A 57,671-nucleotide genomic window follows, 5' to 3' on the forward strand; every position below is an offset into this window, starting at 1 on the left:
AGCCAAGGGTCCTTCCTCCCGTCCTCCTCACAGGTCGTCCACTCGAAATAGCCGTCGGCCGGGATGAGGCAGCGCTTCGACTTGAAGGGCTCTCGGAAGGCCCCTGACGTATCGACGGTCTCGATTCTCGCGTTAAACATCGCCGCCTTCGGCAGTTCTTTCGCGAAGAACGGCACGAGCCACCATCGCCCATAGTCAATTTTTAGCGTACCAGCTTGGTCCTTATGCGCGAAGTAGACGCTCTGCGTCGGCGCGATATTGTAGCGCGGCGGCATGTTTGACGGAGGGGGCGTGTTGTCGTGGATGCTGTAGAGGGCATGAATCTCGGCCCAAGTCATGGTGTTCGTGAAGCGTCCGCACATGCGAATGGTCCTTGCTACTCACTTTGAAACCGCGGGCTCAGATGGACTGGCAGTCAAAATACCCATTTTTCTAACATTGCGGTCAAGGTACGGATCTCAATTCTGGAGTACTCGAGGCGCAATTCTGCAAGCTTTACCGGATTTAGTGGCTAGCATACCTGATCGAGCGTGCGGGGCAGGGGACGTGGCTGGACCCACGACCCAAAACGCAATCGCTTTTCTCATTTTATGTTAAAAGGATCAATGGTTTAGCGAACATCAGATAAGCTAAATTATGGAACTTTTAAGCTCCCGACATCAAAGCTTGCCAAGCTAGTGATGCGTGAAGCCAATTCTGTGGCTAAAGGACCGTGACAACCGCTAGCCAGGTCTTCCACCATCATATCTGATTACTGCGCTATAGGGTCGTTTGAAAACGGATCGGAACACATCGCAGCTGCGGAAGGCATCGTGGCAAATTCTTTGTCGGCCTGCTCATCGTCTGAAGATAACAGCCTCACGATGGACAAGTGCGCGAGCGGCAGCCCGCGAAGTGTAACCTCGATGTCGTCGATTTGCTTAGGAGCGCTGGATGCTTTGATTATCGGTACTGCTCCATTGGCGACTAACACTGGGTTTGCCGAATACTCGTAAATGAGATGGTAGCGACCGGCGGGCTCAACCATCTTTAACTCTCGATAGAGATTGGTCGCCGCGTCAACTGCAAGCCGAACTGCTTCTATTGCAGGAGCTATCTGCTTGCCGGCAAGAAGTTGAACAAACTTCATACCCAATAGCTCGCCGTCCCAGCCGTACTGTTGTGAAGCCCGGCGTCGTGAAATTGCGTCCCCTGCCCTAATGATGGATGTCGTCGTGATTTGAGGAGTTACACCCCGTTCCACTTTATGCACAACTAGCTGCGCAATTTCCTTGCTGGTCATTTCGGCGAATTGCGCTTCGCGGATTAGCGCGGTTTGAATTAGGTCAGTGACTTTCGCAGCGGTTTGGATATCAAGGCCAGCCTCAATCAGCGAAACCGCCCTCTGAAGCTGCCTCGTTTTAAAGCGACGACGAAACGTGTTGGTCGACCCCTTAACGCGCACAGGATTCATGCGTTTTTACTTTCACAAGATAAACGCCAACCGGAAGATGCGATGTCACTCAAGCCCTCAAATGTTGGGTGGGCGACGAAGTAGCCTTGGATTAGGTCTACGCCGAGCTCGGTGAGCGTTGCAAACTCCTCGACAGTTTCAATACCCTCGCATACGACCGTAATCCCAAGGTCTTTCAGCATGTCAAGCGTCCGGCGGACTACTACCTGCTTGACCGGGTCCAAATCGATGCCGCGGATCAGATCCATGTCTAGCTTGGCGATATCAGGCTGAAAACGGGTCAGAAGGTTCAGCCCGGAATAGCCTGCACCGAAATCGTCGATCGCCGTCTTGAAACCGATCTCGCGGTAGCTTCGGAGAATGTTGAGCAGGTGCACTGTGTCGAGTTTCTCAACTTCCGTGAACTCGAAGATGATCCGATCGAGCGGAAAATCGGTGCGCTTGGCGGTGTCCAGGGTCTGGCGAATGCAGGCCCGAGCTTCATAGACGGCGTTGGGCATGAAGTTGATTGACAAATGCGGCGTGTCCTTGCGGGGAAACAGGCCGGCCGCAAGTTCGATTGCACGCACCCGACACTGTTGGTCGAAGGCATAACGGTTGTCCGGATCGACGAGCGACAACACACTTGCCGCACCGCTTCCATCCATGCCACGCACAAGGGCCTCATGTGCGAATACTATTCCGTTTCGGACATCCAGTATCGGCTGGAACGCCATTGAAAATGAGGTCTTGAACGGTGTCCCGTTCTTGCAACCTTGGCAAGTCATTTAATTAGCCCCCAGAGGCAAAAACCAAACCGATGTAGCACTCACAAAAGATTGCGCGGTCTGTTACGAGCTGGTCCATCTGCGTTGTGTCCCCCGCAGACACGAGACGACTTTACGTGAGCACTCTCTCATCGGTCGTTCAAACCTCAGACGAACAGGTTGTGGGGACTTCCGCTGGACGCAAATGAAGCAAAACAGGGGCGTTGCACCGGCGATCATGCGGCAGTATCAACTCTATCTCCGCCACGACCACGCTCAGCAGAGGGTATGGATAGGTCCCGAATCTTACCACGCCTGTTCAGGGTGAAACGGCCTGCGAGTTGCGTTAAATGCGACGATCCAGCCGAAAGCGCGTGGCTCACGGCTGTCGTCTCCTCTACCATTGCCGCGTTTTGCTGGGTCATGCGATCGATTTCACTGACCGCACTGCTGATCTGCCTCAACCCTTCGGCCTGTTCTACTGACGCAGTCGATATTGCCTCTACATTGAGATTGATCACAGACACAAAGTCTTCGATACGCATCAGCGCAGAACCCGTCTGAGACACCAATTTCACACCTGTTTCCACCTGCATTCCCGAGGTCACAATGAGTGTCTTGATTTCCTTGGCCGCCGTAGCAGAGCGTTGTGCGAGCTCGCGAACCTCTTGGGCGACCACCGCAAAACCCTTTCCGGCCTCTCCTGCACGGGCGGCTTCGACCCCCGCGTTGAGTGCGAGCAGATTGGTCTGAAAGGCAATCTCGTCAATTACACCAATGATCTTGCCAATCTCCTGGGAGGAGTGCTCGATCATCCTCATGGCCTCGATCGCATCCTTGACAACCTTGCTTGATTCTTCACTACAGGCTTTCGCCTCGCCCACCAGCCCTCGCGTCGCAATCGTTCGATCTGAGGCCTGCTTGACTGTTGCAGTCACCTGGGAAAGTGCGGCAGATGTCTCCTCAAGCGCTGCCGCCTGTTGTTCGGTCCGCTTCGCCAGATTGTCCGACGCCTCTCGCATCTCTTCGCCATGTGTATGAATGGTTCGTGTGGCCTCAAGAACCTCGACAAGGGTCGTCTGAAATGCGGCAAGCGCGTTGTTGAAATCATGACGCAGCGGCTCGAAGTCTGCACCAAAGGGTTCATCGATGGTGTAGCGAATGTTGCATTCCGCGAGACGTGCAAGGCCGGCGCCGAGGGTCTTGACCACTATCGCCAATGCATCGGCCTGTGCACTCGTCAATCGCTCGCGTTCGATGCCTTGGGCTTCAGTTGCCAGCCTCGATTCTTCGGCCTCGAGACGTAAGCGCTTCCGTTCAAGTGCCGCCTGTCGGAACACTTCCACCGAGTGCGCCATAATGCCGATCTCGTCGCTGCGCGTCACGAACGGTACTTCCTGCGTCAGATCTCCTGCCGCAAGATGCGACATATACTTGGTGATTAAATCGAGTGGAACGATCGCCCTTAAACGAAAGAAAATGATGCCCAGGACAAAGAGGATGACGGATCCTGCGCTTCCAATTGCTGCTGCCAGAGCGAGACTGCCAGACAGATCACGCGCGTGCGCCTCCTGCGCGACCAGATGAGCACTGGCCATTTCTACCAGTTGGCGTACGGCTTCGTCATGGGCCCAGAACCTCTCCAGAAGTCTCTCCGTTGCTGCCTGTTTAGCCTCAACATCAGCAGCCAAAGCGGCGGGGATGAATTCTGCGCGAAAGACCTCCCAAAACAAGTCTCCCTTCACCAAGACATCCTTGAGAAGCTTGTCCTGCAATGGCTGCGGGAGCTTAGACTGCTGCCAGTACTTGCGTCGCGCTTCATATTCAGCAACAAGCTTTTCTATTTTGGCGAAATTTAAGGTGGCTCGATCCGGGTGTAGCACCGTTTCATTGGACAGCATGTAAGCTTCCACAAGATAAAGGGGCGGGGGTAAGATATCGGCGATCAGATCCTTCCCGTCGACAATCGTCGCGTAAATTGGTCCATTCACCTTCAGCTTCTCTAGGGTGTAGGTCTGAAGACCGATTGACGCACCAAGTCCAGCTACAATGACTATGGCAAAGACCGTCAAAAGCCGAGCGATTGTTATACGCACCACAAGCTCCCCCAAGAAACACAATTCACCAGCACGTTTACGAGTGACCGTTTGTAGCCTGCCAATCCATGCTTAAGAATATATGAAAGTACGCAAAAACAGATTCTGAGAACCGTCTTGTACGCCTGGGTCACTGTGTGCTGACTGTGGGATGGCCCACCCACCAGCCTGTGTGCAATGTCGAATTCAGACAAGTCAGCCGCGGCGCCGTTCAATATCGGCAGGATGACTGGACACCATCGATGCCTCATTTTCATGCGCGACTCTATAAGTTCCCTTTCCCTGGGCCTTCGCTAAGTAGAGCGCCTTGTCAGCGTTAGAAATACACCGCTTCAATCCTTGGCCATCGTAGACAGTAGTCTCGGCGATCCCAATGCTCACCCCAATTGTATGGCGGCCAAAGCCGTCAATGTCGTAGGGGTTCGATAGGTTGCCCACGATCTGCATTGCAAAATGGTGCAGCTCGTCGGCATCTTGGAAACCCTTGAGCACGATGAACTCGTCTCCACCAAGTCTGCAAATTGCAGCATCCGATCCTGCGCTAAGCAACAATCGCTCCGCTACCTTCTGTAGCAATAGATCACCCGCCAGATGCCCGGAGCGATCATTCACCCCTTTGAACCCATCCAGATCAAGATAGAAAACGAAGTGGTGGCACTTGTGGAATGCGTTTTCTTCGATGACGCGCTCCAAGCCGCGGCGGTTCAGCAGCCCCGTGAGGGGATCTGTAATCGCTTGATTGCGACTGACAATCTCGGCTCTGATGGCGCGTTGCGCCATTATTCTTTGCTGACGGACGATCGCGAAGCTCGCAACGATAAACATAATCGATTGCGCGAGGAGAACGGCCCAAAAATCAGAATACTCTAATGCGATTGAAAGCTTTACACTTGCCTCAATGATAATCACCTGGATCATTGCATATCGAGGCACTGCAAAATTGCGTCCGACAATGCCGCCGACGATACCAAGACTCGAAGCAACAATTATGACCGTCATCGGCAGATCGCCTGTCCGTACGATGATAAAGATCGTCACGCATTGCAATATTGTCCAAAGCAGTCCCGTGACGAACATGGCATCAAGCGGCCGCGCCTTTTGCCTGATAAAATAGATCCGCAATCCAAGGAGGAGTGCGTCCAAAGCAGCCAGAACGACTAAGGCTCGTAGTTCCAGATGGAAGTACCCTACCAGAGCTATGAGGATAGAATTTGTAGCTCCAATTATCAGTGGAAGGACGGCCCCTTGCAGAAGCTGGAGTAGTCGTTCACGGAGTTCCCGGTCTTGATGGTCACCTGTCCAAGCCAACCACTGGGCAACACGGGTTGTAGGCTGGATCGACAAGCTACTACTTGACATTCTTGGTTGCCCTATCGGTCGCGGAAATTTCATTAATGTGAAGAGGAAATACTTCACCGCTCTGCGCTCAGCTTTCAAACGATAACCCAACATCTCTTACAACATCTCTAATATATCGAGACGAAGATTGATCACCGTCATCCTTGAGAAATCGCTACCGCCGCTACCCAATTCCAGACTGGCGAATGCGCCACGTACCTCCTAATCCTCGGACGGGATTTGCAGTCCCCACTAAGCCGTTATAGTATAACATTGACAAATTGGACGCCCGCTCGAACTTGGCAGTCATCTTAGAAGCCATTTGTTGCTGCTTTGGTGTCTGGATGGCGGATCGGGTCCCAGCTAACCTTAGGAGAGCCTCTTGAACGATCAAAGCACTGGCGAAAAGCCGGCGTCACCGGGTGTCGCATCTTCAGCACTTTTCTCTATTGCCGAACTCGCGCGGGAGCGCGGGAGCCTGTCGCTAGGCGAAGTAATCGCGACGATGGGCCCCGCTGGTATGGCTTTTGCAATTCTGATTCTGGCCCTTCCCGCTTTAACACCTGTTCCCGGGCCAATCGGTCTAATCTTCGGGTCTGCACTCGCAGTAGTCGCTGCGCAAATTGCAATTGGCCGCACATCAGTGTGGCTTCCTAATTTTTTGAAGCATCGACGTCTGTCCTCAGCAGTGCTCGAACTCATCGTAAAGCACACAGCGCCCCATGTTTCTCGAGTAGAGCGTTTGGTCCGCGTTGATCGCATGAAGTTTCTGACTGGGCCGTCTGCGCAGATCCTCGTCGGATTTCCTGTGCTTATAATGGCCGTCGCCATTGCGCTGCCGATCCCACTCGGCAACTTTCTGCCAGTCATTTCGCTGGTCGTGTTGGCAATCGGGCTTATGGAGAAGGATGGTTTGATTACACTTGTCGGCCTGCTACTCAGCATCGTTGCTGCCAGTGTGACAACCTTTCTGGTTTACGGGGCTGCATCTGTCGCAGGGAGTGTTGCGCGGTGATCATCTGCGTGCCTTGGCAGAGCGCAACCCTACCCCTCCTTGGACACGATCCGCACACCCGTGGTTGCTGCCCCGAAGCTCCAACCCAGCGAATTCTGTTGGCACCATCGTTCGTCTATGCCACTCCGTTAAGCTAACTGCTTCGTAAACTGGATAAGGAATGCTGCGTGCTTGAGGAAATCTGGTCTGCCATCGTCAGAGAATTCTCCGACATTCCCGACGCTTCTACGCTGACCCTCATCACAGTGCGTCTCGTGGTTGCGGCAATGTTGGGCGGCATCCTTGGCTATGAACGCGAACGCAAAGGGAGAAGCGCTGGCGTACGTACCCACATGCTTGTGGCCGTTGGTGCAGCACTTTTCGTACTCGGCCCCTTGCAAAGCGGCATTGAAGTGGGAGACCTGTCACGCGTGCTACAGGGTGTCGTACAGGGAGTTGGTTTTTTGGGGGCCGGCGCGATTATGGTTCGATCCGCACAGCATCAGATTGAAGGGCTGACCACAGCGGCAAGCATCTGGGCGACAGCCGGGATCGGCATCATCGCTGGGCTTGGCCTGGAAGCAACTGCGGTGTTGTCGACAGCGATCGTTTTACTCATTCTTGCCGTCGTACCCCTCATTTTGCCAAAGCAATCGGATTCGGAATGAGTGTCTCCTAATCAAAATGACGGCTCAGAGACAGATAGATGTCGCAGTCGCATCGGCTTGATATCCACAGCCTATAAAAATGAGGGGCCTGCAAGGCGGCACACTCATCTCGGCCCGTTGTGCCAACTAGCAGATTCCGAGGCCGTTGACAGCATTCCGAGGATTGACGTTCCAGATACCAGCTCAGCATTGTGTTTTCGGAAAACACCGCCCACTAAGAAGCGATCAAGACTTCGACACCACGTCGCTCGAACTCCTTTGCGACCCGATCCGAAATTCCATCGTCGGTGATCAGAGACTGGACGACATCAAGTGATCCAAGGCGGGTGAACGACGAGCGCCCGATCTTGGTGGAGTCGGCCACCAGATAGACATGGGCTGCCGCCTTGATCATAGCTTCCTTGAGCTGAAGATCAGCAAAGCTTGGATAGGTGAGCCCAGCTTCCAGATCGACACCGGCCGTGGCCAGAAAAAGTTTCGCAGCAAAGATATTGCTAAAATACTCGACCGACTTGTCACCGGACAGGGACAGCGTCGGTGACTTGAACTGGCCGCCCGGCATATGGACGGCGAAGGTCGGCACAGCCCCCAGGATGATCGCGATATTGAGTGCGTTGGTGATCAGGGTCAGGTTGCGACGGTTCGTCAACCGCATTGCGATTTCGGTCGTCGTCGTCCCGGCATCAAGGATCAATGTCTCGCCGTCCTTGACCAGTCCTGCTGCCAGGGTGCCAATCTTGCGCTTCTTGTCCATGTTCTCCTGGTGATGGAGCGTCATGGTGCCAATCTGGGGCGCCACCGAGTTCAGATAGGCGCCGCCATGCTCACGGGTGATGAAGCCCTCGTTCTCCAGACGCTCGAGATCCTGGCGGATTGTCGCCTCCGAGACATGGAACGCGGCTGCGAGTTCACGCACACGGGCGGATCCCTCTTCCTGCAGCCACTCAAGGATACGGCGGCGGCGCGGCTCGGAGAGCAAGCCGACCATGGATTCGGAAGCATCGTTTTCTGTCTTCGCGTCCATGTCCCGACAAACCTCGAATTTCGCAAGCAATCAGCAGTGTTCCGATCTTAACCCACAGCTCCCTTACAACAAGTGCCCGCCGGTTGAAATCCTCATCACGCCTGGTTCTGCAGGACCACCCGGGCCTGCAGCTTCTGCTGTACCTGATCGACCACGACGGCAGCGATGATCACGAGACCCTTGATTACAGTCTGCCAGAAGGACGAAACGCCCATCATGATCAGACCATCGGCTAGGATACCGATGACGAAAGCGCCGACGATAGTCCCGCCGATACGGCCCCGTCCACCGGACATAGAAGTCCCGCCGAGAACCGCAGCAGCGATCGCATTGAGTTCGAAGGTCTCACCCGTCGCCGGATGGCTGGCCTGCAGCTGCGAGGCGATGATGAGGCCGACCAGCGCGGCACAGAAACCGGAGAACATGTAGACGAAGAGCTTGATGCGGTCGACATTGACGCCGGATAGCGCAGCGCCCCGCTCGTTGCCGCCGACCGCATAGATGTGGCGGCCAAGCGGTGTCCGCGTCGCGAGATATGCAGCGGCCAGTGCAACAACGACCATGATCCAGACCGACAGGGGAAAGCCGAACAAGGTTCCGGAACCGATCAACCTGAAGGTTTCGGAGCCATAGTCCGGATTGCCGGCAAGGTTCGGGAATGTCCGACCGTCAGAGAACAAAAGCGCTGCGCCGCGGGCAACATAGAGTATGCCAAGCGTTGCGATGAAGGGCGCGACATTGAGCTTGGTGATCAGCAACCCGTTGATCAGCCCGATCAGGACACCAACAACGGCGACGATCAGGCAGATCTCCACCGTGTTGAACTGAAGGCTCCAGCCGATCTGCAGATCGATACCATAAAGGACCAGCCAGCCTGCAACCATGGCACAGAGGCCTACGATCGAACCGACCGACAGGTCGATGCCACCCGAAACAATGACGAAGGTCATCCCTATGGCAAGCAACGCGTTGAGTGCTACATGCTTCGAGATGATCAGCATGTTGGCCCCGGTCAGGAAGTTCGGTGCCGCGAACGCGAAGAAGGCAAACACCAGGATCAGGGCCACGAAGGTGCGCATCTTCAGGAGAAGAAGAAGCATCGAGGCTTGCGACGAGGGGCCGGCGACCTTGCTGCCTTGGGCGGTGACGGTACTGCTCATGAGGATTTGACCTTGTTCAGATTGGGCGTAGCGGCGGAAATAACCTCCGCAGCGGCGGCACCGGCTGGAAAGTCACCGGTCAGCCGTCCATTCGCCATGACGAGAATGCGATCGGAGAGGGCGAGCACCTCTTCCAGATCCGAGGTAACGAAAAGGATGCCGAGCCCATCGGCGGCCAGCTTGCGCATGGTGCGGAAGATTTCCGCCTTGGCACCGATATCGATGCCGCGCGACGGCTCGTCCATCAACAGAATGCGGGGCCTGGTCATCAGCGCCTTGCCGATGACGACCTTCTGCTGGTTGCCGCCCGACAGGCTGGAGACCGGATGTTCAAGACTTGCGATCTTGATCGCCATACGCTTGACGAATTCCGCAGCCTTAGCGGCTTCCGCCTTCAGGCTCAGATGAAAGAGCCGCGTGAAATCGCCAAGCGACGAGAGCGTCAGGTTTTCGCGAATGCTCATGATCTGGACCAGACCATCGCGCTTCCGGTCTTCCGGGATCAGCGCAAGACCACGCCGGATCCGTCCGGACACGCTGCGCTCTTTAACGCGCTCTCCACCGATATAGAGCCTGCCCGTGGAGGCGGGATGCTGCGCCATGATGCATTCCAGAAGCTCCGACCGCCCGGCGCCCATCAGCCCATAGAGACCGACGATTTCCCCCGACCGCACCGAAAGCGACATGTGATCGACCACATAGCCGCCGGCAGGGCTGGGCAAGGAGATGTCTTCGACGCGGAAGATCTCGGCCCCGAGCGAGTTATGCTCGGTCTTCGGAAACTCCTTGGATGCGCTGCCGATCATGTTGGACACGATCCAGGGGATATTGACCCCCTCCATGGACCGCGCACCGGTGATCACACCATCGCGGAGCACGGTGATGTAGTCCCCGATCCTAATCAGTTCCTCGAGCCGGTGGGAGATGTAGACGATGCCGACACCCTGGCGTTTCAGGTCGCCGATGACACGGAAAAGCACCTCGACCTCAGCAGCGGAAAGCGCGGATGTCGGCTCATCGAGGATCAGGATCCGCGCATCTTCAGCGAGCGCCTTGGCGATCTCGATGATCTGCTGCTGGCCAATTCTCAAATTCCCGAGCGGCATGTCGGGATCGATATCCTGTTCCAGACGCTTCATCAGCGAAGCAGCGACGGCCCGCTGGGCGGTCCGGTCGATATGGATACCGCCGACCGTCTTCTCATGACCGACAAAGATGTTTTCCGCCACGGTCAGGTTGGGGAAGAGATTGAGCTCCTGGAAGACGATGCCCACGCCATGGCGCGCCGCATCCGTGCGGTCGGCGAAGACGACCGTCTTGCCGTCGAGCGTGATGGTTCCGCCATTCAATTGCTCGACCCCGGCGATCACCTTCATCAGCGTCGACTTGCCGGCGCCATTCTCACCAACCAGAACGTTGACCGCACCCATGCGCAGGTCGAAATCGACAGTCTTGAGGGCCTGCGTCCCCGGATAGATCTTCGAGCCGGAGCGGATCGTGAGCCCGATCGGATGCACCTCGCTCATGGCACGACCTCGACACTGACAGGCGTCACCAGCGGTTTCTCGCCGGCAGAGCGCAGAACGGTCGCACCGAGAAACTCGACCGTCTTGCCCTTCAACGCGCCGTCGGCGGGTATGGTCGACACGGCACGATCGTTCAGCGCCCGGCCAAGGCGCGCATATTCGATCTGGTCACGAAACGCAGAGAAGTCGTAGAGCGGCGTCGCATCGCGCAGTGCCGAACCCTTGACGACAGGGCCGAGCTGCAGGATAGCATCAGCCATCCCGTCGCCATCGACATCGATTTCGGCAACCGCAGCCTTCGAGGCGCGGTTTTCGCCAACGATCTTGCCCTTGCCTTTGACGGCGAAGTTCCAGCCACCACCGGCACCGCCAACACGCAGGCCGTATTGGCCGCCAGCTCCATCCAGCCCCGCCGTGACGGCCTCGCGCAATACGGAAAAATCGACCGCCTTTTCAGACAGCGCGGGCACGAGTTTTGCGTCGAAGGTTTCCGACACGAGGGTGGCAATCGGATCGGCGGCCGCTTCGTCGGCGCTCTTGGTTTTCACGAGCTTGCAGCCCGAAAGGCTCAACGCGACCACGAGGCCTGTTGTGAACAGGATGGGTTTCATCATCAAACGACCATTTCTTCAACAGATACGGCCACTCGGAGCGCGAACGCACCGGGTGGCCTTCAGGCAAGGCGTCACTGCGTGAGAGCAAAGGTCTCGAGCTTGGAGGCATTGTCCTTGTTGACAAGAATGCAGTCCATCAGCTGCTTTTCGTCGACACCCGTCGAGCCAGTCTTGATGAACTTGTCCGCCTGCTCGACGGCCAGCTGGGCCTGCTGGTAGGCAGGCTGGAGGACGGTTGCCCTGATGCCATCCTTCAGAATGGAATCGCGGACATCGTTGGACCCGTCGAAGCCGACGACGATAACGTCCTTGCGGCCTGCTGCCTCAAGTGCCGCATAGGCGCCCATGGCCATGGTGTCGTTGCCCGAGATGACACCCTTGATATCGGGATGCGCCTGCAGGATCGATTCCATCACCGTATAGGCTTCGGTCTGCGACCAGTTTGCCGTCTGGCGGACAACCATCTTCATGTTCGAATACTGGTCGATCACGTCGTGGTAACCCTGCGAACGGATGCCCGCATTCGTGTCGGACTCCTTGCCGACGAGTTCGGCATAATTGCCAGCCTCGCCCATCAGCTTGACGAACTCTTCCGCCCCGAGCTGTGCACCCTGGTAGTTGTTCGACACGATCTGCGACACAGCCACACCCGTCGCCGTGATTTCGCGGTCGATCAGGAAAGACGGAATGCCCTTGTCCTTGGCCTTCTGAACGGCTGCGACCGAAGCATCGGCACCGGCATTGTCGAGGATGATGGCCTTGACGCCCGCCGCGATGGCGGAATCGAACAGTTCGCTCTGTTTGTTGGCGTCGTCGTCATGGACCATGATCATCGTCTCATAGCCCAGCTCCTTGGCCTTGGCCGCGGCACCGTCGGCTTCCGCCTTGAAGAACGGATTGTCGTGGCTCGGCGTGATGATCGCAATGGTATCGGCCGCCATGGCAAAGCCCGGCACAAAGCCGGACAGGGTCAATGCGCAAACGGATACGAGCAAACGGCGTGAAATTTTCATGAGAACCTCCCTTTCTCCAAGCCACCTCCTTGTGACCTGATGCATTTTCTATCGAATGATTTCGAATTATGTCAATCTGTTTTTGTTTGACTCCTTATTTCTGTGATTTTCAACACATCCGATTGAGCATCAGAATGAACAAGACCTCAAAAACGCTGCAATGCAGCAAATTTCACCTCTGGGATTGAAAGGCTCTTGTCGAGAACTTCAAATTATGGAAGATATCGAAATCAAACAAAAGCAAACGAAAGAAGCTCACATAAATCGCAGACCCCGCGAAGCCACCGCGCTCCGGGACAAGCAGACCTGCGAGCAGGTGGGCGGATTTCCCAAACGGGAGGACGCATCGCATGACGACCCAACGCTTCGGCGCCGGAATCTGGCATTTCGCAACCTATGTGGATCGCTACGCGACCGACGGCTACGGGACGCCACGCAGCGTCATCGACGCGATTGATCTTGCCGGCCAGGTCCGCGACCTCTCGGTCGTCGACATCAACTATCCCTTCTTCGGCGGGGACTTCACCAACGCCGAGATCAAGGCCGCTCTCGACCGCAACAATCTCGGTGTCATCGGCATCACCCCGGAAATCTACACCCGGGAATTCTCCAAGGGCTCCTTCACCAATCCGGATGCCGGTATTCGCAGGCGCACGCACGAACTGGTGACGGAAGCCTGCGATCAGGTCCGCTACTTCGGCGCCGACTATGTGAAGCTGTGGCCGGGTCAGGACGGCTGGGACTATCCCTTCCAGGTCGACTACGGCACCCTGTGGAAGCATTCGCTGGATGGCGTCGGTCAGCTGGCGAGCGAAAACCCAGACCTCAAATTCGTCATCGAATACAAGCCGCGCGAACCACGAGTCCGCATGAGCTTCGGCTCGGTCGCCCGCACGCTTCTCGGCATCGAGAAGATCGGTCTGCCGAACATCGGCATTCTCCTGGATTTCGGCCATGCGATCATGGGCGGGGAATCCGCCGCTGACAGCGCGCAGCTCGCCATCGACTACGGCCGGCTCTTCGGCATGGACGTGAACGACAACTATCGCAGCTGGGATGACGATCTCGTCGCCGGCAGCCTGCATCCGATCGAACTGTTCGAATTCTTCTACGTGCTCAGGAAGAACAAGTGGGAAGGTGTCTGGCAGCTCGACCAGTTCCCCTTCCGCGAGGACAGTGTCGCGACCGCCAACCACGCCATCGACTTCCTGAAAGCCGCAGACAAGGGTCTTGAAGCCCTCGATCTCGACGCCCTCAAGGAAGCGCAGAGCCGGCACGACGCCATCTCTGCCTTGCGGATCGCCCAGAAGGCTCTCTTCGGCGCCATGTGAGCGCAGATTGCGGTGGGGCTTGCCCCAGACGGAAAGGCTTTTTGAATGCTTAACAACGATACCGTTCAGACCATCCGCGAGAAGGCGCTATGGATGCGCCGTCGCGCCTTCAAGATGGTCCATGACGCCCAGCTCGGGCATCCGGGCGGGGATTTCTCTGCCATTGATATCATCGCGACACTCTATTTCGGCGTGATGCGATATGATGCAGCAAAACCGGCGCTTGAGACCCGCGACCGCTTCATCATGTCGAAGGGCCATGCGACCGGCGCGCTCTATACCGCACTCTGTGCGGCCGGCTATTACCCTGAGGATTGGCTGGACACCTACATGCAGCCGAATTCGAAGCTGAATGGCCACCCCAACCGGAACTATCTGCCCGGTGTGGAGACGAACACGGGGCCGCTCGGCCACGGCATGCCGGTCGCGCTGGGCATCGCGATCGCTGCCCAGATCTCGGGTCAAGACCATCGCACCTTTGTGCTGACGGGCGACGGCGAATTGCAGGAGGGTTCCAACTGGGAAGCCGCGATGACCGCCGGCCACCGCAAGCTTGAGAACCTGACCCTGATCGTCGACCGCAACCGCCTTCAGCAGGGCATGGGCACCGAGGAGACCAACGGGCTCGATCCGCTCGACGAAAAGTTCCGCGCCTTCGGCTGGGATGCCGTCATGGTCGATGGCCATGATATCGGAGCGCTCTTCGACCTTTTGGCCCCATCGCGCAGTGGCATGGGTCGTCCGCTCTGCATCATCGCCAACACGGTGAAGGGCAAAGGCGTCTCCTTCATGGAGAACAAGGCCTCATGGCACCACGGCGTGCCCAATGCCGAACAGTACAGAATTGCTTTGGAGGAACTGGTCTGATGGCTGCTCCCGCAACGAAACAGGACGGCTTTCACGATTGTCGTGACGCTTGGGCCCGCACGCTCGAGGAACTCGCGGCCCACGATCAGCGGATCGTCGCAGTCGTCAATGATTCCGTCGGCTCATCGAAACTCGGCGGCTTCCAGAAGGCCTTCCCCGACCGGCTCGTCAACGTCGGCATCGCCGAGCAGAACATGGTCGGCGTCGGTGCAGGCCTTGCCAATGGCGGCAAGGTGCCCTTCGTTTCGGCCGCCTCGTGCTTCCTCACGGCCCGCGCCCTGGAGCAGATCAAGGCCGACATCGCCTATGCCCGCTTCAATGTGAAACTCGTCGGCCAGTCGTCCGGCGTGGCCTATGGCGAACTCGGGCCGACGCACCACTCGATCGAGGACTTTGCCTGGCTGCGTCCGCTGGACGCCATCACCGTGATCGTGCCTTCTGATGCCTGGGAAACGGCGGAAGCGGTCAAGTGGGCAGCCGCCCATGAGGGGCCTGTCTACATCCGACTGAGCCGCATGCCGGTGCCAGACCTTGACGTCAAGGATCGCGTCTTCCGTACTGGAAAGGCAGAACGCGTGCAGGACGGCAGCGACGTGACACTGATCGGCTGCGGCACCACCGTGCATCTCGCGGTACAGGCTGCGGATAAGCTGCGGAGTGAAGGCGTCTCGGCACGTGTGCTCAACATGGCGACCCTCAATCCGCTTGACGAGGAGGCACTTGCCGCTGCCGCCGGCGAAACCGGTGCGATCGTGACGGTGGAGGAAGCCAATATCCGTGGCGGACTGGGCGGCGCCATTGCCGAGTATACGGCAGGACACCAGCCGGTCCCGGTGGAGCGGGTCGGCTTTCCCGGTTTCGTCGTCACCGGCTCCGTTGATTTCCTCTTCGATCATTACGGCATCACCCCCGATGGGATCGCCGCGGCGGCCCGCCGGGCGATCGCGCGCAAGCGGTGAGTTCGATGGCGCAGGACATGCCGCTTATCCTTGCCATCGATCAGGGCACGACCAACACCAAGGCCGTGCTCGTTGATGCCTCCGGCAAGGTCGTCTCCAAGGCCTCGGCACCCCTTGCATCGCAGTATCCGCGCCCGGGCTGGGCCGAGCAATCGGCCGACGCCATCTGGAAAAGCGTCCAGTCCGTCATTTCTGACATCGTGGCGGGCAGCCACGGCCCCATCGCCGGGATCGCCATCAGCAACCAACGCGAGACCCTCGTGATCTGGGATGCTGAAACCGGCGAACCAATCGCACCCGCCATTCTGTGGCAATGCCGACGGACGGCGGCAGCATGCCAGGCCCTGATCGATGCGGGACACAATGCAGCCGTCGTCGATGTGACCGGGCTGGCGATCAATGCCCTGTTTCCGGCATCGAAACTCGGCTGGGTCATGGAGAATGTCGCTTCGGCGCGGGATCTCGTCGAAAGCGGGCGACTGCGGGCTGGCACAGTGGACAGTTGGCTGTTGTTCAAGATGACGGGCGGCGCTGTCTTTGCAACCGACCATTCCAACGCCTCACGCACCATGCTCTTTGACACGGGAAAACTGTCGTGGAGCCCCGAACTCTGTAGCCTGTTCAACGTCACGGCCTCGGCGCTGCCGCTGCCCCTGTCCTCGAACAGCCGTTTCGGGGAAACCGCATCAGGGACAACCGCATTGCCTGCAGGCACGCCGATCCTTGCCATGATGGGTGACAGCCATGCGGCGCTCTACGGCCACGGCGTGCGCGCGCCGGGCCTGGTCAAGGCGACTTATGGCACAGGCTCGTCACTGATGACCCTGACCGACAGGCGCGTGCTGTCCGCGCATGGTCTTTCGAGCACGATCGCCTGGTCGGATGACAGCGGCGTCGCCTACGCCCTTGAGGGCAATATCACCGTCTCGGCGCAGGCCATCGCCTTTGCCGCGACCATGCTGGGGCTTTCAGGCCCAGCAGCACTGTCCGATCTGGCGCAGACAGTTCCGGATAGCGGCAGCGTGGTCTTCGTCCCGGCCCTTGCCGGTCTCGGTGCACCACACTGGACGGATAATGCCACGGGCACGATTTGCGGCATGACCCATGCAACGACGCCAGCCCATGTCGCCCGCGCATCAATGGAGGCTGTCGCACTTCAGATCGCCGATGTCTTTGAAGCCATGCAGCAGGATGTCGGGCTCACACTGTCCGGACTGATGGCGGATGGCGGCGCTTCGACGAACGACTTCCTTATGCAGTTGCAGGCTGATGTGCTGCACCGGACGGTGCTGCGCGGCGATCAGCCGGAAGTCGGCGCCCTGGGGGCTGCGGTGATGGCATTTCGCTCGTTGGGGGTCAGTACACCCGAGCCCTCCCATGCACGTCGGTTCGATCCCGGGACCATGGAGGCGGACGCGCGCGCCGATCTGCTGATGCGCTGGCATGAAGCAATCGCACGGGTGAAGTCACCGGTTTCAATTACCGTTTGAGAGTGGCCGAAAGAGTTGATCTCTCGGCCACACCAAGGCTTTAGGCGGCAACCGCCTTGCCGCTTTTCTGACCTGCGATGTGGAGCGCCAGATCCGCGATCGTGATCAGCGGCAGTTGATGCTTCAGGCAGAACTCGCGCAGTTCCGGCAGGCGCGACATGGTTCCATCGTCATTCGCCACCTCGCAGATGACGCCTGAGGCCTTGAGGCCCGCGAGCTTTGCGAGGTCGACTGCCGCTTCCGTGTGGCCGGGACGGCCCAGCACGCCCTCGGGATGCGCGCGAAGCGGGAAGATATGGCCCGGACGGGCGAAGTCATCAGGCTTCGAGCTTTCGTCCAAGAGCGCGCGTACGGTCGCGGCCCGGTCGGCCGCCGAGATCCCGGTGGTCGTGCCCTGGATGTAGTCGACCGAGACCGTGAAAGCGGTCTTCAGGTATTCGGTGTTGCGTGGCACCATCAGCGGTATGTCGAGCGCATCCAGCCGTTCACCTTCCATTGCGACGCAGATCAAGCCGCGGGCATGTTTCATCATGAAGGCGACGGCCTCCGGCGTAACCTTCTCCGAAGCGATGATGATATCGCCTTCGTTCTCGCGATCCTCGTCGTCAACGACAACGATCATGCCGCCCTTTGCGAGCGCCGCGATTGCATCTTCAATTTTCGAGACTGTCATTTCCATGCCTTTCAAGGGTAACCCGCTTTCGCGGTAAAACACGACCTTGCGGTCGCAATTTTCCCTTGGGCGAACAAAAGCGCGCTCCCGCCCTGACGCGCGGGTCTACATGCCTTGCTCTCTTCCATCCGGACTATACCGTCGGCTCCGGCATCGCACCGGATCTGCTGCCTTCTGCCGAAACAGAAGCGCTCGCGGGCTCCCGGCAAAACCGGATACCGCCGGTGGGGAGTTTCACCCCGCCCTGAGAACATCATCAATGTAGATAAGCGGCGCCCCCGCGCCAAGCAAAATTCGACATGTTTCATCCCTGTTCGATGAGATTCCCTGACTAACACCGACCGCATTCGTGAGATTGCCATAACGTCACCGAGGGTCAGTCCGCACATTCTCTGATCGTGGCCACCAATGGACCGTGAAACGCGGATGACCCGTGGGCACCCGCAGACTAGGACCATCGTGAGGATTGGGTGGCATAAGCCTGTGGCGAATAGACACCTGGAGTACCGATTGACATTTTTATTAAACGCGTTTATTTAACGCGCGCAATTTACATCCCGCAAGGAGAATACATGCCCAGGCCCGCCTTGACCGAAGAAGAGATCCGCAGCTTTCGCAGAACGATCCTGAGCGCCGCCGCCAAGATTGTCGGGCGTGAGGGCCTTGGCCAATTGTCGATGCGCGGGCTGGCGGATGCTCTCGGCGTGACCGCCGGAGCGCTTTATCGGTACTATCCAAGCAAACAAGACCTAATCATCGACTTCTGTCGCGACGCGATTACCGACCTCAGAAATCGCTTCGATGAGATCCACCGGAGCGTCGATGATCCCCTGGCGGCCATCCGGTCGATGATGATGGCCTATGCTCGTTTTGGCCTCGAAGACAGCGATCGGTTTCGGATGCTCTTCCTCGATAATGATCAGGGCCTGACGTCGCCGCTTATGGATGACGAGGCGACGATGCAGCCCTATCGGCAGCTCGCCGAGCAGGTTGCCAGGGCTGCAGAAGCGGGCCTGATCGTTACCGCCGACAGCGAGCGGTCCACGCAGATCATCTGGGCCGGCGTGCACGGTCTCGTCACCCTCTCTTCTACCTTCAACGATTTCGACTTCGGAAATGTCGATCAGCTCGTCGATGAGATGATCGAACTGTTCATCAGCGGGCTTCGCCCGCAGGGAGCCTCACAATGAAGACAAGCATCCTGAAATACGTTGCTCTCGCGGGTGTCCTTGGCCTGCTGGCAGGCTGCAGCGAAGCCGAGCCGGAAGCCAAGGCGCCGCGGCCGATCAAGTCGGTGGTCGCGGAGGTCCGTTCGATCGGCGAGACTGTCAGCCAGACCGGCGAGATCCGCCCGCGCTATGAGACCCCGTTGAGCTTCCGCCTCGACGGCCAGCTCACCTTCCGCGTGGAGAATGGCATCGAGGTCAAGGCCGGCGAGCTCCTCGCCAGCATCGACAAGGTGCCCTCGCAGAACAACGTTCTGACCGCACGCGCCGAACTGGCAACCACCCAGTCGGCCCTGGAATTCGCCCGGCTGACCGCCGAGCGCAACCGTGAGCTCTTCGCCAAGAATGCCATATCGCGAGCGCAACTGCAGGAGGCCGAAGCCAATCTTCAAACAGCCGAAGCGCGCTTTGCAGCCGCCACGACCGCTTTGTCCACGGCCGAGGAGACGCTGACCTATACCGAGATCAAGGCGCCGCGCGACGGCATCATCTCAGCGGTCGGCGCCAATGTCGGCCAGGTCGTGCAGGCCGGCCAGCAGGTGCTGACGATCATCTCTAACCAGGATCGCGACGCCGTCTTCGATGTGCCGGAGCACATGCTCAACGTCGGCGCTGAGACGACTGAGGTCACCGTCAGCCTGATCTCCAACCCGGCCGCGACCGCGATCGGAACCGTACGTGAGGTCACGCCCTCTGCCGATCCGATCACCCGGACCTTTCGGGTCAAGGTATCGCTCGACGACATGGGCCAGCGTATGCCGTTCGGTGCCGCCGTGCTCGGCACCATCGTGCTCTCGCCGAAGGATTTGGTCGAGCTGCCTGCCTCGGTCCTCACAAACAACAACGGTGCGACAGCGGTCTTCGTTTTCGACAAGACATCGAGCAAGCTCGCCTATCGCACCGTCCAGGTCGATCGCTACGACGACCAGAACATCTACGTGTCTTCGGGCCTTGAGACGGGCGACATCGTTGCTACTGCCGGGGTGAGCAAGCTGCGTGACGGCGAAACCGTCAAGCTTGAGGCAGGGGAGGGTCAGTGATGGGCAACGCATCGCAACCGCAGGACAAGAAGTTCAACCTTTCCACTTGGGCGCTCCAGCATCAGTCGCTGATCATCTTCCTGATGATCATGACCATGGTTGCCGGCATCTGGAGCTATCAGCGTCTGTCGCGCAACGAGGATCCGCCGTTCACCATCAAGACCATGGTGGTCTCGGCGCTCTGGCCGGGCGCCAGCACCACGGATACGGTTAACCTGCTGACCGAGAAGCTGGAGAAGAAGCTCTCCGAGACACCTTATCTGGACCATACCCAGAGCTATTCGCGCCCCGGCCAGTCGGTCATCTTCGTCAACCTGCGTGACGATGCCCCGCCCGCCGAGGTCTCAGACGTCTGGTACCAGGTGCGCAAGAAGATCACCGATCTCGCACCGACACTGCCCCAGGGCGTGCAGGGGCCCTTCTTCGACGACGAATTCGGCGACACCTTCGGCAGCATCTACGCCTTCCAGGCGGAGGGCTTCTCCAAGCGCGAACTGCGTGACCGCGTCGAGACCGTGCGGGCGGAGCTCCTGTCGATTAAGGACATCGGCAAGGTCAATGTCCTCGGCGTCCAGGAAGAAGAGATCGTCATCGAATTCTCCTCCGCCAAGCTCGCCAGCCTCGGCGTCGATCCGGTCGCCGCCATGGAAGCGATCCGCGCACAGAACTCGGTCACCCCGACCGGGACCGTGCGCACGGAGAGCGAGAAGGTCTCGCTGCGCGTCAGCGGCGCCTTCACCTCCGAAAAAAGCCTGCACGACCTGACCTTCCGCGTCGGTGACCGGTTCATCCGGCTCGAAGACGTCGCCACCATCGAGCGACGCCTCGTCGACCCGCCGGCGCCCGCTTTCCGCGTCAATGGCGAGCCGGCCATCGGCCTTGCCATCTCCATGTCCGAGGGCGGCAACCTGCTCGAATTCGGCGATGCCCTGAAGGGGCGCATGGCCGAGATCGCCGCCGAACTGCCGCACGGCATCGAGATGATCCAGGTGGCCGACCAGACCACCGTCGTCAAGGATGCCGTCGGCGGCTTCGTCAAGGTGCTGATCGAAGCGATCGTCATCGTCATCGCGGTCTCCTTCGTCTCGCTCGGGACCCGGGCAGGCCTCGTCATCACCGCCTCGATCCCGCTTGTGCTTGCCATGACCTTCTTCGGCATGGATCTCGCCGGGATCGGTCTACAGCGCATCTCGCTCGGCGCCCTGATCATCGCGCTCGGCCTGCTGGTCGACGACGCTATGATCACGGTGGAAACCATGGTCTCCAGCCTGGAAAACGGCGAGGACCGGGCGGTCGCGGCAAGCCATGCCTACGAGACCACCGCCTTCCCGATGCTGACAGGCACGCTCGTCATGATCGCCGGCTTCATCCCGGTCGGTTTTGCCGCGTCGAGTGCGGGGGAGTACACCTTCTCGCTGTTCATGGTGGTGCTGATCTCGCTTCTGGCGTCATGGATCGTGGCGGTACTGTTCTCGCCACTGCTCGGGACCTGGATCCTGCCCAAGACCATGCCGCATCACTCAGGTCGGGACGGCCGCGTAATGGCCGCCTACAAGCGGGTGCTCAACTGGTCGCTGAACCATCGCTGGGTGACGCTCGGCGCAGCAATCGGGATGCTCGTCCTGTCCGGCTTCGGCGCGACCAAGCTCGAGGAACAGTTCTTCCCGGCCTCCGACCGTCCCGAACTGCTCGTCAGCCTGACCCTGCCGCAGAACGCCTCGCGCGAGGCGACCGAAGAGCGGGCACGCCAGCTCGAGGCCCTGCTGAAGGGGGACGAGGACATCGCCCACTTCACCACCTATGTCGGCTCCGGTTCGGTCCGCTTCTACCTGCCGATGGACCTGCTGCTGGAAAACGACAATGTCAGCGAGACCGTTGTTGTCACCAAGGGCATCGACGAGCGTGACGCCGTGCGTGCACGCCTCGAAGAGACCATGGGCCGCGACTTCGCCGACGTCACCACCCGCGTCTCGCCGCTCGAACTCGGTCCCCCGGTCGGCTGGCCGCTGAAGTACCGTGTCACCGGCGAAGACTACAAGACGGTGCGCGAACTGGCACTCAAGGTGGCGAATTTCGTCGGGGAGAATGCCAATACCCGCGACGTCAACCTGACGGCCGGCGAACCGCAGCGGCGCGTGACCGTCGTGGTCAACCAGGTCGAGGCGCGGGCGCTGGGAATGAGCTCGGAATCGGTGGCGAGCGAGATCTCCGCGATCTTCGCCGGCTCCACGGTCACCACCGTCCGGGACGGCGACCGGCTGGTGAATATCGTGGTCAAGGGTATCGAGGCTGATCGCACGTCGATCGCAACGATCGGCAACATCAACCTGCGTGGCAGCGCCGGCCGTTCGGTACCCCTGCGCCAGGTCGCGACGATCGAATACGGCATGGAAGAACCGGTCATCTGGCACCGTCAGGGCCGTCCGATGATCATCGTCCAGGCCGACGTCGCCAAGGGCCTGCAGCCGGCGACCGTGGCTGGCGAAGTCAACGCCTCGCTCGACGCGCTCAGGGAAACTCTGCCGATCGGCTATGCGATCCAGTCGGGTGGCATCACCGAAGAAGCCGCCAAGGGCAATGCCTCGGTCTTCGCGGTGATCCCGATCATGCTGATCGTCATCGTCGCGCTGCTGATGGTCCAGTTGCAGAGCTTCTCGCGCATGGGGCTTGCCATGGCCATGGCGCCCTTCGGTCTGATCGGCGTAGTGGCCGCCATGCTGCCGACCGGCACGCCGATGGGCTTCGTCGCACAGCTCGGCGTGATCGCACTCTCCGGCATGATCATCCGCAACGCTGTCATCCTGATCCAGGAAGTGGACCAGAATGTCGCCAAGGGCGAGCCAATCCGCGAGGCGATCGTGCATGCGGCCGTCCACCGGTCGCGGCCGATCCTGCTGACGGCGCTCGCCGCCATTCTCGGCATGATCCCGATCGCGGTCCAGATCTTCTGGGGCCCGATGGCCTTCGCCATCATCGGCGGCCTCGCGGCGGCGACCGTGCTGACACTGACGCTGCTGCCCTGCCTGCTGCTCTGGCTGCTGTCTGCTGAGCAAAACGAGGCGATTGAAAAACGCGATGCACCAGTGGATGGGACCGCCCTACATGATCACTGAACGCACCTCTCTAAGGAACTTCACCAGGGAGACCGCGCCATCGGCGCGGTTCGCCGTCGCCGGTCCGGTGCGGGGTGCCGCCGTCCTCATCCTCCTTCTCATGCTGTCTGCCTGTGGCCATCGGCCAGACGTATTTGTGCCGGTAAAGGTTGACGACCCTGCCAACAGCAAAGTCGACATGCTGGTGGCGACCACGCGTGCGCCATCCGCCAACCGCGCGCTGCGCTATTCTGGCGAACGCGGCGAGCATATCCGGCTCGACAATATCACAGTGTCCATCCCCGCAGACAACCACCGCCGTCCGGGCGAGATCCAGTGGCCGCGAGGTCGCCGGCCGGATCCGCAGAAGGCTTTCGTCGTGACTAGCGCCAAGGAGATGAGTGAGAAGCAGGCGATGGACTGGTTCAAACGCACCAGCGTTGGCAAACGGCGGGTGCTCATCTTCGTGCACGGCTTCAATACGACCTATGCTGATGCCGTGTTCCGCTTCGCTCAGATCACGCACGACATCCGGATGGATGCCGCACCGGTCCTATTTACCTGGCCGTCGCGGGGAAGCGCGCTCGACTATGTCTACGACAAGGAAAGTACGATCTATTCGCGCTTCGGCCTTGTCACCCTGCTCGAAGAGGCGATCCATAGCCCTGATGTCGCTGATATCACGGTGCTTGCCCATTCCATGGGGACGTTGCCAACCATGGAGGCGCTGCGCGATGTGGCGTTGAAGACAGGTCGGGTGTCGCCCAAGTTGCGTAATGTCGTTCTCGCCTCGCCTGACATCGATGTCGACGTGTTCCGCCGACAGGTGGTCGAGATGGGGTCGACGCGACCGCGTTTCACGGTCTATGCGTCCCGAAACGATCTGGCGCTAGCGGCATCGACCTTCATTGCCGGCGACATCGGTCGTCTCGGGTCGGCTGATCTCAGGCCCTTCAAGGCTGATCTGGAGCGCGAAGGTATTAGCGTTATCGATGCCACCGACGCGCAGCAAAAGGACGTGCTTGGCCATACCGCCTTCGCCGAGAATTCTGACATGCTGCAAGCGCTCGCAGCCCGTCTCGCCAACCAGAGGATCGATACCGACGATGCCGGGCTGGGCCTACGGCTCGCCCGCACAGGTGCGGGCGTTGTGCGCACAACCATCGTTTCGCCGCTTCGGCTGATGGCTCCAGCGAACGGATGACGAAACCTGAAGGATTATCTGAGTTCAGCATCCACCGGCGTTAACACCGGCGATGCGCTCGTCTGAGAGATGGCGTCCGCGCTGCCACGTTAGCTTCGAGTCATCTGCCTTCCGACGAATGCCGAGAAGTACTGGGGCGAAGTGACCGCGGCGCCGTTCTATCGCATGACCACTAAGTCACTTTGATTGAGGCAAAAAACGACCGCTCTGGTCTTGAGCAAAGCCCCCCTGCTGAGCCGGTTGCTCACTTCATGGCATCGATATCTACGCACTGCGCCACCGCTCGGGCTTAAGCCTCCGCGGCTGTCCCATCAACACGCCTGACGCCCCGATTATTCCACCGACGCGCGAAACGAATTTACGTCATGATCGCTGTACATCCAAGAAATACCGTATTGGCAGCTATAGGTTAATCCAAAATCGGGTGATTGAAGGCGCAGGCCCAAGTCTTCTTCAGGGCCTATCCTCCACCGCATTGCCGTTGCTGCAGGTTAAGATGAGACAATTTGGCTTCACTATACGGCTTGTCGCAGCATTTGCAGCTCTCTCGGGTCTTATCATCGCTCAGGGGCTCCTCAATCGGCAAATCGCGACAGAAGCTCAGCAACAGGTTATCCGCGGACGCTTTGCAGGCGATCTATTGTCTGGGCTGCTTGAACTCTCCGCTTCAAAGCAAAGGCTACGAGCATGGTCCCTGCGGGCACTCATTGGAGCTGATCACGAGCCGGGAGATGGCGAAATCCTGCGCACTCAAATGCAATCCACAATCGATGCGCTGAAGACCATCAGCTTACAATCGCGCCAATTTGATCAGCTCGCTGGCGCACCTACATCGGATAAGGATACGCTCGACGAAGCGCTCTATCTCCTGTCAGGCAGCGTTACTGCGCTTCAGCCAGCCATAGAGAGGATCAGCGACCAGAGCGACACGGGTGATGTCCGTGCTGCCTGGGCCTCGATCGAAACGGTGTTTGATCAAGGCGCGGGCAGAGACCTGCGCGAAGTACTCAACAGCAGCATCGACAGGGAAACTGAACAACTGGCCATAAAGCGATCTGATGCAGACGCCGCTCTCGTCCATCTCAATCGCGTTTCCTTGGCCATGACACTGGTGATTACTGTTGTCGGCACGGCGCTGGCTTTCATGATTGCACGTGCTATACGTCGGCCACTTCAGCAGATGGTAGACGGTGCCAGGGCTTATGAACTTGGAGAGCTCGAGCACCGAATTCCTGTGTCGAGCACTGACGAATTTGGTCGGTTCGCGCAGAGTATCAACCGCATGGTGCGCGAACTCTCCGCAAGACGGGCAGAAGAAGCAGAATTGCGCAATAGCCTCGAACGTCAAGTCGCCGAGAGAACTTCTGCCCTTGAGATTGCGCTGTCGCGTTTGCGTGAATCGGAAGGGCGCAGGCTAAGACTGCTTGCCGACATGAGCCATGAACTTCGAACACCGACAACCGCAATCCGCGGAGAGGCGGAAGTTGCGCTGCGGGGATATAAAGATCAGGATGGTTATCGCGCCGCGCTTCGTCGCATCGGCCAGGCTGCAGACCAGATGGGAAGTCTGATCAACGATCTTCTGCTGATGTCTCGAGGCGAGAACCAAGGCCTAACACTCTCGCTAGCCCCTATCGATATTGCCGGTCCTCTTGAAGAGGCTCTGCTAACCGCCACATCAGCCGCCAACCAGCGCGGAGTAGTGCTTTCGACCCAGTTCGAGGATGCCGAGACGATAGTGGCGGGAGACCCTGTGCGCCTGCGCCAGGTGATTGCGCTCTTACTCGATAACGCAATTCGCTACTCTTATCCGGGCGGCGAAGTCGAGATTGTCTCCGGCGTCCACGACAACAACTGGCAGCTCACCATTCGTGATGGCGGCATCGGCATTGAACCCTTGGCGCTTCCACACGTGTTCGAACGGGGTTTTCGAGGGGCCAATGCAAGACTGCATCGGCCAGACGGCACTGGACTGGGATTGCCTATCGCCAAACAGTTAGTCAGCGCCCATGGCGGCTCAATTGCGCTCGAGAGCAACGGGCAGCACGGCACTATGGCAAGGCTCGGCTTGCCGCTTTTGTTGGCTGGCCATGATATCCCGCCTTCATTGACGGAGACGAAAAATTGAATGTTTTGATTATTGAAGACGACCCCCGCGTCGCTGATTTCCTAGAGCGCGGATTGCGCGCCGAAGGCTATGGGGTCAGCGTCGCTCGCGACGGTCCGTCAGGTGTGGAGATGGCGCACGAAAAATGGCGTGAATGGCGTTCAACGGGTCGACATGGGGCAATCCTTCTTGATCTGATGCTGCCGATTATCAATGGCGCCGATGTCTGTCAGACCCTGAGGGCAAGTGGCGTATCAGCCCCCATTCTAATGCTGACAGCGTTGGGCTCTGTAGAGGACCGTATTTCCGGACTTCGGATGGGGGCCGATGACTATCTAGTCAAGCCGTTTTCCTTCGAAGAATTGTTGGCGCGCATAGAGGCCCTATTGCGCCGTTCGCCCGAGATTCAGCCACTGGGTGAAAAAAACTTGCGCGTCGGACCGCTAGAACTGGACCGCGTGTCTATGCGGGTGACCGTTTCCGCCCAAGAGGTTTCCCTGACCGCGAAGGAGCTTGCACTTCTTGAGCTATTCATGTCGGCCCCCGGCAGGGTCTTAAGCCGGGAGCGGATATTGTCGAACATCTGGGGCGCCGGCGAGGATCCGTTGACCAATGTGGTTGACGTTTACGTGCGCCGGCTTCGCTCAAAGATTGGCAGTGCGCAAGAGGAGAGATCTCTCATTAGCACTGTGCGCGGCATTGGTTACCGCATGGAACGCGGGACGCCAACTTGAAGAGACATCCCGCGATTTCGTACCGACGATGCCTATGGCTTGGCAGTAAAGGGGAGCGACGAGTGGTGCTGGACAATCCGAATATTGCCCTCGTCATCCTTCTTGAAGGTCCATGACTTGTCGACAGTCGTGACATTGCCATCCTTGTCGGTGAACGAAACGTGACCAAGCGTGGTGCCGTATTCGCCGTTCACGAGGATCGCAGCGTTCTTGACTTCGACATTCCGCCAGCCTTTCAGAGCAAAGCCTGTGTCGTCCGGATATTTCGGATCCTGCCCAACGAAATAGGCAAGCGCGCCCTCACGGCTCGTCCGGAATGTCTGAGGAGACTGTGTCAGTGTAGGCTTAAAGAGGACAGGTCCTAGTTGATAGCCATAGGCGGTATCAATTACCTTTTGCGCCAAAGTTCGCGCGGGCACCTCGCCCTTGTCTTCATGCTCGCGTGAGATTGCGACGAGTGCCTCACCCCATGCCTTTTGAGCCTGCAGAATTTCAGCCTCGCTGATGGCGTTGTTGCCGATCTCGACCGCGCTTGCTGCACCGGTTGTCATAAGCAAAACGGTTCCCGATACGGCAGCTGCCTTGGCCATCCAACCCATAATCTATCTCCTTTTTGAAAGCCCATGCGGGCGGCAGACTTCATATCGGTGGTCGGTCTGACAGTTGGGTTTCGTCGTCATGAACGGATGATGAATTGTCGATGAAAATCTAGGTAGCCGATCCTAGTTGTTGGGTGCATGACGTTACGTCCTCCCGCTGAGCTCCGAAATGACCGAGGGGCTTACGCTGCTTGCAAGACGGCCCGAAACCTTAGCTCCTAACAACTGTCAGCAACAGAAAACAGAGCGGCCGAGCCTGCATTAAAATGCCTGCGCGATGCCCTATAGAATGATTGCCATTATAGCTCGGCCGCTCTGGCCCGCTCGCATCTTCAGCTAGGTGGCGATCTTAGTTACAAGCAACACAATCAACACTTCCGCAATCTATCAATTTACGTTTAGGCTTGCCAGATCGCAGCTCCCGCAGGTCGCTACTTTAGTGTTTACAAATATTAAACCTTACAACGGTACTTCTATTTGTCTGTAAAAACCGAAGGAAAAGGTTATGGCACACTTGTCTCTGTCAGTGCGGCTTTATGCACTGGTCGCACTGGCTCTCGCGGTTCTGGTGGGCGCGCTGACTTACAGCCTGTTCCAATCGTATGACACGCTGGTCCAGGAGCGCCGCATGGGGCTGGCGCAGATCAACGACAATTCTGTCGCGATCTTGAACAAGTATCACAAGATGGAGCAGGAAGGCACGTTGACGCGCGAGGAAGCGCAGGAGCGGGCCAAAGACGTCATCGGCGCGATGCGCTACGAGCCCGACGGCTACATGTGGATCAACGACATGCAGCCGGCCATGGTCATGCATCCGATCAAGCCGGAACTGAACGGCAAGGATCTGAGCCAGAACAAGGACCCGAACGGCAAATTCCTGTTCGTCGAATTCGTCAATACCGTGAAGGCCGGCCAGGAAGGCTTCGTCGACTATTACTGGCCGAAGCCGGGCTTCGAAGAGCCGGTCGAGAAGCTGTCGCATGTCATCGGTTTCCAGCCCTGGGGCTGGGTCGTCGGCACTGGCGTCTATTCGGACGACCTGGCAGCGCTATTCCGCCAGACGGCCATCCAGTATGGCATGCTGATCGCGCTTGCGCTGATCGGCAAGCTGATCTGTGCCTATCTCGTGGTTCGCAGCGTCGTGAAGCCGATCAACCGCCTGAAGGACTCGATGCAGGGTATCGCCGATGAAAAAGTGGACATGGAGATCGCCGACACGGAGCGTCGCGACGAAATCGGCGGCATGGCGCAAACGCTTGTCGTACTGCGCGACAGCGTGCGCGAACGCATCGAGTTGCGCGACCGCGAAGCGCAGCAGCAGGCGAGCCTGGACGGCGAGCGCGAGCGCAACGAGCTCAATCTGCGCAGCTCTTCCGAGCGGCAGAACCATGCGATCAATGCGCTGGGTTCGGCGCTGGAGCGTCTGGCCGAAGGTGACCTCACCGTGCAGATCGGCGTGATCGGCTCCGAATACGAAAAGCTGCGCGACGACTTCAACCGTGCGGTCGACTCGCTTGGCAGTGTCATTGCCTCGATCAACCAGACGAGTGACGTGGTCACGTCCTCGGCCGGCAATATCAGCGAGGCGACCAACAACCTGTCGAAGCGTACCGAGCAGCAGGCGGCAGCCCTCGAAGAGACGGCGGCTGCCCTCGACGAGATCACCGCGACGGTTCGCACGGCGGCGGAACGCGCCAATGAGGCACGTCAGATGGTGGCGGAGACCAAGACCAGCGCCAACCGCTCCGGTGAAATCGTTCGCAATGCGGTCGATGCCATGGGCCGGATTGAGGGCTCGTCGCAGAAGATCAGCCAGATCATCTCCGTCATCGACGAGATCGCCTTCCAGACCAACCTGCTGGCACTCAATGCCGGCGTCGAGGCGGCACGTGCCGGCGAAGCAGGTCGCGGCTTTGCTGTCGTGGCGCAGGAAGTGCGGGAACTGGCGCAGCGGTCTGCCAATGCGGCGAAGGAGATCAAGACGCTGATCAGCGCATCGGCTGCCGAAGTCGACACCGGCGTTGGCCTGGTGCGCTCCACCGGCGAGGCGCTGCTCGAGATCGAGGCACTGGTCAACCGCGTCAACGAAAGCGTCAACACGATCGCGACCGCTGCCAAGGAACAGGCCACGGGGCTTGCCGAGATCAACACCTCGGTCAACCACATGGACCAGATGACGCAGCAGAATGCGGCAATGGTGGAGGAGACGTCGGCCGCCGGTCAGGCGCTGGCGGAAGAGAGCTTCAACCTGCGCCAGCTGCTCTCGCGCCTAAAGGTCAACGCCACGCAGGCGGTGGTCGGACATCGGCGGGCGGCGTAAATTGTTTCAATGCGACCGCAGCTCTTTCTGCGGTCGCATTGATTTGTATGTGTCTGCTGAACCATTCATCCCGCGTTTTCGGTGTACGTTCGAGGACGCGAGTGCGTTCGAACCGAGATAGCGACTAGCCGGTCGTACATCATTACCCGAGATGTACGATGCGGTCGATCCGGCTCGGATAGCTTCAGCTATACCCTAACCCGCCCGTTCGATGACTTTCGTTAACCGTCGGCAGTCTATGCATCATTGCGATACCAAGCACCGACCCATTGCCCAGCAAGCCTTCTCCACCAATCTCATGCGCTGGACTATAGAGCACAGTTAGCGACGACGGATCATAGCGGCAAACAAAAATTTTGGCGGAGGTCTGTCGCCCAAGCGCAGCTTGTAACGTTAAGTTCAACAGTATTAACGAGCAATGGGCACCAAAAATAAAACCATAACGAGCATCGTCAGTCGACTAGCTCATCAGCGATGCAGGCTGCTCAGAGCTCTCCGTCAGGAGATCAATGCGGACATGCTCCACTCTATCATCCATGGCAGGTAATCCTTCCTTCCAGTTCTGCCGTTCCTCCACTGCCCATGGCGCAAGGGAGTAGGGTTCAGGGGCACGACGCTCGCCAAAAACTTGTCGTTAAGAGAGCCGGGTTGCTAATCGCCGGAATTCCAATTTTTTTGTGGAGGACGCCAAAATGCATAGTGTTTTGTAAAACGGAGTGTCCGCATCGTATTTGGTGAACGATACAAACTCGATGAACAAGCCTTCCGGGCGCTTGCCGAGCTTTTCCCACAAACGTTGCGACGGCGCATTGTGGTCTTCCACCTAAGCATAGATCCGGAAGCCACTCTTTTTGAAAAGATGATCGAGTAGGACTCTTGCGGATTCGGAGTCAGAGTCCTGACCGGCGAACTCGAGGTGCCAGCAGACCGAGGTGGTCTGGGCGTCCTTCTCGTCACCTCCTGTACTACAACCGAAGTAATCGCCGATGACCTGACCGGTCTCCTTCGAGCAATTCGTAAGGCATAATGCGTCACCACGCGTTTCTGGAACTCGATTTCCGCAGTTGCGAGGTCTGGAAGAGGAAGCACGTGGCGCTCAGCCCGCGCAAATAGGCAAAGAGTTATGCTCCATCTCTCTAGCGAAATCACCTCAGAATCAGGCGCTCGGTTTCGATGATCTGCATAGGCTCTGCCCTCCCCGGAAACTGGTCAATGATGAGCCCGGGACAGGCTCCGGTGCCTCGCCAGGGCGAAGAAAACGATGACAGCCAGCATAGCGATAATCGCGGCCGCCGTAACGGGGCTCTGCCGGTCAATATGATGCCGAGCGTGAGCCATTTTGCAAGATTGTCCGCAAGGCAAACTATCCATCCAAAATGGACCTATTGGTGGACATCTAAGCCACAGCAAGATCGTCGTGGACCAATGCTGTTCACTCAATCAATCAGGCAGTGAACCATCCTGAAACCATGGGTTCGCTGTCATCCCATCGATTGCGAGGCGAGCGCGAACAGCGCGCCTTTGTCGTCACCGACGGTTCCGTAATCGACACCTTCGCCGAGCGTCATGGTCGTCACGGTGTCGAAGATCGGCAGGCCACATTGCTGAATGAAGCTGGCGAAGGGGCCGGTCTCGAAGTGAGTATCGACGCGCAGGAAACGACCCGCGTGGACTTCCACATGAGGCCGCACAACGGCGATCGCCTCTTCAACGGACAATGCGGCAACCGGGCCCAGCACGTGGCCACGTCCGAAGGCGCGGCTCATGGAATATGCCGACAGTTCTTCGGCCCGAAACAGCCCATAGGAGAGCGAACTCTCGAACAAGCGGGCGAGATGGACCGGGCGAGAAACACCAAATCCTGGCGCATCGAGCGCGATCACTGCATCGAGATCGCTTGACCGCAACTGCCTGATCTCATGCCCGGCGGGCAAATCAATCGTCTCCGCCAGTCCGCGGGCCTCCCCCTGGCACTGGAACACCGTCTGTTGCGCCACAAAATCCAACGAGCGATACAGACGGCGCGCGGCACGCGTCGCATTGAGCCGCAGGCCCATGCCGGGGCAGTCGGCCAGAACACGCTGCATCAGCCACTTCGCCGTCCCATTGGCCTGCAGACGCGGCGATGTGATCAGCATGCCGAGGGTTGCGAAATGCTCTCCGTGGGGGAACCACATGGCTGAGCCCATCACACGGTCGATTTCGTCGAGAGCGACGAAACCATGGCCGAGTTCACGCAGATATTGCCAATCTTCTCCCCGATGGGGCCAACCGACAGCGATCGACAGTGCATGCAACTGCTCCAGATTGACATCTGCCACGTCGGCGAAACGCATTTGGTATGCGTCGACATGCAACGTGTCGGGTATTTTCAGATCCATTATCCGCCTCCCTAGCGTCAAGCGAACCCGCCGTCAGCCGCTCGCACTCTCTTTTTAAGCGTACTCTAGCCGGCCACTGCAGAACATTCCGCTTCAACGGCGCCATCCAGCACAAGAATTGTGCCGTATGACGATCCCTTTCGGCAGCCACTCATGCCGGTCGTGCCTAATCTTGCAAGTCGAACCGCAACCAAGAGCCGAAGCGAGTGTTACAAACCGCACGAGGAATAGCGCGATGAATGCCACCGATATCCTAACCGTGCTGGTAGGCTTCCCGTCTGTTGTCGGCACCCCCAACGCCGAAATCGTTAAATGGGTCAGGTCCTATCTCGAGAGCTTCGGCATCACCGTGCATGTTATCCCCGGCCCCGAGGGAGACCGAGCCAATCTCTTCGCCACCATCGGCCCTTCAGACAAAGCTGGTTATCTCCTGTCCGGTCATATGGATGTGGTTCCAGCGCAGGAACCGAACTGGACGAGCGATCCCTTTGTCCTGCGCATCGACGGAGAACGGCTCTATGGCCGTGGTACCAGCGACATGAAGGGGTTTCTCTCAGCCGTGCTGGCGGCAGTCCCCACGCTGACCGCCTCACCCCTTGCTCGTCCCATCCATATCGCCTTTTCCTATGACGAAGAAGCAGGTTGTCGCGGGGTGCCGCATCTCCTTGCCCAGTTGCCAGACCTATGTGTGGCACCACTGGGCGCGGTGATCGGCGAGCCAAGCGGCATGCAACCAATCCTCGCACACAAGGGCAAGGCAGCCGCCCGTATCACGCTGCGGGGCCGATCTGGTCATTCGTCGCGGCCGGATCTCGGTTTGAATGCAGTGCATTCCATGGCAACGGTCTTGCAGGCTGCCGTGTCGACGGCGCAAGATCTTGCAGGCGGCCCTTTCGACCCGACCTTCGAGCCACCCTATTCCTCGTTGCAGGCAGGCTTGATCCAGGGCGGCCAGGCGCTCAACTTCATTCCGGATCTCTGCACGCTGGACCTTGAGGCACGCGCCATCTCCGGTGTTGACCCCGCGACCCTGCTGGCGCCGATCCGCATCGCTGCCGAAGGACTGCGGAAATCTGGAATCAGTGTCGAATGGGAGGAACTGAGCGCCTATCCGGCCTTATCGCTTTTGCGCCAGACCGGTCTTGCCAACCTCCTGACGGAACTCACCGACCAGGAACCGCTCGCCGCCGTCAGCTACGGGACGGAGGCCGGGCTATTCAAGGCAGCTGGCGTCGACGCCATCATCTGCGGTCCAGGCGACATAGCCGCGCTCACAAACCCGACGAATACATTCTGGCAAGCGAGCTCTCGGCTTGCCAGTTGATGATCGAGGCGCTCGGCAAGCGCTGCTGCGCTTAAATTTCCGACAAAATGGACACCAGCCCATGACCTTCCTCTTTCACTCCGACGCCCACCGCGGCGCAATCTTCCGGGAGGCCTTTGCGCGAGATCTGCCGGATCTGCCTTTCTCCATGGACCCTGGCACGGTTGATCCGGACTCCGTGCGTTACCTGATCACCTGGACGGTTCCCGAAAATCTGCAGCGCTACCGCAATCTCGCAGCTCTGTTTTCCATCGGCGCCGGCGTCGACCAGTTTCGCATCACAGACGTGCCACCTCACGTGAAGGTGGTCCGCATGGTGGAAGAAGGCATCGTTCGCATGATGCAGGAATATGTGACGCTTTCCGTCCTCGCGCTCCACCGCGACCTGCCCGCCTATCTGGGCCAGCAGCGCGCCGGGCTCTGGCAGGCTCTGGCTCCGGTACAGGCGCCTGAGCGGCGCGTCAGCGTCCTTGGCCTCGGCATGCTTGGACAGGCGGTGCTCGAACGACTGAAGCCCTTCGGTTTTCGACTTTCAGGCTGGTGCCGGTCACCGCACGCGATTGAAGGCGTGACGTGTCATGCCGGAAGCGATGGCCTGAGCGATATGCTGTCTGTCACCGACATTCTGATCTGCCTGCTTCCGCTCACGGCAGAGACGCGCGGTTTGCTCAATGCGGATCTCTTCAGCCGTCTGCCGCGCGGGGCTGGTGTCGTTCATACAGGCCGGGGAGCACAGCTCAACCATGAGGACCTCATCTCGGCCCTCGATAGCGGCCAGCTCTCCGGCGCCGTCGTCGATGTGACCGATCCCGAACCGCTTCCAGCCGGCAATGCCTTCTGGAGCCATCCCCGCATCCTGCTGACACCGCATGTGGCGAGTGTCACGCAGCCGCATTCCGCAGCCAAGGCCGTCATCGACAACATCAAACGCCTGAGCACCGGCCTCGATCCGGTCGGCCTTGTCGACCGCCGTCGCGGATACTGACTTGTTCAACCCGAAAGGAAAACCATGTCGCTTCTGAAAACCATTGACCCCAATCCCTCATTTGCCCCGCGCGACGCCGTGCCGACGCAGGAACGACTGATCTCCGGAAACCCCAGCTTCAAGACCTGGGCGCAGGATGCCGCCCGCAACGAGACCATCCATACCGGTGTATGGGAAGCGACACCGGGGCTGACCCATTCGATTAAGGGCGAAACCTTCGAGTTTTGCCATATCCTCTCCGGCCTCGTGGAAATCACGCCGGAAGGTGGCGAGCCGGTGACCTACAAGGCCGGCGACAGTTTCGTCATGAAGCCTGGTTTCGTCGGCACATGGCGGACCATCGAGACAGTCCGGAAGGTCTACGTAACGGCTTGAAGGCGGGGGCAGCGGCGGTCATCCCAACCCGCCGCTGCCACAACGGAGCGCCGAAGATTAAGCTGCACGGCGGCCGCAAAACAGGGTTTTCATCCGTCTCTCCTGCCGTGATCGGGGCAAGCTACTCCGGCCGATCCGGTAGCCTCGCAAGATAGCTATCCGAGGTAATCCTGATGACCCTGAGTTTCGATCCAGCCAGCCTGTCCCTTCCGATCGGGCATTTCATCGGAAATAGCCTCATCCCGGCCGATGGCGTCATCCCGATGCACCGGCCATCCGATGGCAAGGCCTATGCCGGTTGCCCGCGGGCCGACGCCGACATGGTCGACCGTGCGGTCGAAACCGCCAAGGCCGCACTGAAGAGAAGTAACTGGGGCGGCGTTCGCCCCCGCGAGCGGCTGAACGTGATGCACCGCTGGGCCGATATGATCGAGAACGAAGCGGTCACACTGGCCCGGCTAGAAGCGCTTTCCTCGACCCGGCCGGTCGGCCATCTGATCGAAGGCGACATTGCCATTTCGGCCGAGCAGATCCGGTTCTTTGCCGAATTCGCCGACAAGGAAGGCAGCGACCTGGTCCCGACCGATGACAGCAATCTCGGTATGATCGTGACCGAACCCTATGGCGTGGTCGGCGCCATAACCCCCTGGAACTTCCCCATTTCCATGGCTGCGTGGAAACTTGCGCCGGCGCTTGCCGCCGGTAATGCTGTGGTGCTGAAGCCCTCTGAAATGACGCCGTTTTCCGCCATCTATCTCGCGGAACTTGCCGTGCGCGCCGGCATGCCGGCCGGGCTTATCAATGTCGTTCTCGGCGACGGTCCATTAACCGGCAATGCCATCACCGGCCATCCCGACATTGCCAAGGTCAGTTTCACCGGCTCGACGCGCGCGGGCTCGGCAATCATGGAGAATGTCTCCCGCACCGGCATCAAGCCGATGACGCTCGAACTCGGCGGCAAGAGCCCTCAGCTCGTTTTTGCAGATGCCGATCTCGACGAGGCGGCAGCCGCAATCGCCACCAGCATCATCAGCAATGCCGGACAGGCCTGCGTTGCCGGATCACGCCTGATCGTCGAAGAAAGTGTCGCAGCGCCGCTTGTCGATGCCATGCGTGCATAACGTAACGTTAAATTATGGAACTCTGATCGCGCATTAGCCAAATTATTGCGAAACAATCGAGGCGATTGATCGTGGAGAGCCTGAGCCAAAATAACGATCGCATCTGCATTGCGAAAGAGCAATGGGCCCGGCGCGCTTTGCGCCAGGCCCATTGCCTCGGAACAATTGATACTCGTTAAATCCATATTGACTAGGCCACCCTGCGGTCATCGGAACTCTTGGATCGCCCGACGACGAAACGGGAAATCATCTGGCTCAACGTGTTGGCCTCGCCATTCAGTACAGCCGATGCGGCCGTCGTTTCTTCGACCATGGCAGCGTTCTGCTGCGTCGCTTGATCCATGTGGTTTACGGCTACGTTGATTTCTCTCAGGCCCGAAGCCTGCTCGCTAGTCGCGCGTGAAATCTGCTGCATCAGTGAGTCAATCGCCTTCACCTGTTCCGCGATACGATCCAATGCGCCGCCCGTCTCGGCAACCAGCGTGACACCTTGACCAACCTGTTCGTTAGAGGCCGAGATCAGCGCCTTGATTTCCCGAGCGGCCTGGGCCGAACGCTGCGCGAGTTCGCGAACCTCCTGAGCGACAACGGCAAAGCCTTTGCCAGCTTCGCCGGCGCGGGCGGCTTCGACCCCAGCATTCAGAGCGAGCAGGTTCGTCTGGAACGCGATCTCGTCGATCACGCCGATGATCTGGCTGACCTTGCCGGAACTGTCTTCGATCCCCTCCATGGCGGAAATAGCCTTGCGAACCACCTCGCTGGATCGTTCAGCCTCCGTACACGCTGTTTTAACCTTACCTGCCGCCAGCTGTGCATTTCCGGCACTTTCGTTGAGCTTTTCGGCGATTTCGCCGAGTGCTGCCGTGGTTTCCTCAAGGCTTGCTGCCTGTTGTTCCGTCCGCCTGGACAGTTCATCAGAACTGCGACTGATTTCGCGCGTACCACCGTTCAGGGTATCGACCGTAACGTTGAGGCGGATGACCGTCTCTTCAAGGCTCTGAACAGCGGAGTTGTAGTGATCACGCAACTCTTCATAGGATCCCGGGAAAGGCTCCGTGATACGGTGCGAAAGGTTGCCGTCGGCAAGCTGCTGCAGGCCCTTCCCCAGTGCAATCACAACCTTGCGCTGAGTTTCTGCAACGCCTAGACGCTCTGCTTCCGTCTGACTGCGCTGCTCTTCTGCGGCCAGACGCTGACGTTCTGCTACCTGTTCGAGGCTCCGGCCCTCGGCGAGCTTGTGGCGGAAAACATCGAGCGAAGTAGCAAGCGCACCCACTTCGTCCTTACGCTCCTGCCCGGCCACGGGCTGTTCGTAGTCACCCGCGGACAGCCGGCCAACTTCTTGCAGCAGCGTGCCTATCGGCTTCTGGATGAACAGACGAACTGCAATCAGCAGTGAGATGATGACCGCCGCCATGATTACAAGACCACCCGCGATGAGGATGAGCGTCTGCTGGTTCACGACCGAAGAAACAACCTCGACAGGGACATCCTCCACGATCATCCAGCGCGTGTTGAGACCCGGGAGATCGAAGGGAATCACAACTCTAAACACTGGCTCCTGGTCGATGCCAGTGACATTTTCAAGGATCACGGTCTCGCCGTCCAGGGCAGAGGCTTTCGCGGTCGCGTTGCCTTCGAAGTCGTAGGGCTTCATGATACTAGCCTTGTCGGGTGCCGCCAGCCAGCTGCCTTCACCAGACATGAGATAGACGCGCCCGACGCCGAAAGGTCGCTGACTTTCAAGCGATGCCGATAGGGCATCAAGGCCCACATCCACGCCGAGGACGCCCTGCAGATTTTCATTGGTGATGACCGGGTATGCGATCGTCATTAACAATATGCCGCCGGCTTCGACCTCGACATAAGGTTCCGTCGCCGCACCCGCACGCGTCTTTGCAGCAAGCGCAAAATAGCTTTTCTCTCGATCGATAACCTCTGGAAGGATTAGCTCGAAGCCACTGGCGCCACGCGTCCAATAAGGCGTGAATTCGCCGTTGACATTGGTACCGGTCGCTGCGCTCGGTTCGTGCTTCTGTCCGTCAAATCCGTTGACGTCCTCCAAAAGCCAGGAGCCGAAAACCAGATCGAATTTTTCGATCAAAGCGGGCAACATCGCGGTCACGCCAGCGCGATCAATGTCGGTGCGCTCAACGGCCGATGCCATGACCTTTACGGAACCCGCCAGGTGATTAAGCTGGGAAGCAACGCCCGCAGCCGTGGCCTTGGCATCCGTTCTCGCCTGGTCGAGAGTCATCGAGACCGTGCGCTCGCGCACCTGATAGATGACGGCGGCGAAGGTAACCACCAGACACAGCAAGATGGCCGTGGCGCTTACGCTGAGCAACTTGAATGCAAGAGTCCTGTTCATGGCCTGTCCCAGTTTCCTGTCCTTGGCTGAGCGCGAAGAAGCAATTTTCACGCGATCAGTATTTTCCGTTTGAGTTTATCTGCGCACTTATAAAAAACTGCTAATTTTCAATTCATTCGATGTAGAGTGGTCGCAACCCACGTGAAAGAATCGACCGCATCAGTTAGATCAATTCGTCTTGCTTTTCAGCGCCATCTGCGCTGTCAAAGGGTAAGGCTGAGTGTGTGAAAGGCAGCAGACCGCACACCTCTGGGACAAACACCGAGAGACGTTGACGTGCGATAAGCCTATGGAATAAAGTTAAATTTACCGTGAAGAGGATGATAAACTCCTCACTTCGAACCGAATATGGAGTGCCGTCCTTGAACGCCAAGATTGCGACGCCGCAGGCCAAAAAGACCTGGCCGTTTTACTGGATCAGCCGTGTCGATCAGCGTTATGTGCAGGTTCTCGAAAAGCGGTTGAAGCCCATGGGCATCGACGCACCACGCTGGCGTGTGCTGATGTCACTGCGCGAAGACACCTATCTCTCCGTGTCGGAAATTGCGGAGTATTCCGCCATGCGGCTCAACACGACGACAAAGGTAGTTCAGCGCCTGATTGCCGACGGGCTGGTAACCACCCGCGTCCGCCCGACGGATGCCCGCGCGACAGAGGTGAGCCTCACGCCCGAGGGTGAACGCATGGGGGCGCTGGCCCTGGTCGAAGTGCGTGACATCTTCGAACTGGCATTCCGCTCCGTCACCGACAAGGAGATGGAAGTGCTGAACACCATTCTGGAAAAGGTCTTCACCCAGTTGAAACGCATGTAGGCGAGCCATGCCTCAGACAGCCGGCTCCGCGTGAAGCTGGTGAAAGTGGCGACCGAACCAGATAAGGCTTTCTGGCTGCTCAGAGTGCAACCGGACCCCATCCACCTCGCAAGTCAGTACGGAATGCGAGCCCACCGATCGCACATCGACGATCCGGCAGTCGAAAGCGACCTCGGCATCGGTGAGAACAGGGGCTCCGGTCGCGAGCCTTACCCAATCCGCCCCGTCGAAGCGATCGCCGACGTTTTTGCTGGCGAAGCGGCGGGAGAGATCCTGATGCCGATGGCCGAGCACATTGACGGCGAGGACACCGTTCTCGACGAAGAGATCGTGACAGCGAATCCCACGATTGACGCAGACAATCAGCGTCGGCGGACTGTCGGTCACGGAGACGACTGCAGAGGCTGTCATTCCATGGCGACCCGCCACGCCATCCGACGTGAGGAGCGTCACGGCGGCACCGAGACGGCTCATGCCCTCCCGGAAGCTTAAGGCAGCGTCAGTCATTTGTGACATCGTCATTCTCTCCTCCTCGGCGCATCAGCGCCTTAAACATCCAGAACCAGTTTCGAGCTGCAGGACCGCGAACAGCAGGCGCAGATCATTGTGCCCTCCTCCCGTTCGTCGTCGGTCAGGAACTTGTCGCGATGGTCGGGCGCGCCCTCCAGGACGTCGGTGACACAGGTGCCGCAGACACCCTCCTCGCATTTGACCTCGACCTTGACGCCCGCCCGGGCCAGCGCCTTCGCAATCGTGTCCGTCGGGCCGACCGTCACTGTGATCCCCGAACGGCGGGCCTCCACCTCGAAGCCTTCTCCTGATGTGTCGACATCGGCGGAGAAATACTCGCGATGGACATTGGACGGCAAATGACCGGCGGCTTCAGCGCCCGAGATGACCCAGTCCATGAAGCCCTGCGGCCCGCAGACATAGAGATGCGTCGTCGGCGACGGCTGAGGAAGGTCACGCACAAGATCAAGCCGCTGCTCGGCTGGCTGGTCATCGAAGTGGAAGATGACCTTGTCTGCCCAGGGAGCGTCGACAATCATGTCATGAAATGCCGTCACGGCACGCGACCGCGTGCAGTAGTGAAGCCGGAAATCCCGACCGAGCGCATGCAGCCGACGCGCCATGGCAAGCATCGGCGTTATCCCAATTCCCCCGCCGAACAGGACTGTCTTTTGGGCAGTTTCCGCGAGCGGAAAATGGTTCCGCGGACCGTCGACCTCGAAGATCACGCCGGGCAGAGCCAGCTTGTGAACGGCAGCAGAGCCGCCGCGTGTCTTCGGGTCGAGCAACACGCCGATCTCATAGAAGCCCGTTTCCGCCGGATCCGAACACAGTGAATACTGGCGCCACAGGTCGACTTTGCCGTCATTGAGCCGCAGGTCTAGATGCGCACCCGCTTCGAAATTCGGCAGAGGTGCACCGTCCGGACGTGCAAGCCGCAGGCGCAGGATGTTGCCGGGCTCTTCCCGGCGTTCGGCGATTTTCAGGGTCAAGCCTTTCGAAGTCATGTCTCACCTCACCGCATGTAAATGCCGCCATTGACGTCCCAGCAGGCGCCATTGACGAAATCAGCTGTCGGTCCGGCTAAGAGAGCAACGAGCTCCGCCACGAAGACGGGATCGCCAAGCCTGCCGACGGGGATGTTGGCGAGCGCGCCCGCCATCTTCTCCGGCGTGATCACCGAGCGCACCATCGGCGTATCCATCGGCCCCGGGGCAATCGCGTTGCAGGTCACACCGAAGGGCGCGAGGTCGCGGGCGAAAACCTTGGTCAGCGTCAGAATGGCGCCCTTGGAGGCCGCGTAATGCGCGCCGGTTGCCGTGCCGCCATTCTGTCCCGCAAGCGAGGCCAGATTGATGATCCGGCCAAAGCCGCGATCCTTGAAATGGCGACCGAAAATCTGGCTGCCGGCGAAAGTACCGCCGGCATTCGTGGCGAGCACCGCGTTGAAATCGGCAGGATCGATCTCAAGCAGCGGCTTGACCGCCGTGCGGGCAGCGTTGTTGACCAGCACCTCGACAGAGCCCCAGCGCTCGACGCACCGATCGAGCACCGCCTGGAAGTCCTCAGGCTTCGACACATCAAGGGTTGCCGTCACCGCCGTTTCGCCGGCGAGGTCGAGCTCGGAGGCAAGGCTCGCCCCCGCCTCCGCGTCCATATCGGTGATGACGACGCGGAAGCCTGCACGGTGCAGCGCCCGGGCGATCTCGGCACCGAGGCCGCGAGCGGCGCCTGTGACGACCGCTGTCTGGATCTTTTCTGGAAGAGGTGCCGCCATCAGAACAAATAGCTGAACGAGTTCAGCATCCCATCCGAATTGAGAAGACGCACCACCTTGGTGCGGATCTTGAAGCCTTCGCCCGATGCGACCAGCACATGGCGAACATTGGCAGCCCAGATGCGCTGGCGGCCGAACTTGTCTTCGACCACCTGCTCGGCGCTCGACACCGTCACGGTATCGCCCTCGACGGCGTCGATGACGAAACGGGACACGGTGCGGACAGTGCGGGCCGGCGGTGCCGACGAAATCGAGAAGCCCTGCTGAAAGCGCTGGATACGGTCGCGCCGCATCCGGTCGTTGTCATGGCAAAGGTTCAGCTGATTGTCGAAATCATCACCCTCGCCGATCGGCAGCGTGTAGAAGCCCTCCGGAATCCAGAGTGCGAGCCAGGCGTCGTAGTCCTTGCCATCCAGCAGCGCCGCCTCGGCCCAGATGAAAGCGCTGACCTTCTGCAACAGCGCCAGTTCCGTGGTTTTGACCATCATGTTCATACCGACATCATCCTCTTCCACATATGATAGGCAGCGCGCATGCCGGTCTCGGCGCTGATATGGCCGCGCGGACCGAGGTCGCCGGGTTGCTCGTCGACAAGGCCGCGGTTGACGAGGATAGGCAGGTCCTCGCCGCCCTTCGTGCCGCGCTGGACGCGCTCCCAGACTTCCGCATCGTCAGGCGATCCGAAGCCCATGGGACCCTGGAAGTGCTCATGCAGACGAAGCCTGACACGGTTGGCCGCCGCCGGCCCGCCATCCATACCAAGCGCGATATGGCGGATGTCGGTACGCTCGACATTGACGGGGTTGAGCACGCGGAAGAAGGCGAGCGAGAGAGAGACGTTGGGGAAGAGATTGAGATTGAACCCTGCACCACCAACGGCACGCACGATCTTCAGCACCTGGTCTTCCGGATACCCGTATTCGCGCAGTTCATGCACGAGCGGCATGAACCGTTCCTCGATCGGATCATCGAGATGCTCGTCGAGATCGATGCGCTCGGGGATCATCACCATCACGGAATGGCCATTGCCGAGATCCTCGACATAGCCCTTGCCCGTATCGAGGAACTTGAAAGCTTCTTCCGCATCGCCGTCGAGCGACTGCATGAAGCTCTTGTGCACGACCGGGAAATGATAGGCATCGGTCGTGTTTTCGAGCTGGATCTTCCAGTTCATAGGTACCGTGAACTGGTGTTCTCCCAGCACCTTGACCGGGAAACCACCACCCTGCTTCATGAACAGATCGATGTAGCGACATACGCCCGGACCAAGGAAGTCGACCAGCGGCTCGATCTCGTCATTGAAGGTGGCAAAGATCATGCCGGCGTAGCTCTCGGTCCGGAGCGTCTTCAGGCCATGGGCGCTCTTGTCGAAATCCGCACCATATTGCTCGGGATAAGGCAGGCCGCGAAGTGACCCGTCGAGCCCGTAGCCCCAACCGTGATAGGGGCACTGGAAGGACGAGGTCTTGCCCTTCTTGACCTCGCAGACAGTTGCGGCACGGTGCCGGCACCTGTTTACGAGGACATTGATCTCGCCCTTGCGATCACGCACCACGATGACGGGCTCTAGCCCGACATTCGAGAGCTTGAACGAACCCTTGTCGGCAAGTTCGCTGTCATGAGCGACCCAGACCCAGGTGCGCTTGAAGATGCGCTCCATCTCTTGGCCGAAGAGGTCGGTATCCTCGTACATCGCGGTCGCGACTTTCGCTTCGGTCGAGTAAAGCGCGTCGAGATCGCTGAATTTTTCTGCTGCATCCAACATGACAGCTCCTATCCGTTCTCAGAGTTCGGGGATGGTGAGTGCGCGGCCCATCCGGGCCTCGACACGCATGTATTTCCAGAGCCGATGATCCTCCTCATCGACCACGATCGTGCGCAGAAGGTTGCAGGCCGCGATCACCGACTGCCGGTCGGGGAAATCGCAGAGCATGTACCAGGTCCAGGGAAAGGCAGGCGATGTGCCGACCTGGGTCTGGTCGTCATCGAGCGTGCCGAGCACGGTGACGCCCTCGAGTTTGGCAACGCCGGACATGAAGGCCTGCGTCGCTTTCCAGACGCCACCGATCTGGCCGAAGGGCAGATCGAAGAAGGCAGGCTGGACGGCCAGGCATAGAAGGGTGCGGATGGGTGTTGGTTCAGACATCGGATGTTCCTTTGCAATCTCTCAAAATCAAGGGTAGCCGGGCGGCGTCTGCTGTTCGAAGAGCGCAGCACCAGCCGCCTGCCAGCTCCCGGCATTGATGAAGGCATGCTGGGCAACACAGGCCGCATCGACCATGGCGCGGCCGAGCGGATGGCCTGCTGTCATGGCATCAGACCCACCGAGCACGAAGGCGATGCGGGCGGCTTCCGCGCCGTCCTGAGCCGCTTTCGACGCGGCGTGGCGCAGACGGATATGGGTCTGCCGATCAATCTCGCCCTGGGTTTCCATCTGCCGCCAACCGGTTTCGATGGCGTCGTAAAAGGCGGATCGCGCACCGGCGAGCAGGCCTTCAGCACGGGCAAAATCAATCTGCACATAAGCGCGCGCCGCAGGGCTTGGCGCACCGGTGATCGAGGTTCGGGCCAGCGCATCGCTCCGGACCCAGTCGAGGGCCGAGCGCGCCGCACCGAGCGCCACCACGGCCAGCACCTGGGCGGCAAGCGCCATGGCCGGATACCGGAAGATGGCGTCATCCATCTGCGGCTTGCCACCGCGGATGAAGGTCCAATCCTCGGGCACGAGCACGCGGTCCGCCACGATATCATGGCTCCCTGTGGCTCTGAGGCCAATCGTGTTCCAGGTTTCGTCGACCGTGACCTTGTCGCGCGGCATGATGGCGGTGCGTGGCAGCGGGCTTGCCTCGCCTTCGATCTTGATGCCGGCGCCGACGATGGAAGCCCCCATCACACCGGAACCCCAGGGCCAGCGACCGCTGACCTCGAAGCCATCACCGACGCGTCGGGCCGCTTGCGGCGGAAACATCGCACCGGCAAAGACCGTGTTCGGATCGGTCCCGTAGATCTTGGCGTAGGTTTCTGGCGGCAGGGATGCCAGATAGGTGGCCGAGACGCCGAAGCTCGCGACCCAGCCAGCAGACGCATCTGCCGTCGCGATCTCTTCGACCAGCCGACAGAAGGCCTGCGGGGTCAAACCATCGCCACCGAAACGCTTCGGCACGAAGGCGCGATAAACGCCCACATCCTGAAACCGGCGCACGATATCGATAGGGATATGGCGCAGGTCCTGGAACTCCTGCCGCCTGAGCCTGATCTCGGCCTTCAGGGCCTCCAGCGCGTCGGCTGGCGCTATGCTGCTATGGGAATTCATGCTTCTCCCCTCAAGTCTGAGAACATCGGGTGGTGATCGCAAAGCCAGCGGGCGACGGCACAGAGCCGTTCATCCGCACCCTTGCGCGCAATGAGCTGGATGCCGGACGGCAGACCGGTCGAGGTGGCAGCCGGCAGAACGATGGCCGGGTGACCGGACAGATTGAACGGTCGCAGATAACGGGTCAGCGGCAGGACCTTTGCAGGATCGGACGCCTCCGACAGAAGCGGCGGCGCCTGCGGCAAAGCCGGCGTGACGATGACGTGGAACTCAGACAGGCAGTCGTCGACGGACTGCGTAAACGCGCTTCGAATGTCCTGCGCCGCCGCGAGAACAGCATCGCTGATGGCACGCGCGCCTTCCAACCGAAGCCGGACATCCATTCCGAACGGCGCCGCCGCTTCGAGACGCGACAGGTTCGCATCAAGCGTTTCACGGGCGATGATCGCCATGCCGGCCCGGAAAGCATCATCCAGATCCGGCAAATGGACGGCCTGTGTTACAATTCCGGTCGAAGAGAGAGCCAGATGTGGCTCCAGCATCTCCGGAACATTGGCCTCATCACTCGCGAGCCAGCCAAGACGCGGGGCGCTCGTCAGCGTTTCGGTCCGATAATCAGGCGCGATGATCGCCATGGCGCGGTCGATCATGTCCATGGTTCGTGCCAAGGGGCCGATGCAATCGAGCGAACTTGCCGCCGGCAGCGCGCCACGACGATCGACGCGTCCGAAGGTGGGCTTAAGCCCGATCACACCACAGCAGATGGCAGGCTGGCGCACCGAACCGCCGGTATCCGTCCCAATGGCGAAATCAACAGAGCCCGCGGCCACAGCAACGGCAGAGCCCGACGACGAACCGCCGGGAATACGCTCAGGCCAGCGCGGATTGACGGGCGTGCCCTCATAGGCATTTACGCCGGTCATGCCGTAGGCGATTTCATGCAAACGGGTCTTGCCGACGATGCGGCATCCCGCGTCGAGCAGCCGATCGACGACGGCGGAATTGGTCAGGGCCGGCGCGGCATCCGCGTAGGCCGCAGATCCGCAGCGTGTCACGTGGCCCGCCACATCCAGACAGTCCTTGATCGCGACCGTCGGGCCGCCATCGGCGCCGAGTGCCAGCATGCTGGCAAAAGCCGTTTCGGCAGCGCTCCTGTCTTGTCCATCCCGGTTGATCATTGTCACGTTCCCTTTTACGTGAAAATTACTGCAATAAGGCATTCTGTCAATCCGATATTCAATCGGATATGAAATTTTATTTTTTTAGATCAATTACTTGGCGCAATCTCAAAGCTTCGCCCCCGGCATGAAGCCGGCCCACTTTTCAGATGGGGATGCCTGGACCCTGCCTCCTCAGCGGGCCAGGCATTCTTTTTACCACGGAGAAAGCGCAATCAGTGTTGCAGCGACTGCAATTCTGTTTTCAGCAAGAGCTTCACTCGAAAAATCAGAGGCTTAAAAGACAAACCCATTGAATTAATTATTACGTGAATATTACCGCTTGACGCCGAGATGGCCCCCGGTAGCATTTGAAGGGCGCCGGTGATGAAACAGACGGCGTCACTATTTTGACCGCACGCGCCTTCCCTGAGAAGGCTTATCGCTTGCGAAGGGGAACATTCATGACTGCCGACACCGATATCAAAGCTCTGCTGCGCCGCGTCGAGGTCCTGGAGGCGGAAGCCGACATCCGCCGCATCCAGGCCCGTTACATGTTCCTGTGTGATACGCCCAATCCGGAATTCGGCGTGGCCGACGACATGGAGCGCATCGACCGGATCATGCAGCTCTATACCGAAGATGCCGTCTGGGAAGGTGTCGGCGAGTATTACGACAATCAGTTCGGGCGTGCCGTGGGTGCAGCCGCGATCCGCAAGCATTTCGAAGGTTTTTGGGGCGGCAAGACAGACCCGGCGCTGATCCTCAACTGCCACTACCTGACGTCGGAACAGATCCACGTGCATGACGGCGGCACGACTGCCGATGGCCAATGGGTGCACATGCAGCCCTGGCTCTTCTCCGACGGCAAGGCACTTCTGCGGTCCTCGCGGCTCAACAACACTTTCCGCAAGGAGCCGGATGGCACCTGGAAGATCACCCGCACACGGACTGAAAACGTCTTCGTCGCACCGCTCCCGGCCACCTGGGCGTCCGACTATCCTTCGAAATCGGCGCTGATGCAGCCGTAATATTTGGGGCCGCGCCGGGATGAAGCGGCGGGTGCCCAGAGGCGAGCTATGCCTTCAGTGACGTGCCGCCCTGATCATATCCGCAGCCTTCTCCGCAATCATGATGGTCGGCGCATTGGTATTCCCGGAGGGGACCGAAGGCATGATTGAGGCATCGGCCACCCGCAACCCCTTGACGCCATAGACACGCAATTCCGGATCCACCACGCAATTGGAGCTGACGCCCATGGCGCATGTGCCCACTTGGTGGTGATAGCTCCCAACAGCAGAGCGGGCATAGTCAGCCAGGCTGGCATCGTCCTCACGGGTCGGCCCTGGATAGACTTCCTGCCTGACCCAGCTCTTCAGCGCCGGCTGAGCAACGATCTCACGGATCTGCCGCATTGAAGTAATCAGCGTACGCACATCGTATTCCGTCGCCAGAAGGTTCGGATCGAGATGGAGTGGATCGTTGACATCGGTTCCCGTCAGCCGCAGTTCTCCACGCGATGTTGGTCGGATGCCTGCGGCATGCAGGGTGAACGCGTTCATCGGCCCCTCCTGCCCGGGAGCATAGGCGGGCACAGAGAAGAAGAGCGGCTGTATGTCGGGCACGACCACGGAAGGGTGCGATTTCAGGAACGCATGAACCTGCATCGGAGGCACGGTCGGATCCGTCGGGAAGGGATAGTCGCCGTAGGATTCGAAAGTCATTGGCAAAAAGGTATGGTCGTGCAGGTTCTGTCCGACGCCCGGCAGATCCACGACAGTGTCGATGTCGAACTCCCGCAGGTGAGAAGTCGGGCCGATACCAGAGAGCATCAGGATACGCGGGCTCTCCATGGTCCCGGAGGAGAGAATTGCCTCGCGGCAGACGCCGACTTCGAAAGTCTCACTGCCCCTTCGGCATTTGACGCCCGTCACCCGACCATTCTCGATAAGGAGTCTCTCGACCCGCGTTCCGGACGCGACGGTTAGATTGCGCCGGTGTCTCACCGGATTGATGAACGCCGCTGCGGTCGAAGCACGCTCGCCGTTCAGTGTATTGAACTGGATGCGGCTGATGCCTTCAAGCGTTTTGCCGTTGTAGTCAGGGTTATAGGCAATGCCGGCATGTTGCGCTGCCTCGACCAGAGCATCCATGATAGGATGCGCTTCATAGTCCGTGGTCACGTGTAGAAGCCCTCCGGCGCCATGCCACTCGTCTGCACCGCGGTCGAAATCCTCGGACTTACGGAAATAAGGCAGCACACTGGACCAGTCCCAACCATGGCAGCCGGCATGTGCCCAGCTGTCGTAGTCCCTCGCATGGCCACGCACGTATATCATGCCGTTCATTGCCGAGGATCCACCGATCACCTTGCCGCGCGGCCAATAGATCTGCCTCCCATGGCAATGCTTTTGCGGCACCGTATGGTAACCCCAGTCATAGTCCGAAAACCAGACTTCGATTACGCGTAGCGGCGTAGAGATCATTCCGGGCGTGTCTCCATGGCCGCCTTCCAGCAAGAGAACACTGACGCGCTCGTCTTCGCTGAGGCGAGCAGCCAGGGTACAACCCGCCGAACCGCCTCCGCAAATGACATAGTCGAACTCTTGCCCCGCGACCGAGACCGGTGTGAATGCAGCATTTTGCGTCATTGCTTTGCTTCCCTTTTGACGTGTTTCATCGTACGCCCGGACGGACCGGCCGCTATGCAATGCCCGGCCAGTTTCCCAGCCGGACCGATGTTCAGAGCGTCACCGATAAGCGATGCAGACGGCTTTCGTTTCCAGGTAGTTTTCCAGAGCGCCGCGACCATGTTCGCGACCGATACCGGACTCCTTCCGGCCGCCGAAGGGCATGTTCTGGTCGGGGATGTTGTGGCTGTTGACCCAGACGGTACCGGCTTCGATCTTCGGCACATAGCGCATCATCTTGTTGATGTCGGTCGTCCAGATCGAGGCGCCCAGGCCATAACGAGTATCATTGGCCATGGCGATTGCCGCATCGGCATCATCAAACGGGGTCATGGTGATGACCGGCCCGAAGACCTCATCCTGCATGAGGGCCATGTCCTGGCGCACATCGGTAAAGAGTTCCGGCGCGACGAAGAAGCCTTGCGAAGGGGCGGTCGCCCCGATGATCGGCTTCGCTCCCTGCTCGATACCGCGCGCGATACAGGCCTTCACATGCGCCTGATGCCGGGCGGAGACGACGGGATTGATCTGGTTGCGCGGGTCGAGCCCCGAGCCGATCGCCAGGCTGCGGGTGACATTGGCGATGACTTCGAGCGCCTTCTCGTAAATGCCCTTTTGAGCATAGATGCGGACGCCGGCGCAGCAGGTCTGCCCGCTGTTGAAGAAGCTGCCGATACCGGCGGCGACACCGAGCAGGTCGAGATCCATGTCGTCGAACATGATCATCGGCGCCTTGCCACCGAGTTCCAGCGTTACCCGCTTCATGTCCTTCATCGCCTGAACGCCGATCAGCTTGCCGGTTTCCGTCGAGCCGGTGAAGGTGATCTTGGCGACCTGGGGATGCGCGACGAGCGGCGCGCCTGTGTCCTCGCCAAAGCCGGTGACGACATTTAGGACCCCCTCGGGAACACCTGCTTCAAGGCATATTTGCGCCAGGCGGATCGAGGTGAGCGGCGTCTCCTCCGCAGGCTTCAAGACCACGGTGCAGCCCGCAGCAAGCGCCGGCGCAACCTTCCACACCGCCATGTTCAAAGGGAAGTTCCAGGGGGTAATCGCAGCGACGACCCCAACGGCTTCTTTGCGGGTATATGCCTGGTAACGCATGCCGGGCGGAATCGGAATGGACACGTCCAGGGTCGATCCCTCGATCTTGGTCACCCAGCCGGCCATATAGCGGAAATACTCCGCAGAGGACTGAACCTCGATCAGACGCGATAGCATGATCGATTTGCCCTGGTTCAGGGTCTCGAGCTGGGCCAGCTCCTCGCCATTGGCTTCGATCAGGTCCGCAATCTTCAAAAGGATAGCCTGGCGCTGAACCGGCAGCATCTGCGACCAAGGGCCTTCGAAGGCACGCCGCGCCGCCTTGACCGCCAGGTCGACATCCTCAGCTCCGCAGGCAGGCACCTCGGCCAGCACAGAGCCATCGGCCGGATTGAAGACGGAATAGGTCTTGCCGGACAACGCCGAATGCAGCTTGCCGTCGATCAGACATTTCGGTGCAGACAGGAAAGAGGTGACATGCGTGGAAACGCTGGTCACGGCACTGTCGGGTTGGGCAATCTTCATGGTGTTTCCCTCTGGTTTTAGTTGCTGCGATGGTCTTGCCACCGCCGTGGCCGGCTCTTGAGCTCGGGCTCCGGTTGACCCCGGGCGGCAGCGGATTTGGATGAAATCCGAAGAAAGGTGGCTCGGGTGATCCTCGGCATCGTGGACGGATTGCTACATCCTGCCCGCCGTGTGAAACGTGATAAATCACGTAAAGCGGGAAACATTCTTGCAAATCTCGCAAGACTGGAGATGTGCAAACTTCCCACTTGATAAAATCCATATTTAGATGAATATTACCGTTACAAAAAACGGGAACATACAATACTGGGTAGACAGGATGGATCGCTTCGTCGAACTGGAAGTCTTCACACGCATCGCCGATGAGGCGAACCTCACGCGCGCTGCGCAAGAAATGGGTCTGTCGGTTTCCGGCGTCAGCCGGCATCTGACAAACCTGGAAAACCGTCTCGGCGTGCGGCTCGTGCAGCGGACAACGCGGGCGCTTTCGCTGACCTCGGAAGGGCAGCGTTTCGCCCACAGCGCACGCGGCATTCTCTCCACGCTGCAGGAGGCCGAAGAATGTGTCAGCATGGTCTCGGCCGAGCCAACCGGCGTCCTGCGCATCGGCGCATCGCTTTCCTTTGCGATGCTGCATCTCATGCCGGTGATCAACACCTTCAAGGCGCGCTACCCGCAAGTGCGGATCGACCTCCAGGCATCCAACCGCTATTGCGACATCATCGAAAACGGCCTTGATCTGGCAATCCGAACACGCCGTGCGGAAGTGGACAGCAGCGTCACAATCCGGAAACTTGCAGAAATGCAGCGCCGAATTGTCGGTGCACCCGACTATATCGCGCGCACCGGCGTGCCGCAGGTGCCGGAGGACCTGGAGCGCCATGCGCTGCTTCTCTACACCCTCTCGGAAAGCTGGGACCAGTTGAGCTTCACGCGCGGCGGCGAAGAGCGCCGCATCTCCGTCTTGGCAGAGATGGCAAGCAATGACGGCCAACTGCTCCGCCAGGCGGCCTTGGCCGGCATGGGGCTGATGGTCCAGCCGGCCTATGTGGTCAATGAGGACATCGAGGCGGGACGTCTGGTGCCGGTGCTGACCGATTGGAGCCTTCCGAGCGTCACGATGAATATCGTCTTTCCCTCGCGAACCCATCTCCCGGCCCGCACACGGCTGTTCATCGATGCCTTGGTCAGACACTTCCGCGACAACGATCTCGAACGGACCTGGCAGCACGTGCCGCGACCTCCGGTCCAGTAAAGAAGGGCGCATCCGCCAATCGACTCGCAAGAATGGCCCACCGCCCCAGCAGAAAGATCCCAGATGCCCGATATCAAGAGTGCCACCGCAGCCTATCTCGACCACGTCGCATTCACCGTGCGCGACATTGCCCCGCACCTGGCCTTCTTCCGCGATGTCCTTGGAATGACCGTGACCAAGCGCGATGGCAGGCAAGAAAAGCCGAGCCAGGTTTGGCTGCTGGGCGGCCTGCAGATTGTCGAGGATGCAGATTTCATTGGTGCGGAAGGGCGCTTCGCCCATCTCGGCCTCATCTGTGCCGATGTGCCCGCGGCCATCCAGGGGGCGCTGGCGCATGGCGGCACGTCGATGGAGAAGGGCGCGCACTGGGTGGAGATGCCCGACGGTTTGCTGCTCGAATTCCTGCCCGATACCCGCAACGCGGTTGAAACCGTGCGCAATCTCGACCCCCGTCGCGCCTGAGTGATCGCAAGACAGCAAACGATCGAACGACTACGTCAAGCTCGTCAGGAAAACCGCTCCAGGCGGTAGGGCGTCGGATCGAGCAGCGGCGTGGCGGATGCGGTCACCAGGTCTGCGGCGAGCTCGCCTGCAGCCGGTCCCGTACCGAAGCCATGGCCCGAAAAGCCGGTCGCAAGTGTGAGGCCGGGAATCCCGGCCACCGGACCGAGCACCGGCAGGGAATCCGGCGTGATGTCCATCATGCCCGCCCAGACATCCTCAATCACAGCCTTGCCGAACAACGGCCACGCCGCCGTCAGATTGCGCATCGCTTCGGCGTTGATGGCGGGATTTGCCGGCGGATCCATCACACGCACCCGCTCGAAGGGAGACCGGGATTTGGCACCCCAGCGACGCGGCAGGGCGATGTCCTTCAGGAAGTCTGACCCGAGGCTGATGCGCAGCAACTGCCGCTGGCCGCGCAGCATGTGCAGGTAACGCAGGCCGATCAGCAGGTGATCGAGCATCAGCGGTGCGCCGAGAGCACCGCGTTGGGTAATCGTATAGCCACCATCGAGGCGCTTGCGGAAGGAGAAATCCGGACCGCCGACGGCGATCTCCGTGGGTCCCTCCATGGGGGCCGTGCGGATGACAGAGCAGATCAGCGGCAGCGTGGGCAGCCCCACACCGAGATTGGCCAGGAACTTGCGCGACCAGAGCCCGCCGGCGAGCAGCACCTGATCGCAGCAGATCTCGCCCTTTTCCGTTGCCACGCCGGTGACGCGGCCGGCGGAACGCACCAGCGTGCGTACGGCACAGTTCTCGACAATCACGGCCCCTTTCGCGATCGCGGCGCGTGCAATCGCGCTCGGGGCAAGCGTCGGCTCCGCACGACCGTCTGACGCCGTGAAGATACCACCGGCCCAGGCCCCCTGCCCGCCGGGCACCCGGTCATCGATCTCCCGGGCACTGAGCATTTGTGAATCGAGCTTGAGACCTTCGACCGTCTTCATCCATTGGCGATGCATCTCCATCTCGCCTTCAGTGCGCGCGAGATACATGATGCCCGCCTGCCGATAGCCGACATCCATTCCGACACGTTCGGGCATGGTGGCCCAGAGACGGTCGGCAGCCTGCGCCATCGGCACGTCCGGCGCCGAACGGCCCATCTTGCGGATCCAGCCGAGATTGCGGGAGGACTGCTCGCATGCCACGCGGCCCTTTTCGAGCAGCACCACGGGGATACCGCGTTCGGCAAGGACGAGCGCTGCCGTCAGCCCGACGATCCCTCCGCCGATAACGACGATCGTGGTCTGCGTGGGAAAGGAAGAGGCGGTTTGAACGGGCAGGATGGTCGGGGCCATGAGTACGAACCTGATGTTTCGGGAGAAGGAGCGAGGCTGCAGGAAGCCGCCTCCCGGTAGCTCGATCAGAGCGAGATCACGCGCTCTTCGGTTTCGGCCTTTCCGGCGCCGCGATAGGCGGTCACCTCGATCTCGACTTTGTAGACGGTCGAGCCAAGCGGCGGGCATGTGACGGTGCTGGCCGGATTGATGCCACGAAACTTTTCGCCGACCACGGTCATCACGGCCACGATGTCGGCTGGATCCTGGATGAAGACACGCGATGCGACGACGTCGGAAAGTCCGGAATCGACAGCCGCCAAGGCTGCCTCGACATTGGAAAAGACCTGAAGCGTTTGCGCGGTAATCTCTTCAGGGATCTCCTTGCTGACCGGATTGCGGCCTGCGGTGTTGGAGACGAAGATCCAGTTATCGACCGCGACGATGCGGGAATAACTGCCGTGCTCTTCGAACTTGGATCCGGTCTTTATCTTGACGACCTTGGTCATGGTGGCACTCGCTGCTGTCTTGAGAAAGAGAAAGGCCGGGCGGGCGACGACATCGCGAACCGCCCGGCAAGTTGGCGCCGGGGAAATCAGCGCAAGACGGGAACGTCCCAGAGGTTGAGCTTGACGCCGATGCCGCGAGCGATCGCATTGCGGTAGACGATGGTGCCCCAGGCGACATCCTCGACCGGCATGCCACCGACGGACATGATGATGATCTCTTCGTCGTTCTGGCGACCCGGCGCATCGCCAGCGACGATCTTGCCGATGTCTTCCAGATCAGCGCGATCCATGCGTCCCTCGGTGATCATGTCCATGAACTTCACGCCGATGATCGGCACGTGCACATGCGCGGGCTTGGGCAATTCGTGGTACCAGGCGTCGTAGAGGCCGGTATTGTCGAGCACCTTGCGGACATCGTGGGCCTCCATGGCCTCGTCAATGTTGCAAAGCGCCGGCATTGCAAGGAACGCGCCAGGCTTGACCCATTCGCGCTTGACGATGGGGTAGGTAGAGGGATCGCCGACGGCACCCGAGTTGCAATAGCTGACGAGATCACTGTCACGCACGACGGCCTCGATGCTATCGACCACGGTTACGGACGTGATCTGCGGATAGGTTTCGGCAACCCAGGCAAGGAAGCTCTTGAGGCTCTTTTCGCCACGACCCTTCACCTTCAGCGTATCGATATTGGGGCATGCCGCCATGAAGGCCGCAAGCGTGGTCTTGGCCATGACACCCGGTCCAAGAATGCCGACGATGCGGCTGTTCTTGCGTGCAAGATGGCGTGCGCCGACGCCCGGAATGGCACCGGTGCGATAGGCCGAAAGCAGGTTCGCCGACATGAAGGCGAGCGGAGCGCCCGTATCGGCATCGTTCAGGCAGAACATCAGGATCGAGCGCGGCAGACCCTTGTCGCGGTTTTCGATGTTGGAGCCGTACCACTTCATCCCTGCCGTGCGGAAACGGCCGCCGATATAGGCCGGCATGGCCATGAAGCGACGATCGGCGGTCGGCTTCGGCATATCAGGGAAGGGCGAGTTTTCCGGGAAGGAGATCATCGCACCATGGCTGTCGCTGTTCGGGCCAGCCATCCGGTAGTCACCGTGATAGAGCAGGCCGAACATTTCTTCCATGGCGTCAACGCAGGCCGGCATATCGGTCACGCCGGCTTTGATCATGTCTTCTTCCGACAGGTAGATGAAATCGATCTTGGTACTGTTGATGGCGGTCATGTCGTTCATGGCAGATGCTTTCGTTTGGCCGCAGAACATCGCATCCGGTCGAGGCGACAGGATCGAGGGCCGGTTGGGAAGGAGCGGGACGCTTTGCCTCCGTCCCGCGGTGATGGGTTGGGAACTAAGCCTCGAACACCTTGCCCAGGGCCGCGTAGCGAACGGGATCGGAACCCTTGATCCGCATTGCAAAGACGACACCGCCAAGACCGACAAGCGCCACGATCAGCGGGAAGCTATCGACGACGATGTTAGACGCGCCGGCGAGCAGCTCGAGATTGGAGATGACCAGGCCGAGCGCACCGACGAGACCGGCAAAGGCGAGCGCCGGAGCAATTAGTGTCTGCCAGAGGCCATGTCCATGGCTGTTCTTGCGGAAGTAAAGGATGACCGCGATGCACACCACGGCCTGCACGGTGAGGATGCCGATGACCGTCAACGCCGACATGTAGGAGAACACGACGGCGAACGGGTCCTGTCCGGCCAGTGCGAACGCGGTGATCACGATTGCTGCCGAGGCAGACTGCAACATGCCGGCGACATAGGGCGAGCCGTGAACAGCGTGCACCTTGCCCAGGACGCGCGGTGCCAGCCCCTCGCGACCGAGGGCGAAGAAATACCGGTTGAGCGTGTTGTGGAAGGAAAGCACACAGGCAAACAGGCTGGTGATCAACAGCAGGTTCATGGTGGTGGCAGACCAGGCGCCGAGCACGTCTGTCGCTGCGCCAAAATAGAAGGCGTCGAGCGAGGCGGCAGCGGTCTGCTGAACCTTGGACGGACCGTAGTGGAGCCCGATTGTCCAGGTGGAAAAGGCATAGAAGACAGCGATCAGAAGGACCGAGATATAGGTTGCCCGGGGGATCGTTTTTTCCGGATGCTCCACCTCCTCGGCAAAGATGGCCGTGGCTTCGAAACCGATGAAGGACCCAACGACGAAGACCAAGGTTACGCCAAGGCCAGCGCTGAAGACTGTAGACGGCTCGAAGGAAGTGAGAGTGATGCCTTCAGGTCCACCGCCGGCGACTAGGATCGCAACATTGAGCAGGAGCAGGATGACGATTTCCGCCACCATGCAGACGCCGAGGATCGTACCCGAGAAAGCGATGTTGCGCTGACCGGCCAGATGCACGAGCACCAGGAAGCCGAGCGACCAGATGAACCAAGGCAGACTGACACCAAACTCTGCCATCATGTTCTGGGTGAAGAGGCCGAGCAGGCCGTAGACTGCAATCTGGACGGAGCTGTAGGTCAAAAGCGCAATGAAGGCGCCGCCCACACCGGCCGGCTTGCCGATGCCCTGTGTAATGTAGGTGTAGAACGCCCCTGCCCCACCGACATGCCGGCTCATCGTGGTGAAGCCGACCGAAAAGATCAGATAGAGCAGGCCGGCGAGTACGAAGGCGCCGGGAACACCGGCACCATTTCCAAAGGCAAAGGCCGGCGGCGTGGCGCCGACCACGGCGGTCAATGGCGCGGCAGCGGCGACGACGAAGAAGATGATATGGGCAATGCCCACGGAATTCCGGGCCAGGCGTCCTGTGGACGCCGGCGCACTGTTGGCGACAGTCATGTGAACCCCTCACGGTTTCTTTGCTTATTGTTAAGAAACATGAGAGAGCCCCGGTTACTTGGACATTGCCATATGTGACATTAATTTGTTATTTTATGCCAAACTGGAGGAAAATCTGCCATGTCCGGAAGCGGAGCGGCAACGAGTCGGCGCCAATCCGTCACCTATATTCGTGTGGCGGCGCTGACGCCCTTCATCGAGCATCTGCAGAACGCGGGTGCTTCGCCCGCCACTTTGCTTGATCGACATGCCATCCCGTCCAGCCAACTCGACGATCCCTATGCCTTGATCCCGCTCCACCACTTCGTCGCATTTCTGGAAGATGCGGCCGCAGCGACGGGCGACGATGCCTTCGGAGCAAAACTTGGCGCCCACCTCAAACCCGCCGATATCGGCCCGTTGGGCATCCTCTTTTCCGTTTCCTCGACCATTCACATCGCCCTGCAACGGATTGCCCGCCTCGCAAATTCTCTGCAGGGCGCAACCAATTCCGGCGTGATGGACGATGACGGGACGCTCACCTGGAGCTACGCCTTGACGGATCGCTCCATCTGGCCCCGCAGGCAGGACGCGGAATACTCGATGGCCGCCACCTGTGAACTGGTGCGATCCTGCTTTCGCGCCAACCTCAACCCACTGGAAGTGCATTTCGAGCATGAGCG

Annotated in this window: 48 protein-coding genes, 2 pseudogenes and 1 riboswitch (2 of these 51 cut by a window edge); of the genes and pseudogenes, 22 read left to right on the forward strand and 28 right to left on the reverse strand. The window is 59.6% G+C overall.

The genetic code is table 11. From position 1 onward, the window contains the following. The 5 genes from AC02Y0_RS24685 to AC02Y0_RS24705 form a co-directional block, all read right to left on the reverse strand. Window positions 1-362, reverse strand: partial view of an SOS response-associated peptidase gene (locus tag AC02Y0_RS24685; protein WP_476384650.1) — the 5' portion only. Its footprint begins 322 nt before the window's first position; the window shows 362 of its 684 coding nt (coding positions 1-362); it begins with the start codon at window positions 360-362; its stop codon lies beyond the left edge, outside the window. Between the two features lie 389 nt (window positions 363-751). Further along, window positions 752-1,453 (reverse strand): hypothetical protein, encoded by a 702-nt coding sequence (locus tag AC02Y0_RS24690; RefSeq protein WP_476384651.1) that lies wholly within the window; start codon window positions 1,451-1,453, stop codon window positions 752-754. Next, window positions 1,450-2,220, reverse strand: a complete 771-nt coding sequence (locus AC02Y0_RS24695; RefSeq protein ID WP_476384652.1) for an EAL domain-containing protein — start codon at window positions 2,218-2,220, stop codon at window positions 1,450-1,452. Before AC02Y0_RS24695 ends, AC02Y0_RS24690 begins: the two co-directional genes overlap by 4 nt. 215 nt (window positions 2,221-2,435) lie before the next feature. Continuing rightward, entirely contained in the window at window positions 2,436-4,295 is a 1,860-nt protein-coding gene (locus AC02Y0_RS24700; RefSeq protein ID WP_476384653.1) for a methyl-accepting chemotaxis protein, read from the reverse strand. Between the two features lie 195 nt (window positions 4,296-4,490). Next, window positions 4,491-5,747, reverse strand: coding sequence for a diguanylate cyclase domain-containing protein (locus AC02Y0_RS24705; protein ID WP_476384654.1), 1,257 nt, complete (start codon window positions 5,745-5,747; stop codon window positions 4,491-4,493). Window positions 5,748-6,015: 268 nt separating this feature from the next. On the opposite strand from AC02Y0_RS24705, the gene AC02Y0_RS24710 reads away from it, so the two are divergent. Together AC02Y0_RS24710 and AC02Y0_RS24715 are read left to right on the forward strand one after the other, a co-directional pair. Next, window positions 6,016-6,648 carry an exopolysaccharide biosynthesis protein gene (locus AC02Y0_RS24710; RefSeq protein WP_476384655.1) on the forward strand — a complete coding sequence of 211 codons (633 nt, stop codon included), beginning with the start codon at window positions 6,016-6,018 and terminating at the stop codon, window positions 6,646-6,648. A 167-nt stretch (window positions 6,649-6,815) separates the two neighbouring features. Beyond that, a complete protein-coding gene (locus AC02Y0_RS24715; RefSeq protein ID WP_476384656.1) occupies window positions 6,816-7,295 on the forward strand; it encodes an MgtC/SapB family protein in 480 nt (159 codons plus the stop codon). 214 nt (window positions 7,296-7,509) lie between these two features. Here AC02Y0_RS24715 and AC02Y0_RS24720 read toward each other — a convergent pair whose 3' ends face one another. From AC02Y0_RS24720 to AC02Y0_RS24740, 5 genes are all read right to left on the reverse strand, one after another. Continuing rightward, on the reverse strand, window positions 7,510-8,319 hold the full coding sequence (locus AC02Y0_RS24720) for a DeoR/GlpR family DNA-binding transcription regulator (protein ID WP_476384657.1): 810 nt from the start codon (window positions 8,317-8,319) through the stop codon (window positions 7,510-7,512). A gap of 95 nt (window positions 8,320-8,414) precedes the next feature. Further along, the gene (locus AC02Y0_RS24725) at window positions 8,415-9,479 is read right to left on the reverse strand and encodes an ABC transporter permease (protein ID WP_476384658.1); all 1,065 of its coding nucleotides are present in this window, start codon (window positions 9,477-9,479) and stop codon (window positions 8,415-8,417) included. After that, a complete protein-coding gene (locus AC02Y0_RS24730) occupies window positions 9,476-11,005 on the reverse strand; it encodes a sugar ABC transporter ATP-binding protein (protein WP_476384659.1) in 1,530 nt (509 codons plus the stop codon). The genes AC02Y0_RS24725 and AC02Y0_RS24730 overlap by 4 nt, the downstream gene beginning before the upstream one ends. After that, on the reverse strand, window positions 11,002-11,619 hold the full coding sequence (locus tag AC02Y0_RS24735) for a DUF2291 family protein (protein ID WP_476384660.1): 618 nt from the start codon (window positions 11,617-11,619) through the stop codon (window positions 11,002-11,004). The genes AC02Y0_RS24730 and AC02Y0_RS24735 overlap by 4 nt, the downstream gene beginning before the upstream one ends. 71 nt (window positions 11,620-11,690) lie before the next feature. Then, window positions 11,691-12,632: a substrate-binding domain-containing protein gene (locus AC02Y0_RS24740; protein WP_476384661.1), complete on the reverse strand. Its 942-nt coding sequence runs from the start codon at window positions 12,630-12,632 to the stop codon at window positions 11,691-11,693. Window positions 12,633-12,982: 350 nt separating this feature from the next. Here AC02Y0_RS24740 and AC02Y0_RS24745 point away from each other — a divergent pair, with 350 nt between their 5' ends. The 4 genes from AC02Y0_RS24745 to AC02Y0_RS24760 are packed head-to-tail and all read left to right on the forward strand — an operon-like array spanning window position 12,983 to window position 17,279. Continuing rightward, window positions 12,983-13,963, forward strand: coding sequence for a sugar phosphate isomerase/epimerase family protein (locus AC02Y0_RS24745; protein ID WP_476384662.1), 981 nt, complete (start codon window positions 12,983-12,985; stop codon window positions 13,961-13,963). Window positions 13,964-14,008: 45 nt separating this feature from the next. Further along, a complete protein-coding gene (locus AC02Y0_RS24750; protein ID WP_476384663.1) occupies window positions 14,009-14,830 on the forward strand; it encodes a transketolase in 822 nt (273 codons plus the stop codon). Next, window positions 14,830-15,789: a transketolase family protein gene (locus AC02Y0_RS24755; RefSeq protein WP_476384664.1), complete on the forward strand. Its 960-nt coding sequence runs from the start codon at window positions 14,830-14,832 to the stop codon at window positions 15,787-15,789. The genes AC02Y0_RS24750 and AC02Y0_RS24755 overlap by 1 nt, the downstream gene beginning before the upstream one ends. A 5-nt stretch (window positions 15,790-15,794) precedes the next feature. Next, the gene (locus AC02Y0_RS24760; protein ID WP_476384665.1) at window positions 15,795-17,279 is read left to right on the forward strand and encodes an FGGY family carbohydrate kinase; all 1,485 of its coding nucleotides are present in this window, start codon (window positions 15,795-15,797) and stop codon (window positions 17,277-17,279) included. Window positions 17,280-17,319: 40 nt separating this feature from the next. On the opposite strand, the gene ribB is transcribed toward AC02Y0_RS24760, so the two are convergent. Continuing rightward, entirely contained in the window at window positions 17,320-17,952 is a 633-nt protein-coding gene (ribB, locus tag AC02Y0_RS24765) for a 3,4-dihydroxy-2-butanone-4-phosphate synthase (RefSeq protein WP_476384666.1), read from the reverse strand. Between the two features lie 112 nt (window positions 17,953-18,064). Further along, window positions 18,065-18,208: riboswitch (FMN riboswitch) on the reverse strand. A gap of 316 nt (window positions 18,209-18,524) precedes the next feature. Here ribB and AC02Y0_RS24770 point away from each other — a divergent pair. From AC02Y0_RS24770 to AC02Y0_RS24795, 6 genes are all read left to right on the forward strand, one after another. Continuing rightward, the gene (locus AC02Y0_RS24770) at window positions 18,525-19,142 is read left to right on the forward strand and encodes a TetR/AcrR family transcriptional regulator (protein WP_476384667.1); all 618 of its coding nucleotides are present in this window, start codon (window positions 18,525-18,527) and stop codon (window positions 19,140-19,142) included. Beyond that, window positions 19,139-20,218 (forward strand): efflux RND transporter periplasmic adaptor subunit, encoded by a 1,080-nt coding sequence (locus AC02Y0_RS24775; protein WP_476384597.1) that lies wholly within the window; start codon window positions 19,139-19,141, stop codon window positions 20,216-20,218. The genes AC02Y0_RS24770 and AC02Y0_RS24775 overlap by 4 nt, the downstream gene beginning before the upstream one ends. Next, window positions 20,218-23,331 carry an efflux RND transporter permease subunit gene (locus tag AC02Y0_RS24780; protein WP_476384668.1) on the forward strand — a complete coding sequence of 1,038 codons (3,114 nt, stop codon included), beginning with the start codon at window positions 20,218-20,220 and terminating at the stop codon, window positions 23,329-23,331. Before AC02Y0_RS24775 ends, AC02Y0_RS24780 begins: the two co-directional genes overlap by 1 nt. Further along, entirely contained in the window at window positions 23,321-24,514 is a 1,194-nt protein-coding gene (locus tag AC02Y0_RS24785; protein WP_476384669.1) for an alpha/beta hydrolase, read from the forward strand. Before AC02Y0_RS24780 ends, AC02Y0_RS24785 begins: the two co-directional genes overlap by 11 nt. Before the next feature lie 496 nt (window positions 24,515-25,010). Next, the gene (locus AC02Y0_RS24790) at window positions 25,011-26,642 is read left to right on the forward strand and encodes a sensor histidine kinase (RefSeq protein WP_476384550.1); all 1,632 of its coding nucleotides are present in this window, start codon (window positions 25,011-25,013) and stop codon (window positions 26,640-26,642) included. Beyond that, window positions 26,639-27,355, forward strand: coding sequence for a response regulator transcription factor (locus AC02Y0_RS24795; protein ID WP_476384551.1), 717 nt, complete (start codon window positions 26,639-26,641; stop codon window positions 27,353-27,355). Before AC02Y0_RS24790 ends, AC02Y0_RS24795 begins: the two co-directional genes overlap by 4 nt. Before the next feature lie 32 nt (window positions 27,356-27,387). Here AC02Y0_RS24795 and AC02Y0_RS24800 read toward each other — a convergent pair whose 3' ends face one another. Beyond that, window positions 27,388-27,906, reverse strand: coding sequence for a hypothetical protein (locus tag AC02Y0_RS24800; protein ID WP_476384670.1), 519 nt, complete (start codon window positions 27,904-27,906; stop codon window positions 27,388-27,390). Window positions 27,907-28,459: 553 nt separating this feature from the next. On the opposite strand from AC02Y0_RS24800, the gene AC02Y0_RS24805 reads away from it, so the two are divergent. After that, entirely contained in the window at window positions 28,460-30,274 is a 1,815-nt protein-coding gene (locus AC02Y0_RS24805; protein WP_476384552.1) for a methyl-accepting chemotaxis protein, read from the forward strand. Window positions 30,275-31,755: 1,481 nt separating this feature from the next. Here the strand turns inward: AC02Y0_RS24805 and AC02Y0_RS24810 are convergent. Next, a complete protein-coding gene (locus tag AC02Y0_RS24810) occupies window positions 31,756-32,655 on the reverse strand; it encodes a GNAT family N-acetyltransferase (RefSeq protein ID WP_476384553.1) in 900 nt (299 codons plus the stop codon). A gap of 235 nt (window positions 32,656-32,890) precedes the next feature. Between AC02Y0_RS24810 and argE the strand changes: the two are divergent. From argE to AC02Y0_RS24830, 4 genes and pseudogenes are all read left to right on the forward strand, one after another. Further along, window positions 32,891-34,014 (forward strand): annotated as a pseudogene (argE, locus tag AC02Y0_RS24815) (acetylornithine deacetylase). A 26-nt stretch (window positions 34,015-34,040) separates the two neighbouring features. Further along, window positions 34,041-34,964, forward strand: a complete 924-nt coding sequence (locus AC02Y0_RS24820; RefSeq protein WP_476384554.1) for a 2-hydroxyacid dehydrogenase — start codon at window positions 34,041-34,043, stop codon at window positions 34,962-34,964. 24 nt (window positions 34,965-34,988) lie between these two features. Beyond that, window positions 34,989-35,339, forward strand: a complete 351-nt coding sequence (locus tag AC02Y0_RS24825; RefSeq protein WP_476384555.1) for a cupin domain-containing protein — start codon at window positions 34,989-34,991, stop codon at window positions 35,337-35,339. Between the two features lie 173 nt (window positions 35,340-35,512). After that, window positions 35,513-36,451: pseudogene (locus tag AC02Y0_RS24830) on the forward strand (aldehyde dehydrogenase family protein); the annotation flags it as partial. 199 nt (window positions 36,452-36,650) lie between these two features. On the opposite strand, the gene AC02Y0_RS24835 reads toward AC02Y0_RS24830, so the two are convergent. Next, window positions 36,651-38,831 carry a methyl-accepting chemotaxis protein gene (locus tag AC02Y0_RS24835; RefSeq protein WP_476384556.1) on the reverse strand — a complete coding sequence of 727 codons (2,181 nt, stop codon included), beginning with the start codon at window positions 38,829-38,831 and terminating at the stop codon, window positions 36,651-36,653. A gap of 362 nt (window positions 38,832-39,193) precedes the next feature. Between AC02Y0_RS24835 and AC02Y0_RS24840 the strand changes: the two genes are divergently transcribed. After that, window positions 39,194-39,643, forward strand: coding sequence for a MarR family winged helix-turn-helix transcriptional regulator (locus AC02Y0_RS24840; RefSeq protein ID WP_476384557.1), 450 nt, complete (start codon window positions 39,194-39,196; stop codon window positions 39,641-39,643). Between the two features lie 12 nt (window positions 39,644-39,655). Here the strand turns inward: AC02Y0_RS24840 and AC02Y0_RS24845 are convergent, their stop codons facing one another. From AC02Y0_RS24845 to AC02Y0_RS24880, 8 genes are read right to left on the reverse strand one after another with little or no spacing between them, the layout of a single operon-like run. Further along, complete coding sequence (locus AC02Y0_RS24845; protein WP_476384558.1) at window positions 39,656-40,165, reverse strand: flavin reductase family protein; 510 nt, start codon at window positions 40,163-40,165, stop codon at window positions 39,656-39,658. Window positions 40,166-40,191: 26 nt separating this feature from the next. Further along, window positions 40,192-41,160 (reverse strand): PDR/VanB family oxidoreductase, encoded by a 969-nt coding sequence (locus tag AC02Y0_RS24850; RefSeq protein ID WP_476384559.1) that lies wholly within the window; start codon window positions 41,158-41,160, stop codon window positions 40,192-40,194. A gap of 8 nt (window positions 41,161-41,168) precedes the next feature. Further along, a complete protein-coding gene (locus tag AC02Y0_RS24855) occupies window positions 41,169-41,930 on the reverse strand; it encodes an SDR family NAD(P)-dependent oxidoreductase (protein ID WP_476384560.1) in 762 nt (253 codons plus the stop codon). After that, window positions 41,930-42,424 (reverse strand): aromatic-ring-hydroxylating dioxygenase subunit beta, encoded by a 495-nt coding sequence (locus tag AC02Y0_RS24860; RefSeq protein ID WP_476384561.1) that lies wholly within the window; start codon window positions 42,422-42,424, stop codon window positions 41,930-41,932. The genes AC02Y0_RS24855 and AC02Y0_RS24860 overlap by 1 nt, the downstream gene beginning before the upstream one ends. Beyond that, the gene (locus AC02Y0_RS24865) at window positions 42,421-43,695 is read right to left on the reverse strand and encodes an aromatic ring-hydroxylating oxygenase subunit alpha (protein WP_476384562.1); all 1,275 of its coding nucleotides are present in this window, start codon (window positions 43,693-43,695) and stop codon (window positions 42,421-42,423) included. Before AC02Y0_RS24865 ends, AC02Y0_RS24860 begins: the two co-directional genes overlap by 4 nt. An 18-nt stretch (window positions 43,696-43,713) precedes the next feature. Continuing rightward, window positions 43,714-44,076 carry a hypothetical protein gene (locus tag AC02Y0_RS24870; protein WP_476384563.1) on the reverse strand — a complete coding sequence of 121 codons (363 nt, stop codon included), beginning with the start codon at window positions 44,074-44,076 and terminating at the stop codon, window positions 43,714-43,716. A gap of 27 nt (window positions 44,077-44,103) precedes the next feature. Further along, window positions 44,104-45,243 carry an acyl-CoA dehydrogenase family protein gene (locus AC02Y0_RS24875; protein ID WP_476384564.1) on the reverse strand — a complete coding sequence of 380 codons (1,140 nt, stop codon included), beginning with the start codon at window positions 45,241-45,243 and terminating at the stop codon, window positions 44,104-44,106. Continuing rightward, window positions 45,240-46,421: an amidase gene (locus tag AC02Y0_RS24880; protein ID WP_476384565.1), complete on the reverse strand. Its 1,182-nt coding sequence runs from the start codon at window positions 46,419-46,421 to the stop codon at window positions 45,240-45,242. Before AC02Y0_RS24880 ends, AC02Y0_RS24875 begins: the two co-directional genes overlap by 4 nt. Window positions 46,422-46,864: 443 nt before the next feature. Between AC02Y0_RS24880 and AC02Y0_RS24885 the strand changes: the two genes are divergently transcribed. Beyond that, the gene (locus AC02Y0_RS24885) at window positions 46,865-47,431 is read left to right on the forward strand and encodes a nuclear transport factor 2 family protein (protein WP_476384566.1); all 567 of its coding nucleotides are present in this window, start codon (window positions 46,865-46,867) and stop codon (window positions 47,429-47,431) included. A gap of 54 nt (window positions 47,432-47,485) precedes the next feature. Here AC02Y0_RS24885 and AC02Y0_RS24890 read toward each other — a convergent pair whose 3' ends face one another. After that, the gene (locus AC02Y0_RS24890) at window positions 47,486-49,051 is read right to left on the reverse strand and encodes a GMC family oxidoreductase (RefSeq protein ID WP_476384568.1); all 1,566 of its coding nucleotides are present in this window, start codon (window positions 49,049-49,051) and stop codon (window positions 47,486-47,488) included. A 99-nt stretch (window positions 49,052-49,150) separates the two neighbouring features. Further along, on the reverse strand, window positions 49,151-50,659 hold the full coding sequence (locus AC02Y0_RS24895) for an aldehyde dehydrogenase family protein (RefSeq protein ID WP_476384570.1): 1,509 nt from the start codon (window positions 50,657-50,659) through the stop codon (window positions 49,151-49,153). Between the two features lie 319 nt (window positions 50,660-50,978). Here AC02Y0_RS24895 and AC02Y0_RS24900 point away from each other — a divergent pair, with 319 nt between their 5' ends. Together AC02Y0_RS24900 and AC02Y0_RS24905 are read left to right on the forward strand one after the other, a co-directional pair. Then, window positions 50,979-51,914: a LysR substrate-binding domain-containing protein gene (locus AC02Y0_RS24900; RefSeq protein ID WP_476384571.1), complete on the forward strand. Its 936-nt coding sequence runs from the start codon at window positions 50,979-50,981 to the stop codon at window positions 51,912-51,914. 63 nt (window positions 51,915-51,977) lie between these two features. Beyond that, window positions 51,978-52,376 carry a VOC family protein gene (locus tag AC02Y0_RS24905; RefSeq protein WP_476384572.1) on the forward strand — a complete coding sequence of 133 codons (399 nt, stop codon included), beginning with the start codon at window positions 51,978-51,980 and terminating at the stop codon, window positions 52,374-52,376. A gap of 44 nt (window positions 52,377-52,420) precedes the next feature. On the opposite strand, the gene AC02Y0_RS24910 is transcribed toward AC02Y0_RS24905, so the two are convergent. From AC02Y0_RS24910 to AC02Y0_RS24925, 4 genes are all read right to left on the reverse strand, one after another. Next, on the reverse strand, window positions 52,421-53,719 hold the full coding sequence (locus AC02Y0_RS24910; RefSeq protein ID WP_476384573.1) for an NAD(P)/FAD-dependent oxidoreductase: 1,299 nt from the start codon (window positions 53,717-53,719) through the stop codon (window positions 52,421-52,423). A 65-nt stretch (window positions 53,720-53,784) separates the two neighbouring features. After that, complete coding sequence (locus AC02Y0_RS24915) at window positions 53,785-54,207, reverse strand: Rid family hydrolase (RefSeq protein WP_476384574.1); 423 nt, start codon at window positions 54,205-54,207, stop codon at window positions 53,785-53,787. A gap of 86 nt (window positions 54,208-54,293) precedes the next feature. Then, window positions 54,294-55,439: a tyramine oxidase subunit B gene (locus AC02Y0_RS24920; protein ID WP_476384671.1), complete on the reverse strand. Its 1,146-nt coding sequence runs from the start codon at window positions 55,437-55,439 to the stop codon at window positions 54,294-54,296. A gap of 124 nt (window positions 55,440-55,563) precedes the next feature. Continuing rightward, window positions 55,564-57,009: an APC family permease gene (locus AC02Y0_RS24925; RefSeq protein ID WP_476384575.1), complete on the reverse strand. Its 1,446-nt coding sequence runs from the start codon at window positions 57,007-57,009 to the stop codon at window positions 55,564-55,566. Window positions 57,010-57,129: 120 nt separating this feature from the next. Between AC02Y0_RS24925 and AC02Y0_RS24930 the strand changes: the two genes are divergently transcribed. Beyond that, window positions 57,130-57,671, forward strand: the 5' portion of a protein-coding gene (locus AC02Y0_RS24930; RefSeq protein WP_476384576.1) for an AraC family transcriptional regulator. 523 nt of this gene lie beyond the right edge of the window; the window shows 542 of its 1,065 coding nt (coding positions 1-542); its start codon is at window positions 57,130-57,132; its stop codon lies off the right edge, out of view.

Source organism: Allorhizobium sp. nf9_anc, assembly GCF_056323085.1.

What these genes read in the sequence shown, in the direction of transcription:
- AC02Y0_RS24690 (WP_476384651.1), bottom strand. Translation starts at nt 1,453, where the DNA reads ATGAATCCTGTGCGCGTTAAGGGGTCGACCAACACGTTTCGTCGTCGC.
- AC02Y0_RS24695 (WP_476384652.1), bottom strand. Translation starts at nt 2,220, where the DNA reads ATGACTTGCCAAGGTTGCAAGAACGGGACACCGTTCAAGACCTCATTT.
- AC02Y0_RS24705 (WP_476384654.1), bottom strand. Translation starts at nt 5,747, where the DNA reads ATGTTGGGTTATCGTTTGAAAGCTGAGCGCAGAGCGGTGAAGTATTTC.
- AC02Y0_RS24720 (WP_476384657.1), bottom strand. Translation starts at nt 8,319, where the DNA reads ATGGACGCGAAGACAGAAAACGATGCTTCCGAATCCATGGTCGGCTTG.
- AC02Y0_RS24725 (WP_476384658.1), bottom strand. Translation starts at nt 9,479, where the DNA reads ATGAGCAGTACCGTCACCGCCCAAGGCAGCAAGGTCGCCGGCCCCTCG.
- AC02Y0_RS24730 (WP_476384659.1), bottom strand. Translation starts at nt 11,005, where the DNA reads ATGAGCGAGGTGCATCCGATCGGGCTCACGATCCGCTCCGGCTCGAAG.
- AC02Y0_RS24735 (WP_476384660.1), bottom strand. Translation starts at nt 11,619, where the DNA reads ATGATGAAACCCATCCTGTTCACAACAGGCCTCGTGGTCGCGTTGAGC.
- AC02Y0_RS24740 (WP_476384661.1), bottom strand. Translation starts at nt 12,632, where the DNA reads ATGAAAATTTCACGCCGTTTGCTCGTATCCGTTTGCGCATTGACCCTG.
- AC02Y0_RS24745 (WP_476384662.1), top strand. Translation starts at nt 12,983, where the DNA reads ATGACGACCCAACGCTTCGGCGCCGGAATCTGGCATTTCGCAACCTAT.
- AC02Y0_RS24750 (WP_476384663.1), top strand. Translation starts at nt 14,009, where the DNA reads ATGCTTAACAACGATACCGTTCAGACCATCCGCGAGAAGGCGCTATGG.
- AC02Y0_RS24755 (WP_476384664.1), top strand. Translation starts at nt 14,830, where the DNA reads ATGGCTGCTCCCGCAACGAAACAGGACGGCTTTCACGATTGTCGTGAC.
- AC02Y0_RS24760 (WP_476384665.1), top strand. Translation starts at nt 15,795, where the DNA reads ATGGCGCAGGACATGCCGCTTATCCTTGCCATCGATCAGGGCACGACC.
- ribB (WP_476384666.1), bottom strand. Translation starts at nt 17,952, where the DNA reads ATGACAGTCTCGAAAATTGAAGATGCAATCGCGGCGCTCGCAAAGGGC.
- AC02Y0_RS24770 (WP_476384667.1), top strand. Translation starts at nt 18,525, where the DNA reads ATGCCCAGGCCCGCCTTGACCGAAGAAGAGATCCGCAGCTTTCGCAGA.
- AC02Y0_RS24775 (WP_476384597.1), top strand. Translation starts at nt 19,139, where the DNA reads ATGAAGACAAGCATCCTGAAATACGTTGCTCTCGCGGGTGTCCTTGGC.
- AC02Y0_RS24780 (WP_476384668.1), top strand. Translation starts at nt 20,218, where the DNA reads ATGGGCAACGCATCGCAACCGCAGGACAAGAAGTTCAACCTTTCCACT.
- AC02Y0_RS24785 (WP_476384669.1), top strand. Translation starts at nt 23,321, where the DNA reads ATGATCACTGAACGCACCTCTCTAAGGAACTTCACCAGGGAGACCGCG.
- AC02Y0_RS24790 (WP_476384550.1), top strand. Translation starts at nt 25,011, where the DNA reads ATGAGACAATTTGGCTTCACTATACGGCTTGTCGCAGCATTTGCAGCT.
- AC02Y0_RS24800 (WP_476384670.1), bottom strand. Translation starts at nt 27,906, where the DNA reads ATGACAACCGGTGCAGCAAGCGCGGTCGAGATCGGCAACAACGCCATC.
- AC02Y0_RS24805 (WP_476384552.1), top strand. Translation starts at nt 28,460, where the DNA reads ATGGCACACTTGTCTCTGTCAGTGCGGCTTTATGCACTGGTCGCACTG.
- AC02Y0_RS24810 (WP_476384553.1), bottom strand. Translation starts at nt 32,655, where the DNA reads ATGGATCTGAAAATACCCGACACGTTGCATGTCGACGCATACCAAATG.
- AC02Y0_RS24820 (WP_476384554.1), top strand. Translation starts at nt 34,041, where the DNA reads ATGACCTTCCTCTTTCACTCCGACGCCCACCGCGGCGCAATCTTCCGG.
- AC02Y0_RS24825 (WP_476384555.1), top strand. Translation starts at nt 34,989, where the DNA reads ATGTCGCTTCTGAAAACCATTGACCCCAATCCCTCATTTGCCCCGCGC.
- AC02Y0_RS24835 (WP_476384556.1), bottom strand. Translation starts at nt 38,831, where the DNA reads ATGAACAGGACTCTTGCATTCAAGTTGCTCAGCGTAAGCGCCACGGCC.
- AC02Y0_RS24845 (WP_476384558.1), bottom strand. Translation starts at nt 40,165, where the DNA reads ATGACGATGTCACAAATGACTGACGCTGCCTTAAGCTTCCGGGAGGGC.
- AC02Y0_RS24850 (WP_476384559.1), bottom strand. Translation starts at nt 41,160, where the DNA reads ATGACTTCGAAAGGCTTGACCCTGAAAATCGCCGAACGCCGGGAAGAG.
- AC02Y0_RS24855 (WP_476384560.1), bottom strand. Translation starts at nt 41,930, where the DNA reads ATGGCGGCACCTCTTCCAGAAAAGATCCAGACAGCGGTCGTCACAGGC.
- AC02Y0_RS24860 (WP_476384561.1), bottom strand. Translation starts at nt 42,424, where the DNA reads ATGAACATGATGGTCAAAACCACGGAACTGGCGCTGTTGCAGAAGGTC.
- AC02Y0_RS24865 (WP_476384562.1), bottom strand. Translation starts at nt 43,695, where the DNA reads ATGTTGGATGCAGCAGAAAAATTCAGCGATCTCGACGCGCTTTACTCG.
- AC02Y0_RS24870 (WP_476384563.1), bottom strand. Translation starts at nt 44,076, where the DNA reads ATGTCTGAACCAACACCCATCCGCACCCTTCTATGCCTGGCCGTCCAG.
- AC02Y0_RS24875 (WP_476384564.1), bottom strand. Translation starts at nt 45,243, where the DNA reads ATGAATTCCCATAGCAGCATAGCGCCAGCCGACGCGCTGGAGGCCCTG.
- AC02Y0_RS24880 (WP_476384565.1), bottom strand. Translation starts at nt 46,421, where the DNA reads ATGATCAACCGGGATGGACAAGACAGGAGCGCTGCCGAAACGGCTTTT.
- AC02Y0_RS24885 (WP_476384566.1), top strand. Translation starts at nt 46,865, where the DNA reads ATGACTGCCGACACCGATATCAAAGCTCTGCTGCGCCGCGTCGAGGTC.
- AC02Y0_RS24890 (WP_476384568.1), bottom strand. Translation starts at nt 49,051, where the DNA reads ATGACGCAAAATGCTGCATTCACACCGGTCTCGGTCGCGGGGCAAGAG.
- AC02Y0_RS24895 (WP_476384570.1), bottom strand. Translation starts at nt 50,659, where the DNA reads ATGAAGATTGCCCAACCCGACAGTGCCGTGACCAGCGTTTCCACGCAT.
- AC02Y0_RS24900 (WP_476384571.1), top strand. Translation starts at nt 50,979, where the DNA reads ATGGATCGCTTCGTCGAACTGGAAGTCTTCACACGCATCGCCGATGAG.
- AC02Y0_RS24905 (WP_476384572.1), top strand. Translation starts at nt 51,978, where the DNA reads ATGCCCGATATCAAGAGTGCCACCGCAGCCTATCTCGACCACGTCGCA.
- AC02Y0_RS24910 (WP_476384573.1), bottom strand. Translation starts at nt 53,719, where the DNA reads ATGGCCCCGACCATCCTGCCCGTTCAAACCGCCTCTTCCTTTCCCACG.
- AC02Y0_RS24915 (WP_476384574.1), bottom strand. Translation starts at nt 54,207, where the DNA reads ATGACCAAGGTCGTCAAGATAAAGACCGGATCCAAGTTCGAAGAGCAC.
- AC02Y0_RS24920 (WP_476384671.1), bottom strand. Translation starts at nt 55,439, where the DNA reads ATGACCGCCATCAACAGTACCAAGATCGATTTCATCTACCTGTCGGAA.
- AC02Y0_RS24925 (WP_476384575.1), bottom strand. Translation starts at nt 57,009, where the DNA reads ATGACTGTCGCCAACAGTGCGCCGGCGTCCACAGGACGCCTGGCCCGG.